The sequence below is a fragment of the Oerskovia enterophila genome, from assembly GCF_001692445.1.
GTDB lineage: Bacteria > Actinomycetota > Actinomycetes > Actinomycetales > Cellulomonadaceae > Oerskovia > Oerskovia enterophila.
In genome coordinates, this window is record NZ_MAQA01000007.1 from 1 (window position 1) to 55,149 (window position 55,149).

Annotated in this window: 57 protein-coding genes and 2 pseudogenes (1 of these 59 only partly in view); 21 read left to right on the forward strand and 38 right to left on the reverse strand. The window is 71.6% G+C overall.

Going from position 1 to position 55,149, the window contains the following annotated elements; translation table 11 throughout:
- From OERS_RS04400 to ctaE, 5 genes and pseudogenes are all read right to left on the reverse strand, one after another.
- A pseudogene (locus OERS_RS04400) lies at positions 1–136 on the reverse strand (superoxide dismutase); the annotation flags it as partial.
- Between the two features lie 180 nt (positions 137–316).
- Positions 317–2,035, reverse strand: a complete 1,719-nt coding sequence (gene qcrB / locus OERS_RS04405; RefSeq protein WP_056650267.1) for a cytochrome bc1 complex cytochrome b subunit — start codon at positions 2,033–2,035, stop codon at positions 317–319.
- Positions 2,032–3,063 carry a cytochrome bc1 complex Rieske iron-sulfur subunit gene (qcrA, locus tag OERS_RS04410; protein WP_068624734.1) on the reverse strand — a complete coding sequence of 344 codons (1,032 nt, stop codon included), beginning with the start codon at positions 3,061–3,063 and terminating at the stop codon, positions 2,032–2,034. The genes qcrB and qcrA overlap by 4 nt, the downstream gene beginning before the upstream one ends.
- On the reverse strand, positions 3,060–3,839 hold the full coding sequence (gene qcrC / locus OERS_RS04415) for a cytochrome bc1 complex diheme cytochrome c subunit (protein WP_068624737.1): 780 nt from the start codon (positions 3,837–3,839) through the stop codon (positions 3,060–3,062). The genes qcrA and qcrC overlap by 4 nt, the downstream gene beginning before the upstream one ends.
- Positions 3,840–3,920: 81 nt before the next feature.
- Positions 3,921–4,571: an aa3-type cytochrome oxidase subunit III gene (gene ctaE, locus OERS_RS04420; protein WP_082608858.1), complete on the reverse strand. Its 651-nt coding sequence runs from the start codon at positions 4,569–4,571 to the stop codon at positions 3,921–3,923.
- A 489-nt stretch (positions 4,572–5,060) separates the two neighbouring features.
- On the opposite strand from ctaE, the gene OERS_RS04425 reads away from it, so the two are divergent.
- Positions 5,061–5,534 (forward strand): hypothetical protein, encoded by a 474-nt coding sequence (locus OERS_RS04425; RefSeq protein ID WP_231907549.1) that lies wholly within the window; start codon positions 5,061–5,063, stop codon positions 5,532–5,534.
- 86 nt (positions 5,535–5,620) lie between these two features.
- Entirely contained in the window at positions 5,621–6,676 is a 1,056-nt protein-coding gene (gene trpD / locus OERS_RS04430) for an anthranilate phosphoribosyltransferase (RefSeq protein WP_068624880.1), read from the forward strand.
- A 136-nt stretch (positions 6,677–6,812) separates the two neighbouring features.
- Here the strand turns inward: trpD and OERS_RS04435 are convergent, their stop codons facing one another.
- Both OERS_RS04435 and OERS_RS04440 read right to left on the reverse strand, forming a co-directional pair.
- A complete protein-coding gene (locus tag OERS_RS04435) occupies positions 6,813–7,094 on the reverse strand; it encodes an Lrp/AsnC family transcriptional regulator (RefSeq protein WP_056650255.1) in 282 nt (93 codons plus the stop codon).
- Positions 7,088–8,965, reverse strand: a complete 1,878-nt coding sequence (locus OERS_RS04440; protein WP_083201219.1) for a DEDD exonuclease domain-containing protein — start codon at positions 8,963–8,965, stop codon at positions 7,088–7,090. Before OERS_RS04440 ends, OERS_RS04435 begins: the two co-directional genes overlap by 7 nt.
- Before the next feature lie 71 nt (positions 8,966–9,036).
- Between OERS_RS04440 and OERS_RS04445 the strand changes: the two genes are divergently transcribed.
- Complete coding sequence (locus tag OERS_RS04445; RefSeq protein ID WP_068624747.1) at positions 9,037–10,593, forward strand: NYN domain-containing protein; 1,557 nt, start codon at positions 9,037–9,039, stop codon at positions 10,591–10,593.
- Positions 10,594–10,671: 78 nt separating this feature from the next.
- Here the strand turns inward: OERS_RS04445 and OERS_RS04450 are convergent, their stop codons facing one another.
- Positions 10,672–12,483 (reverse strand): AMP-dependent synthetase/ligase, encoded by a 1,812-nt coding sequence (locus OERS_RS04450; protein WP_056650247.1) that lies wholly within the window; start codon positions 12,481–12,483, stop codon positions 10,672–10,674.
- Positions 12,484–12,746: 263 nt separating this feature from the next.
- Between OERS_RS04450 and OERS_RS04455 the strand changes: the two genes are divergently transcribed.
- Positions 12,747–13,694 (forward strand): ROK family glucokinase, encoded by a 948-nt coding sequence (locus OERS_RS04455; RefSeq protein ID WP_056650244.1) that lies wholly within the window; start codon positions 12,747–12,749, stop codon positions 13,692–13,694.
- Positions 13,695–13,903: 209 nt separating this feature from the next.
- Here OERS_RS04455 and OERS_RS04460 read toward each other — a convergent pair whose 3' ends face one another.
- Positions 13,904–14,476: a hypothetical protein gene (locus OERS_RS04460; protein ID WP_068624750.1), complete on the reverse strand. Its 573-nt coding sequence runs from the start codon at positions 14,474–14,476 to the stop codon at positions 13,904–13,906.
- A 60-nt stretch (positions 14,477–14,536) separates the two neighbouring features.
- Between OERS_RS04460 and OERS_RS04465 the strand changes: the two genes are divergently transcribed.
- From OERS_RS04465 to OERS_RS04475, 3 genes are all read left to right on the forward strand, one after another.
- Entirely contained in the window at positions 14,537–15,328 is a 792-nt protein-coding gene (locus tag OERS_RS04465; RefSeq protein ID WP_248948343.1) for a lysophospholipid acyltransferase family protein, read from the forward strand.
- Between the two features lie 88 nt (positions 15,329–15,416).
- Positions 15,417–16,655, forward strand: a complete 1,239-nt coding sequence (locus tag OERS_RS04470; RefSeq protein WP_056650236.1) for a pyrophosphate--fructose-6-phosphate 1-phosphotransferase — start codon at positions 15,417–15,419, stop codon at positions 16,653–16,655.
- 7 nt (positions 16,656–16,662) lie between these two features.
- On the forward strand, positions 16,663–18,015 hold the full coding sequence (locus OERS_RS04475) for a class II 3-deoxy-7-phosphoheptulonate synthase (protein ID WP_068624751.1): 1,353 nt from the start codon (positions 16,663–16,665) through the stop codon (positions 18,013–18,015).
- Between the two features lie 289 nt (positions 18,016–18,304).
- Here OERS_RS04475 and pknB read toward each other — a convergent pair whose 3' ends face one another.
- Positions 18,305–20,428, reverse strand: a complete 2,124-nt coding sequence (gene pknB, locus OERS_RS04480; RefSeq protein WP_068624753.1) for a Stk1 family PASTA domain-containing Ser/Thr kinase — start codon at positions 20,426–20,428, stop codon at positions 18,305–18,307.
- A 128-nt stretch (positions 20,429–20,556) separates the two neighbouring features.
- On the opposite strand from pknB, the gene OERS_RS04485 reads away from it, so the two are divergent.
- On the forward strand, positions 20,557–20,976 hold the full coding sequence (locus tag OERS_RS04485) for an Rv2175c family DNA-binding protein (RefSeq protein ID WP_068624884.1): 420 nt from the start codon (positions 20,557–20,559) through the stop codon (positions 20,974–20,976).
- 118 nt (positions 20,977–21,094) lie between these two features.
- On the opposite strand, the gene OERS_RS04490 is transcribed toward OERS_RS04485, so the two are convergent.
- Positions 21,095–22,216: a polyprenyl synthetase family protein gene (locus tag OERS_RS04490; RefSeq protein ID WP_068624755.1), complete on the reverse strand. Its 1,122-nt coding sequence runs from the start codon at positions 22,214–22,216 to the stop codon at positions 21,095–21,097.
- Positions 22,217–22,230: 14 nt separating this feature from the next.
- Positions 22,231–22,803, reverse strand: a complete 573-nt coding sequence (locus tag OERS_RS04495; protein WP_139107695.1) for a hypothetical protein — start codon at positions 22,801–22,803, stop codon at positions 22,231–22,233.
- A gap of 120 nt (positions 22,804–22,923) precedes the next feature.
- Between OERS_RS04495 and OERS_RS04500 the strand changes: the two genes are divergently transcribed.
- From OERS_RS04500 to OERS_RS21945, 3 genes are all read left to right on the forward strand, one after another.
- Positions 22,924–24,078, forward strand: coding sequence for a DUF4192 domain-containing protein (locus OERS_RS04500; RefSeq protein WP_068624886.1), 1,155 nt, complete (start codon positions 22,924–22,926; stop codon positions 24,076–24,078).
- Between the two features lie 117 nt (positions 24,079–24,195).
- Positions 24,196–24,591: a universal stress protein gene (locus OERS_RS04505; RefSeq protein WP_056650215.1), complete on the forward strand. Its 396-nt coding sequence runs from the start codon at positions 24,196–24,198 to the stop codon at positions 24,589–24,591.
- Positions 24,592–24,887: 296 nt separating this feature from the next.
- A complete protein-coding gene (locus OERS_RS21945) occupies positions 24,888–26,459 on the forward strand; it encodes an RNA polymerase sigma factor (protein WP_068624759.1) in 1,572 nt (523 codons plus the stop codon).
- Between the two features lie 356 nt (positions 26,460–26,815).
- On the opposite strand, the gene OERS_RS04515 is transcribed toward OERS_RS21945, so the two are convergent.
- On the reverse strand, positions 26,816–27,022 hold the full coding sequence (locus tag OERS_RS04515; RefSeq protein ID WP_056650208.1) for a DUF7455 domain-containing protein: 207 nt from the start codon (positions 27,020–27,022) through the stop codon (positions 26,816–26,818).
- 167 nt (positions 27,023–27,189) lie between these two features.
- Here OERS_RS04515 and OERS_RS04520 point away from each other — a divergent pair, with 167 nt between their 5' ends.
- The 3 genes from OERS_RS04520 to OERS_RS04530 are packed head-to-tail and all read left to right on the forward strand — an operon-like array spanning position 27,190 to position 30,393.
- Positions 27,190–29,316, forward strand: coding sequence for a DNA gyrase/topoisomerase IV subunit B (locus OERS_RS04520; protein WP_068624761.1), 2,127 nt, complete (start codon positions 27,190–27,192; stop codon positions 29,314–29,316).
- 58 nt (positions 29,317–29,374) lie between these two features.
- Positions 29,375–29,839, forward strand: coding sequence for a DUF4430 domain-containing protein (locus tag OERS_RS04525; RefSeq protein WP_068624763.1), 465 nt, complete (start codon positions 29,375–29,377; stop codon positions 29,837–29,839).
- Positions 29,818–30,393: a DUF6580 family putative transport protein gene (locus OERS_RS04530; protein WP_068624764.1), complete on the forward strand. Its 576-nt coding sequence runs from the start codon at positions 29,818–29,820 to the stop codon at positions 30,391–30,393. Before OERS_RS04525 ends, OERS_RS04530 begins: the two co-directional genes overlap by 22 nt.
- Positions 30,394–30,503: 110 nt before the next feature.
- Here the strand turns inward: OERS_RS04530 and OERS_RS04535 are convergent, their stop codons facing one another.
- The 8 genes from OERS_RS04535 to OERS_RS04565 form a co-directional block, all read right to left on the reverse strand.
- Entirely contained in the window at positions 30,504–30,944 is a 441-nt protein-coding gene (locus OERS_RS04535; protein ID WP_068624766.1) for a VOC family protein, read from the reverse strand.
- Positions 30,945–30,957: 13 nt separating this feature from the next.
- A complete protein-coding gene (locus tag OERS_RS04540) occupies positions 30,958–31,611 on the reverse strand; it encodes a dihydrofolate reductase family protein (protein WP_068624768.1) in 654 nt (217 codons plus the stop codon).
- Positions 31,612–31,973: 362 nt separating this feature from the next.
- Positions 31,974–32,333: a hypothetical protein gene (locus OERS_RS04545; protein ID WP_068624770.1), complete on the reverse strand. Its 360-nt coding sequence runs from the start codon at positions 32,331–32,333 to the stop codon at positions 31,974–31,976.
- Between the two features lie 4 nt (positions 32,334–32,337).
- Entirely contained in the window at positions 32,338–33,141 is an 804-nt protein-coding gene (locus OERS_RS04550; RefSeq protein ID WP_068624772.1) for an N-acetylmuramoyl-L-alanine amidase, read from the reverse strand.
- Between the two features lie 66 nt (positions 33,142–33,207).
- Entirely contained in the window at positions 33,208–33,594 is a 387-nt protein-coding gene (locus OERS_RS04555) for a hypothetical protein (RefSeq protein ID WP_068624775.1), read from the reverse strand.
- Entirely contained in the window at positions 33,591–33,830 is a 240-nt protein-coding gene (locus OERS_RS04560; RefSeq protein WP_068624777.1) for a hypothetical protein, read from the reverse strand. The genes OERS_RS04555 and OERS_RS04560 overlap by 4 nt, the downstream gene beginning before the upstream one ends.
- A gap of 505 nt (positions 33,831–34,335) precedes the next feature.
- On the reverse strand, positions 34,336–34,488 hold the full coding sequence (locus tag OERS_RS21445) for a hypothetical protein (protein ID WP_157516337.1): 153 nt from the start codon (positions 34,486–34,488) through the stop codon (positions 34,336–34,338).
- A 64-nt stretch (positions 34,489–34,552) separates the two neighbouring features.
- A complete protein-coding gene (locus OERS_RS04565; RefSeq protein ID WP_139107696.1) occupies positions 34,553–35,401 on the reverse strand; it encodes a hypothetical protein in 849 nt (282 codons plus the stop codon).
- Positions 35,402–35,725: 324 nt separating this feature from the next.
- Between OERS_RS04565 and OERS_RS04570 the strand changes: the two genes are divergently transcribed.
- Both OERS_RS04570 and OERS_RS04575 read left to right on the forward strand, forming a co-directional pair.
- Positions 35,726–36,679 (forward strand): hypothetical protein, encoded by a 954-nt coding sequence (locus tag OERS_RS04570; RefSeq protein ID WP_068624781.1) that lies wholly within the window; start codon positions 35,726–35,728, stop codon positions 36,677–36,679.
- 13 nt (positions 36,680–36,692) lie between these two features.
- Positions 36,693–36,902, forward strand: a complete 210-nt coding sequence (locus tag OERS_RS04575) for a hypothetical protein (protein ID WP_068624783.1) — start codon at positions 36,693–36,695, stop codon at positions 36,900–36,902.
- Between the two features lie 535 nt (positions 36,903–37,437).
- Here the strand turns inward: OERS_RS04575 and OERS_RS04580 are convergent.
- The 15 genes and pseudogenes from OERS_RS04580 to OERS_RS22380 form a co-directional block, all read right to left on the reverse strand.
- On the reverse strand, positions 37,438–37,764 hold the full coding sequence (locus tag OERS_RS04580) for a beta barrel domain-containing protein (RefSeq protein WP_068624785.1): 327 nt from the start codon (positions 37,762–37,764) through the stop codon (positions 37,438–37,440).
- Positions 37,761–38,000, reverse strand: a complete 240-nt coding sequence (locus OERS_RS04585; RefSeq protein WP_068624787.1) for a hypothetical protein — start codon at positions 37,998–38,000, stop codon at positions 37,761–37,763. Before OERS_RS04585 ends, OERS_RS04580 begins: the two co-directional genes overlap by 4 nt.
- The gene (locus tag OERS_RS04590; protein ID WP_139107697.1) at positions 37,997–38,443 is read right to left on the reverse strand and encodes a hypothetical protein; all 447 of its coding nucleotides are present in this window, start codon (positions 38,441–38,443) and stop codon (positions 37,997–37,999) included. Before OERS_RS04590 ends, OERS_RS04585 begins: the two co-directional genes overlap by 4 nt.
- The gene (locus tag OERS_RS04595; protein ID WP_068624792.1) at positions 38,440–39,033 is read right to left on the reverse strand and encodes a hypothetical protein; all 594 of its coding nucleotides are present in this window, start codon (positions 39,031–39,033) and stop codon (positions 38,440–38,442) included. The genes OERS_RS04590 and OERS_RS04595 overlap by 4 nt, the downstream gene beginning before the upstream one ends.
- Positions 39,023–39,232, reverse strand: coding sequence for a hypothetical protein (locus OERS_RS04600; RefSeq protein WP_068624794.1), 210 nt, complete (start codon positions 39,230–39,232; stop codon positions 39,023–39,025). Before OERS_RS04600 ends, OERS_RS04595 begins: the two co-directional genes overlap by 11 nt.
- Positions 39,229–39,384, reverse strand: a complete 156-nt coding sequence (locus tag OERS_RS21450) for a hypothetical protein (protein ID WP_169834190.1) — start codon at positions 39,382–39,384, stop codon at positions 39,229–39,231. Before OERS_RS21450 ends, OERS_RS04600 begins: the two co-directional genes overlap by 4 nt.
- On the reverse strand, positions 39,381–39,686 hold the full coding sequence (locus tag OERS_RS04605) for a hypothetical protein (RefSeq protein ID WP_068624796.1): 306 nt from the start codon (positions 39,684–39,686) through the stop codon (positions 39,381–39,383). Before OERS_RS04605 ends, OERS_RS21450 begins: the two co-directional genes overlap by 4 nt.
- Positions 39,683–40,027, reverse strand: a complete 345-nt coding sequence (locus tag OERS_RS04610) for a WhiB family transcriptional regulator (protein WP_082848812.1) — start codon at positions 40,025–40,027, stop codon at positions 39,683–39,685. Before OERS_RS04610 ends, OERS_RS04605 begins: the two co-directional genes overlap by 4 nt.
- The gene (locus OERS_RS22215) at positions 40,024–40,155 is read right to left on the reverse strand and encodes a hypothetical protein (protein ID WP_282956060.1); all 132 of its coding nucleotides are present in this window, start codon (positions 40,153–40,155) and stop codon (positions 40,024–40,026) included. The genes OERS_RS04610 and OERS_RS22215 overlap by 4 nt, the downstream gene beginning before the upstream one ends.
- The gene (locus OERS_RS04615; RefSeq protein ID WP_068624798.1) at positions 40,152–40,832 is read right to left on the reverse strand and encodes a lambda exonuclease family protein; all 681 of its coding nucleotides are present in this window, start codon (positions 40,830–40,832) and stop codon (positions 40,152–40,154) included. The genes OERS_RS22215 and OERS_RS04615 overlap by 4 nt, the downstream gene beginning before the upstream one ends.
- 115 nt (positions 40,833–40,947) lie before the next feature.
- Positions 40,948–41,172, reverse strand: coding sequence for a hypothetical protein (locus tag OERS_RS04620; RefSeq protein WP_068624800.1), 225 nt, complete (start codon positions 41,170–41,172; stop codon positions 40,948–40,950).
- Complete coding sequence (locus OERS_RS04625; protein WP_139107698.1) at positions 41,169–41,441, reverse strand: hypothetical protein; 273 nt, start codon at positions 41,439–41,441, stop codon at positions 41,169–41,171. The genes OERS_RS04620 and OERS_RS04625 overlap by 4 nt, the downstream gene beginning before the upstream one ends.
- Positions 41,438–41,800 (reverse strand): hypothetical protein, encoded by a 363-nt coding sequence (locus OERS_RS04630; RefSeq protein ID WP_068624804.1) that lies wholly within the window; start codon positions 41,798–41,800, stop codon positions 41,438–41,440. The genes OERS_RS04625 and OERS_RS04630 overlap by 4 nt, the downstream gene beginning before the upstream one ends.
- Positions 41,801–42,027: 227 nt before the next feature.
- On the reverse strand, positions 42,028–42,816 hold the full coding sequence (locus tag OERS_RS21950; protein ID WP_231907673.1) for a phage antirepressor KilAC domain-containing protein: 789 nt from the start codon (positions 42,814–42,816) through the stop codon (positions 42,028–42,030).
- Positions 42,817–43,149: 333 nt separating this feature from the next.
- A pseudogene (locus tag OERS_RS22380) lies at positions 43,150–43,383 on the reverse strand (helix-turn-helix domain-containing protein); the annotation flags it as partial.
- A 36-nt stretch (positions 43,384–43,419) separates the two neighbouring features.
- Between OERS_RS22380 and OERS_RS04645 the strand changes: the two are divergent.
- Both OERS_RS04645 and OERS_RS04650 read left to right on the forward strand, forming a co-directional pair.
- A complete protein-coding gene (locus OERS_RS04645; RefSeq protein WP_068624811.1) occupies positions 43,420–43,800 on the forward strand; it encodes a hypothetical protein in 381 nt (126 codons plus the stop codon).
- Between the two features lie 14 nt (positions 43,801–43,814).
- Positions 43,815–44,219, forward strand: coding sequence for an ImmA/IrrE family metallo-endopeptidase (locus OERS_RS04650; RefSeq protein ID WP_082848810.1), 405 nt, complete (start codon positions 43,815–43,817; stop codon positions 44,217–44,219).
- A 171-nt stretch (positions 44,220–44,390) separates the two neighbouring features.
- Here the strand turns inward: OERS_RS04650 and metH are convergent, their stop codons facing one another.
- Positions 44,391–47,969 carry a methionine synthase gene (gene metH / locus OERS_RS04655; RefSeq protein ID WP_068624814.1) on the reverse strand — a complete coding sequence of 1,193 codons (3,579 nt, stop codon included), beginning with the start codon at positions 47,967–47,969 and terminating at the stop codon, positions 44,391–44,393.
- Positions 47,970–48,060: 91 nt separating this feature from the next.
- On the opposite strand from metH, the gene OERS_RS04660 reads away from it, so the two are divergent.
- Both OERS_RS04660 and OERS_RS04665 read left to right on the forward strand, forming a co-directional pair.
- Positions 48,061–49,143, forward strand: a complete 1,083-nt coding sequence (locus OERS_RS04660; RefSeq protein ID WP_068624892.1) for a GNAT family N-acetyltransferase — start codon at positions 48,061–48,063, stop codon at positions 49,141–49,143.
- A gap of 89 nt (positions 49,144–49,232) precedes the next feature.
- Positions 49,233–50,021 (forward strand): lysoplasmalogenase, encoded by a 789-nt coding sequence (locus OERS_RS04665; RefSeq protein ID WP_248948345.1) that lies wholly within the window; start codon positions 49,233–49,235, stop codon positions 50,019–50,021.
- Between the two features lie 104 nt (positions 50,022–50,125).
- On the opposite strand, the gene OERS_RS04670 is transcribed toward OERS_RS04665, so the two are convergent.
- A complete protein-coding gene (locus OERS_RS04670; RefSeq protein WP_056650188.1) occupies positions 50,126–52,609 on the reverse strand; it encodes a DNA gyrase/topoisomerase IV subunit A in 2,484 nt (827 codons plus the stop codon).
- A 220-nt stretch (positions 52,610–52,829) separates the two neighbouring features.
- Between OERS_RS04670 and OERS_RS04675 the strand changes: the two genes are divergently transcribed.
- Positions 52,830–55,149, forward strand: partial view of a bifunctional acetate--CoA ligase family protein/GNAT family N-acetyltransferase gene (locus tag OERS_RS04675; protein WP_068624816.1) — the 5' portion only. 551 nt of this gene lie beyond the right edge of the window; 2,320 of the gene's 2,871 nt are visible here — the first part of the coding sequence; it begins with the start codon at positions 52,830–52,832; its stop codon lies off the right edge, out of view.

The window sequence follows — 55,149 nt, forward strand, 5'->3', positions numbered from 1 at the left end:
TGTCGAGCGCGGTGTTGGCGCCGGTCACGTAGGCCTGGTGGTGCTTGGAGTGGTGCAGCTCCATGATGCGGCCGGAGATGTGGGGCTCGAGTGCGCCGTAGTCGTACGACAGCTCGGGAAGGGTGTACACAGCCATGCCGGATTGCCTCCTGGATCGTGTGCCGCGCCGGAGAGGAGCGACATCTTTGACGAACGCGCTCGAGAGCGGCAAATGCGATCGAACGCGACACCGGTGGAACGCAGAAGACCCGTGAGATTGTTCCGGCCGCGGCCGAGACAGTCTCACGGGTCTTCTGGTGCTCCGCGGGGGAGCGGGTCAGTGCTTGGTGCTGCCGGCCCCGGTGTCGTCAGGGCTGACGATGTGGCTGCCGCCACCCACGGCCGACCCGGACTCGACGGCGTGCGTCGTGTCCGCGGCGCCCAGGGCGTCGTGTTCTCCGTGCGAGTGCGATGCCGCGAGCTCGGACGGGGTCACGGGCTCGACCCGGTCCTCGTAGAAGAACTGCGACAGGCGCTGGAGTCGACGGTCCTTCTTGTAGCGCTTGCGGCGGACACCGCGCGAGTCGGTCGCCGGGTCGATCTCGAGCGGGGCGTGGGCCGTGTAGTTCACACGGAGCCAGCGCTCCTGCTCGTCGAGCGGACGGTGGACCTCGATGTACTCGCCGTGCGCGAAGCGCACGATGCGGCCGGTCTCGTGCCCGTGCAGGACGAGCTCGCGGTCCTTGCGCTGGAGGCCGAGGCAGATGCGCTTGGTGATCCAGAAGGCGATCACCGGACCGACGAAGAGCAGGACTCGGAAGACCCAGGTGATCGCGTTGATCGACAGGTGGAAGTGCGTCGCGATGAGGTCGTTCGACCCGGCCAGGGCCAGGATGATGAACGCCGTCAGGAACGCGACACCGAGCCCGGTGCGGACCGGGACGTTGCGCGGGCGGTCGAGCACGTGGTGCTCGCGCTTGTCCTTGGTCACCGCGGCCTCGAGGAACGGGTAGACCGCGAGGAACGTGAACAGCAGGCCCGGGATCACGACCGCCGGGATGAGGATGTTGAGCGAGAGCGTGTAGCCCGCGATCACGTACTCGGTCTGCCCCGGCATGAGTCGTAGCGAACCCTCGAGGAAGAGCATGTACCAGTCGGGCTGTGCGCCCGCCGACACGGGGGAGGGGTCGTACGGCCCGTAGTTCCACACGTTGTTGATGGCCATCGTGGCGCCCATGGCGGCGATGACGCCGAACACCACGAAGAAGAAGCCACCGGCCTTGGCGACGTACACGGGGAAGAGCGGGAAGCCCACGACGTTGCCGTTGGTGCGGCCGCCACCCGGGTACTGCGTGTGCTTGTGCAGCACGACGAAGAACAGGTGGAGCGCGACGAGCGCCAGGATGAGGCCCGGGACCACGAGGATGTGGAGCGTGAAGAGCCTCGGGATGATGTGCTCGCCCGGGAACTCGCCACCGAAGATGAAGTAGGACATGTACGACCCGATGACCGGGATCGACTTGACCACGCCGTCGGTGATGCGCAGGCCGTTGCCGGACAGGACGTCGTCCGGGAGCGAGTAGCCCGTGAAGCCCGCGGCGAGCCCCATGATCATCAGGAGGAACCCGACCATCCAGTTGAGCTCGCGGGGCTTGCGGAACGCGCCGGTGAAGAACACGCGCATCATGTGGGTCACGATCGCGGCCATGAACAGCAGCGCCGACCAGTGGTGGATCTGGCGCATGAGCAGGCCGCCGCGCACCTCGAACGAGGTGTGCAGCGTCGAGGCGAAGGCCTCGGACATGAGCACGCCGTTCATGGTCGCCGGCTCACCGTGGTACGTGACCAGGCCCATGCTCGGCACGAAGAACATCGTCAGGAAGAATCCCGAGATGATCAGGACGACGAAGGAGTAGAGGGCGATCTCGCCCAGGAGGAACGACCAGTGGTCAGGGAAGACCTTCCGGGCGAACTCCTTCACGGCCCCGGCGATGCCGGTCCGCTGGTCCAGGTAGTCTGCGGTCGCTTCAGCGGGTCCCGCGGTGCTGGTGCTCACTTCAGGCGCTCCCAGTAGCTCGGTCCGACGGGCTCGTGGAAGTCGCTCTGCGCAACCAGGTAACCCTCGTCGTCAACGGTGATCGGCAGCTGCGGGAGCGGCCTCTTGGCCGGGCCGAAGACGACCTTGGCGCCGTCCGCGACGTCGAAGGTCGACTGGTGGCACGGGCACAGCAGGTGGTGCGTCTGCTGCTCGTAGAGCGCGACGGGGCAGCCGACGTGGGTGCAGACCTTGGAGTACGCGACGATGCCGTCGTAGGACCAGTCCTTGCGGTCCGGGGCCTCCTTGAGGTCACGCGGGTCGAGGCGGACCATCAGGACGATCGCCTTGGCCTTCTCCGAGATCCACTCGTGGGAGTTGCGCACCTCCTCGGGCACGTCCGGGATCACGTGGAAGGCGCTGCCGATCGTGACGTCCTCGGCCTTGATCGGGCGGCCCGACGGGTCGAGCGCGAGGCGCATCTTGGGCTTCCAGAGGGTGTGACGGAACTTGCTGACGTTCCAGTCTCCACCCACCTCTGCCACGAGGGGAACAGCGATCGCGAGGGGGAACAGCGCGAGGGCCGTCACGACCGCGCCCTTGAGCACGCCACGGCGGGCGATGCCCGAGTCCTCAGCGCCCTCGGTGAGGGCCTGCACGGCCTCGGCACGGACTGCGTCCGAGCTGCGCTGCGCGTGGCGCTCGTCGACGTGCTCGTGGTCCGACATGAGCGTCTTGGCCCAGTGCACGGCCGCGAGACCGATGCCGAGCAGCGCGAAGGCCAGGCCGAGCCCGATGATGAGGTTCGCCATACGGATGCCCGCGATGGAGGTGTCCTCCGGCAGGGCGAAGAAGGCGACCAGCATGCCGATGGTGCCGATGATCGAGATCGTGAAGAGGATCACGACCTGCATCTCGGCACGCTTGGCGGCCTGGGGGTCACGGTCTGCCATCCGGCTCTTGTGAGCCGGGATACCCGGATCCTGGAAGCGGTCGAGCTCCTGCCCGCCCTGCTTCGTCAGGTCCGTCGAGTTCTGGTTGTCGCTCACGACGACTTCGCTCCGATCCACACAGCGGCGCCGATCAGCAGGCCGAGCCCGACGATCCACGCCCAGAGGCCCTCGCTGACGGGGCCGAGAGAGCCGAGGTCAAGTCCACCGGCAGAACCCTGGCGCTGGTCGACGAGGAACGCGATGACGTCGCGCTTCTCGTCGGGCGTGATGTTCATGTCGTTGAAGACCGGCATGGACTGCGGGCCGGTCAGCATGGCCTGGTAGATGTTGCGCTCGGAGGTGTCCCACAGCGCAGGGGCGAACTTGCCCTCCGAGAGAGCACCGCCCGCGCCGACGGCGTTGTGGCACATCGCGCAGTTGGTGCGGAAGACGGCCGCGCCGTTCGCGGGGTCGCCGAGCGAGGCGTCGATCTGCTCGGCGGTCGGGATCGCCGGGCCGGCGCCCAGGGACGCGATGTACGCAGCGAGCTGCGCAGTCTGCTCGTCGTCGAACTGGCGCGGCTTCTGGATGGCCTGAGGGCCCTCCATCTGCATGGGCATACGACCGGTCGACACCTGGAAGTCGACAGCGGCCGCACCGACGCCGACGAGGGACGGAACGGTGTCCGAGCCCTCCGCGTTCGGGCCGTGGCAGGTGGCGCAGTTCGCCTGGAAAAGCTTCTGGCCAGTCTCGATGTCCTCAGTGCTGGCGGTGTCAGCGCTGGCTGGACTCGGGGCAAAGGCGGCGTAGACGCCGCCGGTGACCAGCAGCGCCAGCAGCAGCAGCACGACCGGAGCGAAGCGGTGGTGTCTGCGGGCGGCGAGTGCCTTCACGAAATGATCCTCGTCTCGCAAGTGGGGGGTGCAGGGGGCAGGTGTGGTTGTCCGGGCATCGGTGCCGCGGGCGTCACCGCGTCAACGAAGGATGTAGATCACGAAGAACAGCGCGATCCACACGACGTCGACGAAGTGCCAGTAGTAGGACGTCACGATGCCGGTCGTGGCCTCGTGGTGCCCGAAGTTCTTGGCGGAGAAGGACCGGCCGAGAAGGAACAGGAAGGCGATCAGACCACCGACGACGTGGATGCCGTGGAAGCCCGTGGCCATGAAGAAGACCGAGCCGTAGGGGTGCGACGAGATGGTCAGTCCCTCGTGCACGAGCTCGGCGTACTCGTAGATCTGACCACCGATGAAGAACGAACCCATGATGTACGTGAGCGTGATCCACTCGTTCATCCCCCACCGGTTGACCTGGAAGATCGATCCGGTGCGGACGGGCTGGAAGCGCTCCGCCGCGAGGACTCCGAGCTGGCAGGTCACGGAGGACAGGACCAGCACCGACGTGTTGATCACGGCGAAGGGGATGTTGAGCTTCTCGGTCTGAGAAGCCCACTCCTCTGCCGGGATCACCGAGCGTGCGGTGAAGTACATAGCGAACAGTCCAGCGAAGAACATGAGCTCGCTGGCCAGCCACACGATCGTCCCGACCGAAACTGGGTTCGGTCGGTTGACGCTCACGTGCTGGTGGGCGTGGGGGGCAGCCGTTGCGGTCGACACACCAGCCATTATGGCCGACGTCGGAGCGATTTGGGCCATCGAACCGGGGGGTGGCGCGCGGCGAATCTCACAAAGTCTCCAGATCTCCCCACCAAGCCCTGCACTTCGTGACGGATCGCGTTGAAGTGCCATGAAAGGGCGTCATTCCGGGCGTTCTGCGAAGAGTGCGGCCCAGGGTATTTCCTGACGGTGCGCTGGGAATTGCCATGAAACGACGACAATGACCGGCGCTCCCGACGGCACGCGAGGCGCCTCGACGGTCGTCTCGCCCTCGCGACGATGCCGGTCGCGGGCGCTGCCCTGTCCGGTGGGCGGACGTGGGACGGCCGCGGCCGGTGCGGGGGGTGCCGTGGCGGGACCCGACGTGCCAAGATGCCGGGGAGCGCTGTGCCCGTCGAGCAGGTGCCGGTCGGCGACCGTGCACCGCGGGCGTGGTGCCACCAGACCCGGCCGGCACCGGTCGGGACCACGTGAGACCCGAACGAGATGGAGGCGACGATGACGTCGACCACGAGCGGCACGACGACCACGTCCCCCGGCAGCGCGCTGTCGGCCCAGGGGACGGCCGTCGAGCCGACCACCGCGCCCCGTGAGGCGCGCGCTCCCCGCATCCTGCTCTACAGCGACGACGCGACCGTCCGCGAGCAGGTCCGGATGGCGGTCGGGCGTCGGGTCCGGGTCGGTGCTCCTGACATCGTCTGGAAGGAGGTCGCGACCGCTCCTGCGGTCGTCGCCGCGGCCGACGCGGGCGGCTGGGACCTCCTCGTGCTCGACGGCGAGGCCGACAAGGCCGGGGGCATGGGGCTGTCCCGTCAGCTCAAGAACGAGATCTACGAGTGCCCTCCCGTTCTGGTCCTCACGGGCAGGCCCCAGGACGGTTGGCTAGCATCGTGGTCGCTCGCCGACGATGCCGTTCCTCGGCCCTTCGACGCGATCGAGCTGCAGCGGGCGATCGTCTCGCTGATCGAATGACCTCATGAAGGGCAGGTCCTGTGACCACGACCCCGGGCAACCCGGCACACGCTTCCTCCGACCCCACGCCGACGGCCACCGTCCTGGTGTCCGAGCAGCCGGAGCCGACGTGGCCCGGGCTCCTCACGGAGCTCATCGCCGGCCATGACCTGAGCGCCGCGCAGACCGCATGGGCCATGGACAGGGTGATGACGGGCGAGGTCAGCCCCGTCCGCCTCGGAGCGTTCCTGATCGCTCTGCGGTCCAAGGGCGAGACGGTCGGTGAGCTGCGGGGCCTCGCGGACTCGATGCTCGCGCACGCCACGCGTTTCCAGGTCGCGGGCCCCTCGGTCGACATCGTGGGGACGGGGGGCGATCGTGCGCACACGGTCAACGTCTCGACGATGGCCGCCGTGGTCATCGCCGGGACCGGGGTGCGCGTCGTCAAGCACGGCAACCGTGCCGCGTCGTCCTCGTCGGGGTCGGCGGACGTGCTCGAGGTCCTGGGCATCCGGCTGGACCAGGCACCCGAGCGCGTGGCCCAGATCGTCGACGAGGTCGGCATCACGTTCTGCTTCGCGCAGGTCTTCCACCCCTCGTTCCGGCACTCGGCGGTCGCTCGCAAGGAGCTCGGCGTACCGACCGCCTTCAACTTCCTGGGGCCGCTCACGAACCCGGCGCAGCCTCGCGCCGCCGCGATCGGGGTGGCCGACGAGCGCATGGCGCCGCTCGTCGCGGGGGTCTTCGCGTCCCGTGGTGCGTCGGCGATTGTCTTCCGCGGCGACGACGGCCTCGACGAGCTGGCGTCGACGGGCACCTCGACGATCTGGGAGGTGCGCGACGGGGCGGTGACCGTCCACTCGCTCGACGCGGCCCGCGACCTCGGTCTCCAGCGGATCACGGTCGAGGACCTGCGCGGGGCCGACGCGGTGTTCAACGCCGAGGTCGCCCGGCGCGTCTTCGCGGGCGACCCGGGCCCCGCGCGAGAGACGGTCCTGCTCAACGCAGCAGCCGCGCTCGTGGCGGACGCGAGCCTGCCGGGGACCGGGGAGGGAACCCTCGTCGAGCGCCTCGCGGCCGGCATGCAGCACGCCGCCACGAGCATCGACTCGGGGGCGGCCGCGGCCGCTCTCGACCGCTGGGTCGCCGCGTCGTCGCGCTGACACGTACCGGTGGGGCGGCCTGCGAGGGCCGCCCCACCGGGGTTCCAGCGGTTCGTCAGGACCGGAGCTGCCTGTGCGGCGCCGCGCGCCGGCTCGTGGTGCGGCGCCCTGCCCGGTCCGCCTCGACCTGCGCGGGTCAGTCGTCCAGGCCGAGGGCGAACGCCTGCTCGAGGTCCACGTCGGAGTACGCGCGGAACGCGATGAACGTCTCGGTGCGCAGCACGCCGTGCACCTTGCTGATCTTGTCGGCGATCACGTCGGCGAGGTCGTCGTGCTCGTTGACGCGCACCATCGCGACGAGGTCCGCCTTGCCGGTCACCGAGTAGACCTCGCTGACACCCTTGAGCGAGGCGACGTGCGAGGCGACCTCCGGGATGAGGTTCGGTTCGGTGTCGATCAGCACGATCGCGGTCAGCATGGGTCCTCCGTCGGGTCCGTGGCACGTGGTTCGCCGGTCGGGGAACCGCTGCCCAATCTAGCCCTGCCGTGGTGGGCGACGCGCTGCGCGGTGCGGGTGCCGTCCGCGAAGGCGCGGGCCGAGCGGACGGGCCACGCGAGCGGGTGGCTGACGTCGACGAGCCGGACCCCTGGCTGCTCGAGCCATCCCAGGACCAGGTCGGCCTCGTGGGGGTGGCACGCGGGCGCGGGCGCCACGGGGGCCGGGACGTCCTCGGCTGTCGCGACGAGCGCGTCGATCGTCGGCCAGGGGTCGGCGCCGGAGGGGGAGAGGCCCGTGGCGGCGAGCCGCGCGTGCCGCACGACCACGATCTCCCAGCGGGAGCCCTCGACGGGGCGGGCAGCGACGAGCTGGGCGCACGCCGCGAGCGGGTGGAGCCGTTGGGCGCGCCCGGCGCCCAGGAGGAAGGCCTCGAGCCGGGAGGTGACGTCGGCGGCCTGCTCGTAGCGCTCGGTCGCGGCGAGCTCGGCGATGCGCGCGGTCAGGTGCTCGACGACGTCGGCCGGGTCGGTGAGCATGGTCGCCCGTGCGCGCCCCGCCACGGCCGGGTAGCCCTGCGGCTCCTGCGCGGTGGTGCACGGAGCGCCGCAGCGTCCCATCTCGGCGAGGGCGCACGCGCTCGCCCCCCGGGCGGGCAGCAGCGGGAGCCGCGAGGTGCACTGGCGCACGGGGAGGGCGTCGTGCAGGGCGTCGATCGCGAGCTGTGCCTGGCGCCGCGACGAGTACGGACCGATGTGCGCGGCGTCCGCGCGCACGTCCTGGACGATCGACAGGCGGGGGTGGTGCTCGCTCGTCAGACGGACCCAGCTCATGCGTTCGGGGAACTTGGACCGACGGTTGTAGCGCGGCGAGTGCTCGGCGATCAGCCGGAGCTCGCGCACCTGGGCCTCGAGCACCGTGGCGCACTCGACCGGCGTGACGGCGTGGGCGATCCGGACCATCTCGGTCATGCGGCCACGCTTCTCCGCGGCCGTGAAGTAGCTGCGCACCCGGCGCCTGATCGACGTCGAGGTGCCCACGTAGAGGACCTCCTCGCCGGGACCACGGAACATGTAGACACCCGGCCCGTCGGGAAGTCCGTCGGCGAGCGTGCGCTTGCGCCGGACGTCGGCCGGGACGGGGTCGGTCGCGGTCGCGAGGTCCTCGAGGTGCGTGACCCCGAACGGCGCCATGCGTTCGAGCAGCGCGTGCAGCACGTCGACCGTCGCGCGCGCGTCGGCCAGCGCGCGGTGCTCGGGGGTCACGGTCGCGTGGAAGAGCGCGGCCAGGGTCGAGAGCTTGTGGTTGGGGGCCTCGTCGCGGGTCACGACGCGTCGTGCGAGCGGCACGGTGTCGAGGACCTGGTTGCCCGGCCACTCGTAGCCCGCGTCCCGGGCGGCGGCCTTGAGGAAGCCGATGTCGAACGGCGCGTTGTGCGCGACGAGCACCGAGCCGCGGGAGAACTCCAGGAAGCTGGGCAGCACGGCCTCGATGGGTGGGGCGGTCGCGACCATCCCCGTGGTGATCCCCGTGAGGCGCGCGATGAACGCGGGGACCGGGGTGCCCGGGTTGACGAGGGTCTGGAACTCGCCGAGCACCTCGCCGCCGCGGACCTTGACCGCGCCGATCTCCGTGATCCCGGCCGAGGCGGGCGAGCCGCCCGTCGTCTCGAGGTCCACGACCACGAAGGTCACGTCCTGCAGGGGCGTACCGAGCTCGTCGAGCCCGAGCTGGACCGGAGCGGCTCCCTCGACCGCCGTGGGCGTGAAGGCCTGGACCGAGAGCAACCGGGGCCCGCCCGGCGCGGGTGGTCGGTGTGGTGCGTCCCGGGTGGGGACGGTCGTGGACGACATGGGGCGAAGGTAGCCGCGGGCACTGACACGCCGTCCGCGCGATGCGTGATCGCTGCCCGTAGTGTGGACCCATGGATGGGACGAGTCGGGACAAGAAGGACACACCGCATCGGTCGGACGACGCGCCGCCCGACCCGCTCGTCGTCCCCTCCGTCGTCCGCACCCAGCTCCTCGAGCTCTCGGCGCGTGTTCTGGGCACCTGGGAGCCGTCCACCGTCCCGGTTCCCCTGCGCAGGGTCCGCACGTTCGCGCCACGCCGGCGCGCGGTGTCGGGCGCGGCGCCGTTGTGGCAGGCGCTCGAGACCAGCGCGTCGTTCCGGCACGCGGTCGCGGCCGCGTGGAGCTCGGCGCACCCGCGGGAGGCACGAGCCCTCCGGCCCGACGGCGGCACGTCCGCGGGAGGTGACGGTGCCCGGTGCGAGGTGGGCACGGCAGACGAGGCGCGCGACGACGCCGCGCCCGAGGCGGCGGAGGCCCTGGTCCCCACCCCCAGGTCGGACGACTCGGGCACGACGACAGGTGAGGCTCCCGTGCGGGACCGGAGCCCCGCCGTCGGGCAGGGGGAGGGCGAGGGAGCGCGGGCCGCGAGCGACCTCGTGGAGCTGGCCGTCGGCGCGTTCCTCCTGCGGCCAGACGGCTGGGAGGCCCACCTGGCCCGCGCGGCCGAGGCCCTCGAGGCGCAGGCCGAGGCGCAGCGCCGCGCGCTGGAGGCCGAGCGCGCCGCGGGGGAGCGCGACCGGGCCGTCGCGGAGCTCGCCGCGGCCCAGGAGGCAGCGGCGGCGGACCGCGCAGCGCTCGAGGAGGCGCGGGCCGAGATCGCGACCCTGCGTCGGCAGGAGCGCAAGCTCCGCTCGGACGCCGACCGTGCCCGCGCCGAGGCGCGGTCAGCGCTCGCCGAGGCTGCCGCGCGCACCGAGGCTGCCGAGGCGCTCGCGGCCCGGGCCGCCGACGAGCGGCGCGAGGCGTCGGTCGCGCTCGACCGGGCGCACGCGGCCCGGGACGAGGCGCGCACGCTCACGCACACCGGTGCCGAGCTGGCCAACGCGCGCGCCCGGCTCCTGCTGGAGACGGTCGTGGACGCGGCCGTCGGGCTCCGTCGCGAGCTCGGGATCCCGCCGACCACGCTCCGCCCGGCCGACACCGTCGCTCCCGCGGACAGCGCGGGTGCCCCGGGGGTCCCCGGCCGCACCCGGCCCGGGTCGCGCGGGCGTGCCGGGGACGATCCCGCGCTGCTCGACGACGTCCTGGCCGTCCCCCAGATGCACCTGATCGTCGACGGGTACAACGTGACCAAGACCGGCTTCGGTGCGCTGACCCTCGCGCAGCAGCGCCGCCGTCTCGTGGACGGGCTCGTGCGCGTCGCGTCGCGCACGGGGGCCGAGGTCACGTGCTGCTTCGACGGCCAGGACCTGGGCCACCTGCCGCCCGCGAGCACCCGCGGGGTACGCGTGCTGTTCACGTCGGGCGAGATCGCCGACCACCTGATCCGCCGGCTCGTCGCGGCCGAGCCGGAAGGCCGGCCCGTCGCGGTCGTCACGAGCGACCGGGAGGTCGCGGACGACGTCCAGGCCATGGGGGCCGTGGCGATCGGGTCGCCCGCGCTCGTCGCGCGGCTCGCGCGGCTCTGAGAGCGGGGACCGCGGACAGCAGGACGGCCGGCCCCCCTCGTGGGGACCGGCCGTCCTGCTGTGCGCTCTCCGTGCGGATCAGTGGGCGGCAGCACCCGCGTAGATCGCGTCGACCTCGACCGAGAAGTCCTGGAGCACGACGTTGCGCTTGACCTTGAGCGAGGGCGTCAGGTAGCCGTTCTCGACCGTGAAGTCCGTCGTCAGGATCGTGAACTTGCGGATGGACTCGGCGCGCGAGACGGCCTTGTTGGCGCGGTCCACGGCGGTGTCGAGCGCTGCGAGGACGTCGACGTCGATCGCCGCGGCCTCGACGGTCATGGGCTCCTTGCCGTGCATCGCGAGCCACCCGGGCAGGCCCTCGGGATCGATCGTCATGAGCGCGCCGATGAACGGCTGCCCGTCCCCGACGACCACGCACTGGCTGACCAGGGCGTGCGCACGGATGCGGTCCTCGAGCACGGCCGGGGCGACGTTCTTGCCGCCGGCGGTCACGATGATCTCCTTCTTGCGGCCCGTGATGCGCAGGAACCCGTCGGCGTCGAGCGAGCCCAGGTCGCCCGTGCGGAACCAGCCGTCGACGAACGCGTCCTGCGTGGCCTGCGGGTTGTTGTGGTACCCGCGGAACACGTGGTGGCCCTTGAGGAGGATCTCGCCGTCCTCGGCGATCCTGGCCCCGCAGCCCGGGAGCTGGGGCCCGACGGTGCCGATCTTGGTCGCGGTCGGACGGTTCACCGACGTCGGCGCGGTGGTCTCGGTCAGGCCGTAGCCCTCGAGGATGCGCACGCCGATGCCGCGGTAGAAGTGTCCGAGCCGCTCGCCGAGCGGGGCGCCGCCCGAGACGGCCCACTTGGTCTGCCCGCCGAGCGCCGCGCGCAGCTTCTTGTAGACGAGCGCGTCGGCGACCTTGTGCTGGAGCTTGAGACCGATGCCCGGGCCCTTGGGGTCGTCCAGGGCGCGGGAGTAGGCGATCGCGGTCGCGGCGGCCCAGTGGAAGATCTTGACCTTGCCGCCGGCGGCGGCCTTCTGCTCCGAGGAGTTGTAGACCTTCTCGAACACGCGGGGGACCGAGAGGATGTAGGTCGGCTTGAACTCGCCCAGGTCCTCGAGGAGGGTCTTGGTGTCCGGGGTGTGCCCGAGGACCGTGCCGCCCGCCACGACGAGCACGCCGATGAAGCGCGCGAACACGTGCGCCAGGGGCATGAACAGCAGCGTGCGACCGTTCGCCTCGGCGAAGACCTCGGGCAGCGCCTTCACGGCGTTGACGGTCAGCGAGTAGAAGTTCTCGTGCGTGAGCTCGGCGCCCTTGGGCCGTCCCGTGGTGCCCGAGGTGTAGATGATGGTCGCGACGTCCGCGAGGTTCGCGAGGCCGCGACGGCGGGCGATCTCGTCGTCGCTGACGTCCTTGCCCGCCTCCTTGAGCGCGGCGATCCCGCCGTCGTCGATCACGAACACCTGGCCCAGCTCGGGCGCCTGTGCCCGGACCTCCTCGACCGTGGCGGCGTGCGCGGGGGACTCGACCACCAGCAGCCTGACCCCCGCGTCCGAGAGGATCCACTGGACCTGCTCGGCGCTCGAGGTCTCGTAGAGCGGCACGGGCACCGCTCCCGCGGCCCACGTGGCCCAGTCGAGCAGGGTCCACTCGTAGCGGGTGCGGGACATGATGCCGACGTGCTCGCCGGGCTGGATGCCCAGGGCCACGAGGCCCTTGGCGACGGAGACGACGTCGGCGTCGACCTCCCGTGCGGTCAGTGTCTTCCAGGGGGCGCCCGGCCCGCTCTTGACCTCGACCATCGGCTGGTCGGGCCCGGCCGCGACACGGCTGGCGAAGAGGTCGTTGAGGTTGTCGAGGGGATCGACATCGATGATGCGCGGTGCGCTGAACTCGTCCATGCTGGCTCCAGTGGCAGAAGTCGACGGTGTGAGAACACTACCCACAGGTCGGAAGTGTCGTTGACCGCCTCCGAGTCGGTACTCTTCATGGTGCTGTGCGCTGTTGCGCAAGATTTCAGGCCGTACCTGGGCGAACGCCGGGATCGACCGACGATCGGAGCCGACGGACGTACGCAGAACCGATGCCGAGGCGGTGCACAACCGTTACCGGCGGGTGTTCCCATCCTGTGAGTTCCAGACCGCTACGTGAGTGAGGACCTGACATGCATGCCATCGGAGTCGACATCGGCGGAACGAAGATCGCCGCGGGTGTGGTCGACGAGAACGGCAAGATCCTTGCGCAGACGCGTCGCGACACCGAGCCCGACGACGTCGCGAGCATCGACGCAGCGGTCGCGGACGTGTACGCCGAGCTGTCCAAGGAGTTCGAGGTCGAGGCCATGGGCCTGGCCGCAGCCGGCTTCGTGAGCCCCGACCGCACGTCGGTCCTCTTCGCCCCCAACATCGCGTGGCGCGAGTACCCGCTGGCCGACAAGGTCCGCGCGCTGATCGGCGACGACGACGTGAAGATCGTCGTCGAGAACGACGCCAACGCCGCGGGCTGGGCCGAGTTCCAGTTCGGCGCGGGACGCGACGCCTCGGACATGCTCATGCTCACGGTCGGCACGGGGCTGGGCGGCGCGATCATCGTCGACCGCAAGCTCGTGCGCGGTCGCTGGGGTGTGGCGGCCGAGGTCGGGCACATGCGCGTCGTGCCCGGCGGGCACTACTGCGGGTGCGGCCACGAGGGCTGCTGGGAGCAGTACGCGTCGGGCAGCGCGCTCGTGCGCGACGGCCAGGCCGCGCTCATCGCCCAGCCGGACCGGGCTGCCGCGCTGCTCGAGCTCGCGGGCGGCGACGCCTCCAAGCTCAACGGCCCCCAGATCACGCAGGCCGCGCAGGACGGCGACGAGCTCGCGATCGAGCTGCTCGCGACCCTCGGCCGGTGGATCGGCGAGGGTGCCGCTTCGGTGACGGCCCTGCTCGACCCCGAGCTGATCGTCATCGGCGGTGGCGTCGGCGCAGCCGGCGACCTGCTGCTCCAGCCCGTGCGCAAGGCGTTCGCCGACCAGCTCTCGGCTCGTGGGCACCGCCCCGAGGCGCAGATCGACCTCGCCCAGCAGGGCAACGAGGCCGGCATCGTCGGCGCCGCGGACCTCGCTCGCAGCTAGTCGCATCGCCTCTGTCACGGGAACGGCCCCCGACCTCTGCACGAGGTCGTGGGCCGTCCGGCTGCTCGGCACGCCCCGTCAGGGGAGATGGCCGGTCGGTCGTCCCGCCCGGGTGCGCAGCGCACCCGGGGTGCGCGACGTCGTCGGGCACGGGAGCGCACGACCCGGCGCCGCCCGGACCCTGCCGCGGTGCGTGCGGGAGGCGTCCGTCAGACGACGGCGCCCGGCCCCGCACGGTCGTCCTCACGGCGGTGGGGCATGCGCCACACGAGCACCGCGAGCCCGACCAGGAACAGGCCGCCCGCGACCTGGGCCACGATCGTCGGGAACGGGCGGAGCACGACCATCCCGACGAGCAGGAGGATCGGGATGCCGGCGACCAGGCCCCAGGCCATGGTGAGCAGCGGGTCGCGGCCCATGCCGATGTCCGGGTCCGGGGGGGTGAAGTGGCTCTCGGCCTCCTCGAGGTCCTCGACCTCGGGCGTGGTCGGCCAGTCCCGGGGGCCGGCCGGGCCCTGGACCCAGGGCGCGACCGGGAACGTCTCGTGCAGGTCGCGCGGGGCCGAGGGGCGCGCGTCGGGCCCGGACGGGCCGGGACCCGCCTCGGCGACGGCCGACTCCGCCGCGGCCGAGACGTCCGAGAGGTCCGCCACGATGTCGGCCCAGCGGGCCTCGACGTCGGGGAGGTCGTCCTTCGGCGTGGTCGGCTGGTCGTCGGTCGGCTCGATCGCGTCGTCCTTCCCGTCGTTCTCGTCCTGCGGTCCTGCATTCGGTGCGGCCATGGGGTTCACTCTAGAGTCGGAACCGCAGCCCGTGTTCGCGGGGTGCTCCAAGGAGGAACGTTGTTCTACTGGTTCATGAAGCAGGTGATGGTCGGCCCCCTGCTCCGGCTGCTGTACCGTCCGTGGACGCGCGGCGTCGACAACGTCCCCGACGAGGGCGGAGCGATCCTCGCGAGCAACCACCTCGCGGTCATCGACTCCTTCATCCTGCCCCTCGTGCTGAACCGCAAGGTCCAGTTCCTCGGGAAGTCCGACTACTTCACGGGCAAAGGCGTCAAAGGGCGTCTGACGGCCGGGTTCATGCGGGGCGTGGGCACCATCCCCGTCGACCGTGCGGGCGGCAAGGCCAGCGAGGCCGCGCTCAACACGGGCCTGCGGGTCCTGGGCGACGGCGAGCTGTTCGGCATCTACCCCGAGGGCACACGCAGCCCCGACGGGCGCCTGTACCGCGGCAAGACCGGCGTGGCCCGCCTCGCGCTCGAGTCCGGCGCGCCCGTCGTCCCGGTCGCGATGATCGGCACCAACATCGCCCAGCCCATCGGCAAGGTGATCCCCAAGCCCATGCGGATCGGGATCGTGATCGGCGAGCCGCTCGACTTCAGCCGCTACAAGGGCATGGAGAACGACCGCTTCATCCTGCGCGCCGTCGCGGACGAGATCATGTACGCGATCATGAGCCTGTCGGGCCAGGAGTACGTGGACATCTACGCCGCGACGGCCAAGGCGCGCCTCGCGGCCGGACCCGCCGCTACCACACCTCCCGCCTCGCCCGTAGCGCCGGGCGGCAGGCCGGTCCCGGACGTCCAGGTGCCGGAACCGCCGCAGGAGGACCCCGCGCCGTCAGTAGACTGAGGGAGCAGGCCGTCCCGCTGCCCCGGGGGATCCCCGGCGTCGATCGACGCAGGCACGGCGGCATCCTTCAACGAGAGGCTCCTTTGCTATGTCTGATCGTCGGCAGGTTCGTCGCGTCGCACTCCTGACGGCCGGTGGTTTCGCCCCGTGCCTGTCCTCCGCCGTGGGCGGTCTGATCGAGCGCTACACCGAGCTCGCCCCCGAGGTCGAGATCATCGCCTACCAGCACGGCTACCACGGCCTGCTGACCGGCAACAAGATCGTCGTCGACGAGGAGACCCGGAAGAACGCGGGCATCCTGCACCGCTTCGGCGGCTCGCCGATCGGCAACTCGCGCGTCAAGCTCACCAACGCGAAGGACTGCGTCAAGCGCGGCCTCGTCCAGGAGGGCCAGGACCCGCTGCAGGTCGCCGCGGAGCAGCTCAAGGCCGACGGCGTCGACGTCCTGCACACCATCGGTGGCGACGACACCAACACGACCGCGGCGGACCTCGCGGCCTACCTGCACGAGAACGACTACGAGCTCACGGTCGTGGGCCTGCCCAAGACGATCGACAACGACGTGATCCCGATCCGTCAGTCGCTCGGTGCGTGGACCGCCGCCGAGGAGGCCGCGGGCTTCGCGCGCAACATCATCGGCGAGCACCGCTCGGGCCCGCGCATGCTGATCGTGCACGAGGTCATGGGCCGTCACTGCGGCTGGCTGACCGCCGCCTCGGCCGCCGAGTACCGCAAGTGGCTCGACACGCAGGAGTGGGTCCCGGGCATCGGCCTGACCAAGGAGCGGTGGGACATCCACGCGGTGTTCGTCCCCGAGCTCGCGCTCGACATCGAGGCCGAGGCCGCGCGTCTGCGCACCGTCATGGACGAGGTCGGCAACGTCAACATCTTCCTGTCCGAGGGCGCGGGCATGAACGAGATCGTCGCGCAGCTCGAGGCGTCGGGCGAGACGGTCGAGCGCGACCCGTTCGGCCACGTCAAGCTCGACACCATCAACCCGGGTGCCTGGTTCGCCAAGCAGTTCGCGGAGAAGCTCGGCGCCGAGAAGACCATGGTCCAGAAGTCGGGCTACTACTCGCGCGCCGCGGCCGCGAACGCCGAGGACCTGCGCCTCATCAAGTCGATGACGGACCTCGCCGTGGACTGCGCGTTCAAGGGCGAGTCGGGCGTGATCGGCCACGACGAGGAGAACGGCGACCGCCTGCGCGCGATCGAGTTCCCGCGCATCGCGGGCGGCAAGGCGTTCGACGTCTCCCAGCCGTGGTTCGGCGACCTGCTGGGCGAGATCGGCCAGCCGCTCGTGCCCGCTGCTCCCACGGCGCACTGATCCGCTGATGGCGACCACGACCGGCGCGGAGATCACCCAGGGACTGGACGCGTTCCGTTCCCTCGTCGCGCAGCAGCAACCCACGTGGCCCGACGCCGCGGCCCTCGCGGACGTGTCCGCGCGGCTCGCGGCCTCCGCGCCGCTCGTGGTCCCCTCGGAGGCCGACACCCTGCGCTCGCGGCTCGCCGCCGCGGGCCGGGGTGAGTCCTTCCTCCTGCAGGGCGGTGACTGCGCCGAGACGTTCGCGGACGCCAACGCCCTGCGCATCCGCAACAAGGTCCGCACCATCCTGCAGATGGCCGTGATCCTGACGCACGGCGCGAGCATGCCCATCGTGAAGATGGGTCGGCTCGCGGGGCAGTACGCCAAGCCGCGCAGCTCGAACGACGAGACGCGCGAGGGGGTCACGCTGCCCGCGTACCGCGGCGACATGGTCAACGGGCACGCCTTCACGACCGAGGACCGCGTCCCGGACCCCGAGCGGCTCATGCAGGCCTACCGGATCTCGTCGGCGACCCTCAACGTGGTCCGGGCGTTCACGGGTGGCGGTTTCGCCGACCTGCGACAGGTGCACGAGTGGAACCGCGGCTTCATGCGCAACCCCGCATACGCGCGCTACGAGAGCACGGCCGCGGAGATCGACCGTGCGATCCGCTTCATGAAGGCGTGCGGGGTCGACTTCGACGCGCTGCGCACGGTCGAGTTCTTCGTGAGCCACGAGGCGCTCATCCTCGACTACGAGCGCTCGCTCACGCGCATCGACTCGCGCTCGGGCAACGCGTACGACACCTCGGGGCACTTCCTGTGGATCGGTGAGCGCACGCGCCAGCTCGACGGCGCGCACGTGGACTTCCTGTCGCGCGTGGCCAACCCGATCGGGGTCAAGCTCGGTCCCACCACGGCTCCCGACGACGCGCTGCGCCTGATCGACAAGCTCAACCCGGACGCGATCCCGGGCCGGCTGACGTTCATCACGCGCATGGGAGCGGGTCGGATCCGCGACGCGCTGCCCGCGCTCGTCGAGGCCGTGCGCGAGTCCGGCGCCCCCGTCACGTGGGTCACGGACCCCATGCACGGCAACACCATCACCTCGGACAGCGGGTACAAGACGCGCCGCCTCGAGGACGTCCTGGACGAGGTCCGCGGCTTCTTCGAGGTCCATCGCTCGCTCGGCACGGTGCCCGGCGGACTGCACGTCGAGCTCACGGGCGACGACGTGACCGAGGTGCTGGGCGGCAGCGAGGAGATCGACGACGCGGGGCTGGCCCTGCGTTACGAGACCCTCGTGGACCCGCGCCTGAACCACCAGCAGTCGCTCGAGATGGCGTTCCAGGTCGCGGAGATGCTCCAGGCGCGCTGAGCCGGCGTCCGCTCACGACCGGGCCCGAGGCCCGGGAAGACCCACGCAGCCCGACGGCGGCGCACCCGCAGGTGCGCCGCCGTCGGGCTGTCTCGTGCAGGGGGAGAGGGAGTGTGCGAGGTCGAGGGGCCCGGAGGGGGCCGCGAGGTAGAGGAGAACCGTCGAGGTAGAGGCGTGCAGCCCGCTACCTCGACGCGAGCCCTCTACCTCGCGAACGGCCAGGTGGCCGAGCCGGGGTCAGAAGACCGAGCAGGGTCCGGAGACCGAGCCGATCAGAAGACCGAGCACGTCAGAAGACGTTGACGACGACCGTCGACCCCTTGGGCGCGGTCTTCCCGGCCCCGCCCTCGGGTGACTGGGCGTAGACGATGTTGAGCGGGCTGATGCCCTGCGGGTGGCGCACCTCGACGACGAAGCCCGCGTCCTTGAGCATCTTCTCGGCCTCGGTGACGTTGCGCCCGTAGGTGTTGGGGATCTCGACGAGCGGTGGGCCGAGCGAGACGACGAGCGCGACCTTGTCACCGCGGTGACCCTCGCTCCCGTTCTCGGGGGTCTGGCTGATGACGAGCCCCGCGGCGACCGTCTCGGAGTAGTCGTCGGTCGAGCTCGGGTCGAGGCCGAGGTCGGTGAGGGCCTTGAGCGCGGCCTCCTTCTCGAGCCCCACGACCTGCGGGACCGTCACGGGGGCAGGCCCCTGGGAGACCGTCAGCTGGACGACGGTGCTGTGGGGCTGCGAGCTGCCCTCGGGCACCGAGACGGCGAGCACGTCGCCCGCGGGCATGTTGTCGCTGTAGTCCTCGACCGGGTCGCCGACCTCGAAGCCCGCGGCCTCGAGGGCAGCGGTCGCCGAGTCAGCCGTGGTCCCGACGAGCCCGGTCGGGACGTCGAGCATCTTGACCCCGAGCGAGACCAGCAGGTTCACCGCACCGTCCTTGCGGACCTTGCCGCCCGCGGGGGGATCGGTCGAGATCACCGTGCCGGCCGGGAAGCTGTCGTCGTAGGCCTCCTTGACCGTGCTGCGCAGGTCGACCGCCCGGAGCGTCGTCTCGGCCTCGGCCTGCGTCGCGCCCACCAGGTTCCCGGGGACGGCCGTGTAGGCGCCCGGGCCGCTGAGGAACCACCAGGACGCGCCGACAGCGGCCCCGGCGAGGAACAGGACGACCACGAACCACCACCAGCCGGCACGCCGACGGCGTGACCGGGGTGAGGGGGTGCCGTCGTCGGGGCCGTCGACCGCCAGGTCGCCGCGCGACATCGCGAGCGTGTGCTGCACGCCGTCGCCCTGGGCCGACGTCGTGACCAGGTGAGCGGTCGACGCGGGCCCGATGCCTGTGAGGACGGTCGTGGGGGTCGAGTCGGGCTGGGCGGGCGCGGGGGAACCGGCCTGCCTGTCCACGGCGGCGCGAGACGCGCCGGCCGTCGCGGCCCCCACCGCGGCGACCGAGGCCAGCACCGCCGTCGCGCCGGAGTCCGGGCTCTTTCGGTCCGTGCCTGCCGTGCCCACCGCGCCGGCCGTGCCGCTGCTCGCGGGGACCGATCGCCGGTCGAGGACGGCCGGGTCGAGCGCGGCCCGGGTCTGGCGCACCAGGGTCAGGGCCGCCCCGGCGTCGACGGGACGGTCGTCGGGCGTGCGCGCCGCGAGGGCGCAGACCAGCACGTCGAGCTCGGCGGGGAGCCACGGTTCGACGTCGGAGGGCGGCGGCACGTCGGAGTTGACGTGCTGGAAGGCGACCTGCAGCGGGGTCTCGCCCGTGTAGGGAAGGCGGCCCGTGAGCATCTCGTAGGCCATGACACCGACCGCGTACACGTCCGTCCGTGCGTCGCAGCGGCCCGACGTGATCAGCTCGGGGCCGAGGTAGGCGACCGTGCCGAGGATGGTGCTGGTCGCGGTCGACGCGGCCTCCGTCACAGCGCGCGCGAGACCGAAGTCCGCGACCTTGACGTGCCCCGACGAGTCGATCAGGACGTTCTCCGGCTTGACGTCGCGGTGGACCAGGCCCTTGCGGTGGGCCGCAGCCAGGGCGTCCAGGATCTCCTCGAGCAGCTCGAGGGTGCGGCCCACGGCCAGCGCGCGCTCGTCCTGCAGGACGTGGCGGAGCGTCGTGCCCGGTACGTACTCCATGGTCAGGTAGCTGGTCTCGCCGTCGATCCCCTGGTCGTAGACGGCGACCACGCCCGCGTGGGTCAGGCCCGCCGCGGCCCGCGCCTCGCGCCGGAAGCGCGAGACGAACTCCGCGCCGTCCGAGCCCTCGGCCAGGTGGGGGTGCATGACCTTGAGCGCGACCTCGCGGTCGAGTCGTCGGTCCAGCGCCAGGTACACCGTGGCCATGCCGCCACGGGCGATCTTGGACACGACCTCGTACCGCCCGTCGACCAGGCGGCCGACGAACGGATCAGTCGTCACAGTTGCCACGTGGGAAGTCTAGGCGTCCTGGGACGTGGAACCGGTGAGGCGCCGCATCGTGGTGGTGGGGGTCGTGCGGACGGATCGTGAGCGACGGGTGGGCGGGCGCCGTGCCCGGAGCCACGTACGCTGGTCCCGTGACTGATGTGACTGACCTCGAGCAGCTCGTTCCCGAGTGGCTGACCCTTCCCCAACTCGCCGAGGTGCTCGGCACGACCGTGACGCAGGCCCGCAGCATCGTCCAGGACCGGCGCGTCGTCGGCGTCAAGCGCGGCGAACGCACCTCGTTCCAGATCCCCGCCGCCTTCGTGGTCCCGGCGCACCGGGCCAACCCCGCCAACGTGGCGCCCGCCCCCGAGAACCCCGAGGACGGGCGCCACGTGGTGCTCATGTCCGTGCAGGGCACGGTCGCGGTCCTCACCGACTTCGGCTTCACCGACGCGGAGATCATCGCGTGGCTCTTCAGCCCGGACGAGGCGCTCGGGACGTCGCCCATGGAGGCGCTGCTCGCCGGCCGCAAGGCCGAGGTGCGCCGGGTCGCCCAGGCGCTGCTCTGACGTCCTGACCCCCGGCGGCGCTCGGCGGTGACGCGCACCGTCGAGCGGCGACCGTCGGACGTGCGCCGCCGGAGGCGCAGCACGGGCCGGGAACGGCCCGACGCCGACGCGCCGAGCCTCAGGCCGTGCGCTGCACCGCGGCGCGCGCGAGCTCGGCGACCACCTCGGCACCAGGCGCCGCGAGGTCGGCTGCGTCGAGCGCTGCGAAGGCCTGCTCGCTCAGCTCGTCGATGAGCCGCTCGACCGCCGCGACCGCGCCGGTCTCGACCAGCAGCCCACGCAGCGTGTCGACCGTGGCCAGGTCCAGCGCGGGGTCGCCCAGAGCACCCAGCAGCAGCTCGCGCTGGGCAGGCGTCGCGGTCCGCAGCGCCCGCGAGACCAGCACGGTCCGCTTGCCCTCGCGCAGGTCGTCCCCGGCGGGCTTGCCCGTCGTGGACGGGTCGCCGAACACTCCCAGCAGGTCGTCGCGGAGCTGGAACGCCTCGCCGATCGGCAGACCGTAGGTGGGCACCGCCGCGAGACGGTCGGGGGACGCGCCCGCGAGGGCCGCCCCCAGCGCGAGCGGGTGCTCGACCGAGTACCGGGCGGACTTCGAGCGGATCACCGCGCGGGCCCTGGCCTCGTCGGCGTCGAGGTCCTGGCCCCACGGCACGGCCTGCGCGAGCACGTCGAGGTACTGCCCGACCGTGACCTCGGTCTGCATGTCGTCGAACAGCGTCCGGGTCCGCAGCGCGACGTCCTCGGGGACCCCGACGAGCGCCCCACGGATCTCCGCCTGGCTCCCGATGAGGCACAGGTCGCCGAGCAGGATCGCGGCCGACGAGCCGTACTGGACGTCGCTGCCGGACCAGGCCGCGTCGCGGTGCCGGGCCGCGAACGCCCGGTGCGCGGCGGGGCGGCCGCGCCGGGTGTCGGAGTTGTCCATGACGTCGTCGTGGAAGAGCGCGGCCGCCTGGAAGAGCTCGAGCGCGGCGCCCGTCCGGACGGCGGCGCGCCGGCGCCCGTCGTCGACCTGGCCGCCGTGCGCGCGCCAGGACCAGTAGCAGAAGGCGGCTCGCAGACGCTTGCCGCCCGTGAGCAGGTCGGCGGTCGCCTGGGCGAGGGGGGCGGCGTCCTCGCCGATCGCGGCGAGCTGGGCGCGCTGGGCGTCGAGGAAGGCGCTGAGAGCCGCGTCGACGTCGGGGCGGAGGTTCTCGCGGTCGACGGGCAGGGAGGCGGGCGCAGGGGCGTCAGCAGGCATGACCGCAGCCTAGGTCACGCGGGAGGCGCGACCTGCCCGCTGACCGTCACGAGCCGGGCGTCCTCGGTGTCGAGGACGCCCACGAACAGGGTCTCGGTCGCGCCCTCGGGCGTCGCCCGGTTGAACGCGGCCTGGCCGCTCAGGCCGCCCGTCGAGGAGCCCTCGACCGCGGTGAAGCCCGCCGCGGCCATCGCCTGCGAGTAGAAGTCGAGGATCTCCTGGACCGAGGCGGTCGACGAGAGGTTGAGCGTGACCTGGCGCAGGGGCTGGCCCTCGACGTCGGCCGCGGAGCTCGCGAGGACCTGCGCCTCGGGCGGGACGGGGACGACGTCGGCCGGGAAGCCCTCGACGAGCGAGCCGGCGACGGAGCTCGCGTCGAACGAGGGCATGTCGGCAACGGGGGACAGGCCCTCGGGGGGCGGGGCGGAGGCATCGCCCGACGGCGTCGCGCCCGTGCCGCGGTCGGGTCCGGTCGGAGAGTCGGCGGGGGCCGAACAGCCCGCGAGCAGACCGAGCGCGAGGCAGGCCGCGGCGGCGGTCGCCCCCACGGTCCGGAGGCGATCGATCGAGTCAGATGGACGACGCACCCCCACACCGTAGTCATTGCGCGGTGCGTGGCTCGACCACAGCCCTGCCGGCCCGGTCCGATGTCCACAGCCGTGCCCGCCCTCTCCTCAGGACGCCGGTCGCGCGGTGGGATGAGCGACATGACGACCACGATCCGGGCCCGCGGGCCCCGCGAGCTTCTCGCCTACGTCCCCTTCCGGCTCGGGTACCGCCCCGCCGACAGCGCGGTCCTGATCAGCCTGCGCGCCCCGCGCGGCCGGGTGGGCCTGGTCGCCCGTACGGACCTGGCCGACCTCGCGGACCTCGAGCACGGCCCGCAGGTCGCCCGCACGCTCGTGTCCCACCTGTGCGCCGACGGTGCACGGCGCGCGGTGCTCGTCGTGTACACCGACGTGGACCTGCGCGTGGGCGGCGCCCCGGCGGCCCGTGAGCGTGCGGCGGTCGAGCACTGCCGGGAGGCCGCCGAGGACTTCCTCGGCGACCTCGAGGTCTGGGTCGTGGGCCCGCGGGGGTACTCCTCGCTCGACTGCCTCGACGAGGCGTGCTGCCCCGCGGCAGGCAGGCCCCTCACCGACCTCGAGTCCACCCAGGTCGGCGCGCACATGGTCCTCGCGGGGGCTGCGGTCGCGCCCTCCCGGGCCCACTCCTTCGCGATCCCGGTCCTCGAGCCCGCGCTGCGCCGTCGGGCCGTCAGGGCCTCCGCGCGCTGGCGCGCCGACCGCGAGAAGGCGCTCGCGGTCGGCGGGGACGCCGCAGCCCGCTGGCGGGCCGGAGGGCTCGAGGCGTGGCGGTCCGCCGTCGCGGTCGCCGAACGGCGGGAGGGTGTGGGCGAGACGGCGCTTCCGCCCGCCCTCCTGGGACGCCTCGAGGCGGCGCTCGAGAGCATCCCGGTCCGGGACGCCGTCCTGCTCTCGTTCGCCGCGGGCACCGAGGACGTCGCGCGCCTCACCGCGACCGCCGTCCCGGGACCGCAGGTCGAGGCGGGGACCGCCTCGGCCATCGCGGCGATGGTCGACCCCGCGGTCGGGCTCCCGCCGGACCCGGACGTCGTGCGGAGCGCACGCACGGTCCTCGAGGCCGTCGTGGGAGCCGGCCGCACGGGGCGACAGGCGCCGGCGCTCACGCTCCTCGCCCTCCTCGCCTGGTGGGAGGGCGACGGCGGGCTCGCCGCGGACCGGCTCAGGAGGGCGCTCGACGCGGATCCCGCCTACCGGCTCGCGCTCCTCGTGAGGAGCGCGCTCGAGGCGGGGCTCGCGCCGGGTTGGGCCCGCGCCGAGGCAGGTGCCGCGAGGTGAGGATCCACGGGCGTTCCGGTACCGTCGCACCTGCCGGGGTGGTCCCGGTCCGCAGCCCGGGAGCAGCCCGTCCTGCGCGCGCCAGCAGGCATGCCTCAGGCATGACGGAGGATTCCCATGACAGTCGTTGTCGGCTACCTGTCCACCCCCGAGGGGCGCGAGGCGCTCGGCACGGCCGTCGACGAGGCGATCAGCCGTCGGAGCGAGCTCCTGGTCGTCGTGAGCGACAAGGACGGCCGGTCCCTCCCCGAGCAGGTCGAGGAGCGGCTCGCCGACATCGCCCGGATCACGGCGCCGCTCGACGAGGCAGGTATCCCTCACCAGGTCGTGACGGGCACGGGCGAGGTCGCCGAGGACCTGGTGGCGACCGCGGAGACCCATGGTGCCGGCCTGATCGTCATCGGTCTGCGGCGGCGGAGCCCGGTCGGCAAGCTCATCCTCGGGTCCAACGCCCAGCGCATCCTCCTGGACGCTCCCTGCCCGGTGCTCGCGGTCAAGCCCCACCGACCCTGACACGGCTCGCAGGACCCGTGAGGCGTCGCCCGGACGGCCGCGACGCGCGCGGGCAGGAGGGTGTGACCAGGACCATCGTCGGGGGGAATCTTCCGCGGCTCCGGTGCGTTGACCAGGGGACGACAGCAGCGGAGTGGACGTGTGCAGGCCCGTTGGCGGCAACTCACCCGCGTCGGAACACGCTTCACCGGCGTCCGACGACGGTTCGGCCGGTACAATATAGGTGTCCGCACATGATCCGAGAGTCCTCCGATCTCCCGGGCACGCCCCTCCAGTGATTGCCGAAAGGTCGGTTTGTGGCGCCCTCTTCCCAGAACCCCGCTCTCCCGCACGAGTTCGAACACCCCGCGTTGCAGGAACTGCTGCGCAAGGGCAGTGAGAACGGCCGGGTCGACGCCGAGAGCTTCCGCAACGCCTGCGAGAGCGCGACGATCGGCGACCCCAAGCGTCTGAAGGCCGTGCTGCGTGCACTGGCCGGTGCCGGTGTCGAGGTCGAGATCCCCGTCGCGACCAAGGTTGCCGCTGCCACCTCCTCGCGCTCCACCACGACGTCGCGGGCCGTCAAGCCCGCCACCAAGAAGGCCGCGACCCCGCGGGCAGGTGCCGTCACGACGACGCGCACCGCTGCGGCCACCGCAGCCGCCGCGGCTGAGTCCACGGACGCCGCGACCGACGAGGCCGCAGCGCCTGCCGCCAAGGCCCCCGCGGCGCGCAAGCGTGCCACGACGGCCAAGACGGCTGCACCCAAGGCCGCGGCCACGACGCGCCGCAAGCGCGGCGCCAAGGACGACGAGGACTCCGACGAGGTCGTGGTCGAGGACCTCGTCGAGACCGACGACGACGCGGAGACCCCCGCGACCGCCGCCAAGCCCGCCGAGGAGGCCGACGAGTCGCGTGGCTTCGTCTACTCCGACGCGGACGACGACGACGCCCCTGCCCAGCAGGTCGTGACCGCGGGCGCCACGGCGGACCCGGTCAAGGACTACCTCAAGCAGATCGGCAAGGTCGCGCTGCTGAACGCCGAGCAGGAGGTCGAGCTCGCCAAGCGCATCGAGGCCGGACTGTTCGCCGAGGAGCGCCTGAGCTCGGGCGACACGTTCGAGCCCAAGCTGCGCCGTGAGCTCGAGTGGATCTCGGGCGACGGTCGTCGCGCCAAGAACCACCTGCTCGAGGCCAACCTGCGTCTGGTCGTCTCGCTCGCCAAGCGCTACACGGGCCGCGGCATGCTCTTCCTGGACCTGATCCAGGAGGGCAACCTCGGTCTGATCCGTGCGGTCGAGAAGTTCGACTACACCAAGGGCTACAAGTTCTCGACGTACGCGACGTGGTGGATCCGTCAGGCCATCACGCGAGCCATGGCCGACCAGGCCCGCACCATCCGTATCCCGGTGCACATGGTCGAGGTCATCAACAAGCTGGCCCGCGTGCAGCGCCAGATGCTTCAGGACCTGGGCCGCGAGCCCACCCCGGAGGAGCTCGCCAAGGAGCTCGACATGACCCCCGAGAAGGTCGTCGAGGTCCAGAAGTACGGCCGCGAGCCCATCTCGCTGCACACGCCGCTCGGCGAGGACGGCGACAGCGAGTTCGGTGACCTCATCGAGGACTCCGAGGCCGTCGTCCCCGCGGACGCCGTGAGCTTCACGCTGCTCCAGGAGCAGCTGCACCAGGTCCTCGACACGCTCTCCGAGCGTGAGGCCGGCGTGGTCTCCATGCGCTTCGGCCTGAGCGACGGGCAGCCCAAGACGCTCGACGAGATCGGCAAGGTCTACGGCGTGACGCGCGAGCGCATCCGTCAGATCGAGTCCAAGACCATGTCGAAGCTGCGTCACCCGAGCCGCTCGCAGGTCCTGCGCGACTACCTGGACTGACCGGTTCCACCAGCAGCGCCGAGAGGCCCGCACCCCGCGAGGGGTGCGGGCCTCTCGTACGTCCGGGGTCGTGCGCCCTGCCCGCGCCGGCCCGGCCCGGCCCGGGCGAGACGGGGTACGGGGGGCGCGTGGCGCCGTCGGGCACGGGGGAGCGTCGCGTGCTGGCGAGGGCCTGCGCGAGGCGCGCCGCGCCGTCGGGAGCGGCACGGGCGCTGCTCCTGCGGCCCGACGGCGGGGGCTCCGTCCGGCACGCACGTCGCCCGGGCGCCGTGGTCCGGACAGAAAGAACCCCGGCCGGTGATGATCACCGGTCGGGGTTCAGGGTGTCCTGTGCGCGTCGAGCGCACGCGGGGGTCTCAGCGAGCGCCGTGCTCCGCGAGCAGGCGGTCGGTCTCGTCCTGGACGTGCGTCGCGATGTCTGCGTAGGCGGCAGCGTGCGCGCGGGCGTGGTGGGCGCAGAAGAGCAGCTCCCCACTCGGCATGGTCACGCGCACGTACGCCTGGGCGCCGCAACGGTCGCAACGGTCGGCCACGGTCAGCGGTTCAGTCGTCGTAGCAGTCACGTGACCATGTAATCATCCCGGGACCCTTTCCTCGTACCGAAATGGCCCGGGTTCGCTACCCGCGTAGCCGCGGCTTCTCGGGAATACGGAGGCCGTGGGAACCGAGTGCGACGCGTCACGGCCCGGCGGCGAGGACCTGTGGGTGGCAGCGTCTAGGCTTTCCCTTCGTGACGACCACCTCTGAGTCCAGCTACACCGCACGGCACCTCTCCGTCCTCGAAGGACTCGAGGCCGTCCGCAAGCGACCCGGCATGTACATCGGGTCCACCGACTCGCGCGGTCTCATGCACTGCCTGTGGGAGATCATCGACAACTCGGTCGACGAGGCACTCGCGGGCAACTGCGACGCGATCGAGGTCGTGCTGCACGCCGACACCTCGGTGACGGTCAAGGACAACGGGCGCGGCATCCCCGTGGACATCGAGCCCAAGACGGGCCTCAGCGGCGTCGAGGTCGTCTTCACCAAGCTGCACGCGGGCGGCAAGTTCGGCGGCGGCTCGTACACGGCCTCGGGCGGCCTGCACGGTGTGGGTGCCTCGGTCGTCAACGCGTTGTCCTCGCGCCTCGACGTCGAGGTGGACCGCAGCTCCAAGACCTACCGCATGACGTTCCACCGCGGCGAGCCCGGGGTGTTCGCGGACCCCGCGTCCGGACCGGACCCGGACGCAGCCTTCACACCGTTCGTCGAGCGCTCCGAGCTGGCCGTCGTGGGCAAGGCGCCCCGCGGGAAGACCGGGACGCGCGTGCGCTACTGGGCGGACCGCCAGGTGTTCCCCAAGACCGCGGTCTTCTCCTACGACGAGCTCGTGACGCGCGCGCGGCAGACGACCTTCCTCGTGCCCGGCCTCAAGATCACGCTGCGCGACGAGCGCGGGCTGCCGGGCACGCCCGGCGCCGACGGCCCGGTCGAGGAGAGCTTCCAGCACTCGGGCGGCACGATCGACTTCGTCGACTTCCTCGCCCCGGACCCCGCGGTGACCGCGACGTGGCACCTGACGGGTTCCGGCACGTTCAAGGAGACCGTCCCGGTCCTCGACGAGCGAGGTCACCTGACCCCGCAGGAAGTCACGCGCGACTGCGAGGTCGACGTGGCGCTGCGCTGGGGCACGGGCTACGACACCGAGCTGCGGACCTTCGTCAACATCATCTCGACGCCCAAGGGCGGCTCGCACCTCGCGGGCTTCGAGGCCGGGCTGCTCAAGATCCTGCGCAAGGGCGTCGAGACCAACGCCCGCCGGCTCAAGGTGTCCACCAAGGACGCCTCGGAGCGCATCGAGAAGGACGACGTCCTCGCGGGCCTCACGGCCGTGCTCACGGTCCGGCTCGCCGAGCCGCAGTTCGAGGGGCAGACCAAGGAGGTCCTCGGGACGGCCCCCGTCAGGGCGATCGTGGCGCGCGTCGTCGAGCAGCAGCTCGGCGCCATGCTGACCTCGACCAAGCGCGACGAGAAGACGCAGGCCTCCCTGCTCCTCGACAAGGTCGTCGCCGAGATGCGCGCCCGCATCACCGCGCGCAAGCAGAAGGAGATCTCGCGCCGCAAGAACGCGCTCGAGACCTCGTCGCTGCCGTCCAAGCTCGCGGACTGCCGCAGCGACGACGTCGAGCGCAGCGAGCTCTTCATCGTCGAGGGGGACTCGGCCCTCGGGACGGCCAAGCTCGCCCGCAGCTCCGACTTCCAGGCGCTCCTGCCCATCCGCGGGAAGATCCTCAACGTCCAGAAGGCCTCGGTCACGGACATGCTCCGGAACGCGGAGTGCGCCGCGATCATCCAGGTCATCGGTGCCGGCTCGGGACGCTCGTTCGACCTCGAGGGCGCGCGCTACGGCAAGGTCGTGCTCATGACGGACGCGGACGTGGACGGCGCGCACATCCGCACGCTCCTGCTCACGCTCTTCTTCCGGTACATGCGCCCCCTCGTGGACGCGGGCCGGGTCTACGCGGCCGTGCCGCCGCTGCACCGCGTCGAGGTCATCGGCGCGGGCTCGCGCAAGAACGAGTACATCTACACGTATTCCGAGGCCGAGCTGCGCGACGTGCTCAAGAAGCTCGACCGGTCCGGCAAGCGCTACAAGGAGGACATCCAGCGCTACAAGGGACTCGGGGAGATGGACGCCGACCAGCTCGCGGAGACCACCATGGACCCGCGCCACCGCACGTTGCGCCGCGTCACCGCGGAGCACGCCGAGTCCGCCGAGCGCGTGTTCGAGCTGCTCATGGGATCGGACGTCGCGCCGCGCAAGGACTTCATCATCGCGGGGGCTGCAGGGTTGGACAGGGCGCGCATCGACGCCTGACGTCCCGTCTGCTGGGCGCTCGCCCCGCAGCGGGGCGCGCGTTCGTAGACTGCCAGGTGTGAACCCCCAGACTCTTCGTGCCACCCCGGCGCGCTCGCTGACCGCCCTGACGTCCCTCCTGCTCGCGGTCGGCCTCCTGGCCGGATGTGCCCAGGGCGAGGACACGCCCGCGGCCGACACCACGGCCTCCTCGACGGTCGCCGCCGACGACGACGCGTCCGAGTCGGCGGACGACGCGACGAGCGACGACGCCACTGACGGCTCGGCGGACGACGTCGAGCTCACCTACGAGGGCGTCGCCGGGAAGACCGCGCTCGAGCTGCTCGTCGCTGCCGACCCCACCGCCGTGGTGCAGGGCGAGGGCGAGAACGCGTTCGTCACGGGGATCGACGGGCGCGAGGCGCAGGACTCCGCCAAGGAGTTCTGGGCCCTGTACGTGAACGGTGAGATGGCCCAGGTCGGGGCCGGGTCGCTCGTGACGGAGACGGGAGACGAGATCACGTGGAAGCTCGAGACCTACTGACCCGCTGGTGGCGCCCCGCGATCGCGGTGGCGTTCGTCGCGCTCGCGATCGTGTTCCGGCTCGTGCGCGAGGAGATCGGCGCCCCGCCGAACCTCGAGCTCGTGACCTCGGCGGCGTTCGTCGCCGCGGTCCTCGTCCGGCACCGCCTGGCGTTCCTGGCGCCGCTGGTCGTCGCGGTGGTCTCGGACCTCACGCTGGGCAACACGTCGATCGCGCTGTTCACGTGGAGCGCCTGGCTCGTCGTGGGCCTCGCAGCTCTCCTGACGCGCAGCACGTCGGGGTGGGGGCGCGTGGGCGCAGCCGCCGGGCTGGGCGTCGGCGGGTCGCTGTGGTTCTTCTTCTGGACCAACTTCGGCGTCTGGTTCCAGGGTCGCGGGGTCTGGTACCCCGCGGGGCTCGACGGGCTCGTGGCGAGCTACGTCGCCGGGTTGCCGTTCCTGCGGACCATGCTGGTCGGGAACCTCGTGCTCCTGCCGGTCGTGGCCGCGGGCACGCTGCTCGTGGAGCGGCTCGAGCGGTCGCGGGGACTCGTGGCGGTGCCGCAGGCGGCGTGAGGTCGCTTCGTCTTTCGCTGAGGTAGAACGTCCTGCGTGAGGTAGAACCCGGTGGGTACTACCTCACGCAGGACGTTCTACCTCAGCGGTTTCTGGGGCCTGGACCCTGCTCACCCGAGCTGCTCGGCCAGGGCCACGATGATCCCTTCCGGCCCGCGGAGGTAGCAGAGCCGATAGGCGTCCTCGTACCGGACGATCTCGCCCACGAGCGTGGCACCGAGCGCGCCGAGCCGTTCGACCGTGTCGTCGATGTCGTCGACAGCGAACATCACGCGGTGCAGGCCCAGGGTGTTCGACGGCGCGGTGCCCAGGCCGATGTCGACGGCGTCGGGCGAGTGGTAGGTGGACAGCTCGAGCCGGCCGGAGCCGCCCGGCACGCGCATCATCGCGATCTCGGACCGCATCCCGTCGAGCCCGACTACGCTCCCGGCCCAGGCCCCCTCGATGGGCGACCTGCCCTCGAGCTCCATCCCGAGCTCGACGAAGAACGCGACCGCCGCGTCGAGGTCGGCGACGACGATGCCGATGTTGTCCAGCCGCTGGATCGCCACGGTTGCTCCTGCCTCAGTCGGTCTGGTCTGCAGCACTGACGCCGCGGTCGGCGGCGGCCATGTCGCCCGTCGCGGGGGTGCCGTCGGCAAGACCGTAACGCAGCAGGACCGTGCCCGCAGGGCTGGCCGCAGGCGGCTCGAGCAGCGCCAGGTTGGTGGGGACGGCGCCGCCGTCGAACACCGACTTCCCGACGCCGAGGACGATCGGGTGCACCCACAGGTCGAGGCGGTCGAACAGCTTCTCGCGCAGCAGCGTCTGCACCAGGCCCAGGCTGCCGACGACCTTGACGTGCTCGTGCCGGTCGCGGACCTCGCGCACCGCGGCGGCGAGGTCGGGGCCGAGCTGCGCAGACCCGGCCCAGGAGAGGTCGGGCTTGCCGCGCGACGCGACGTACTTGGGGATGCGGTTGAAGAGCGCGGCGAAGTCGTCGTCCGGACCGCCCTCCTGGTGGGGCCAGAAGGCGGCGAAGATGTCGTAGGTGCGGCGCCCGAGCAGGAGGGCGTCGGTGCCCTCGTAGGCGGCCGCGACCTGCTCCCCGGCGACGTCGTCCAGCAGGGGAGCCTGCCAGCCGCCGAACGGGAACCCGATCGGGTCCTCGTCGGGCCCGCCGGGCGCCTGCCCGACGAGGTCCAGGGTCGTGAAGAGCTCGATCTCGATCGATCCCATGATGTGCTCCGGTGGATAGGCGGCAGGGTCATGGGGGTAGACCGGGTGGCGGGGGAGAAGTCATCGGGCGCTGGCGAGGACGTGCCTGAGCTGGGCGCCGTGGGAGCGCCGTTCGTGGGGTCGCCACGATGGTGGCACACCTGCCGTGATGGGCGACGCACCCGGAGCTGCGGCAACGTTCGCTCTGAACAACGACAAGCCCCGCCCTCCCGAAGGAGGGCGGGGCTTCGTCGTGCTCGGGTCAGGTGTGCGCGGGCCGGGACCCGCCGAGCCTGGCGTCGGGTGACGGCCCCTCCGCTCGACCACGCCGGGCGCCGTCGAGGTGCGGGTACGCAGAACCACGACCGGTCTCTGGACCCCCGTCACCCAGCCTGGACGTGTGGCGCACGATCCGCCCCCCGATCGGAGGCGGACAGCGTCGTGATGGCGTGCGCGCCGTCGGGCGTGACCGGGGCGTAGGACGGCGGCCGTGCGGAGCCGAGGGCGAGGCGGGTGAGCCAGTCGGGGATGTGGGGCTCGGCCCAGCGCCAGGCGATGTACCAGGCGCCGACGCCCAGGGCTGTGACGGCGGTGAGTGCGAGGTCGGACGTGAGGAGATCGGTGACCTCGGTGGGCAGGACCGCGACCGTGAGGAGCCAGGCGACGGCCGAGCCCCACAGGACGGGCACGACGGTGCGCAGGCAGGAGACGGCACGATCGGAGATCGGGGACGGGCTGGTCATCGGTTCACGCTCCTGAGGGGAACGCGGTGGTGATCGCGGCGAACTGCGCGGCGGAGACGCCCAGCGAGGGCAGCGTCTGGGTGAGGTTGACGTACTGGTCCCATCCGACGACGGGCGCGGACCGCCCGCCGGAGACGATGATCGCGGCGTTGTTCGACTTGTTCAGGATCACAATCATGTCGTCCTCCAGGACGTTGGGCATCGGGGCGGGTGCGGGAAGGGTGGGGATGATCGCCTGGGCGCGGGCGAAGATGGCGGGGATCTGGCCGATCTTGGTGTCCCCGGGGCAGAGCTTGCCGCGGGAGCGGGAGTAGTACATTCCGCCGCCGCGCTGCTCGCGCCCGGCGAGGATGGAGGGCAGGGCGGGGAAGTCCCCGTCGATGCCCAGCCGGTGCCAGGACAGGCCCCTGGAGGGCTCGCCCAGCGCAGAGCTGGTCGCGAGCTTGACCTGGATGCGGTGCTGGACGGCGCACCAGGCGTAGAGCTGGGCCAGGCGCTCGGCTTGGGCGGGCGTCCAGGGTTCGGTGTTCGGGTTGGTGACTCCTCCTTGCGTCTCGATGCTGATGGTCGCGTCGTTGCCTTCGAGGTCGGCGAACGCGTTGTCGTCGGTGTTGACGTACTGCTCGAACGTGCCGTCGCGGCGGACGTAGAAGTGTGAGTCGACCTGCCCGCTGACGTTGAAGAACCCGAACAGCGAGGCGGCTTCGGAGACGGCGACGTGCAGGTTGACGCGGTTGTGGGCGCCGAGTGGGCTGCGCCCCTTGTCGGCAGTGATGGGACGCTTGATGGCGTCCGGATGCCAGGGCATATGAACCTCCTGTGGGTATGACGAAGGCCCCGACGCAGGTCGCGTGCGGGGCCTGGGGTGGGTGGGTCAGTCGGTGGTGGCGAGGTGGTCGTCGAGGCGCTTGGACAGGACGGCGTGCTCGCGACGCTGCTCGGCGTCGCGGCCTTCCATGCGTTCGTCGAGTCGGGCCAGGGCGTCGGTCTGCTGCCGTTGGGTGTGGCGGATGCCGCCGATCTCCCCGTCGTGGCGCTTCTGCCCGGCCTCGAGGCGGTCGAGGCCGGCGGACAGGTCTCCGCGCATGGCAGTGAGCTCGTCGCGCAGGTTCGGGTACTCCGCGTCGGCGTGCTCGTTGGCGGTCTGCTCGCGGGCCTCGCGGGCGTCGCGCCCTATCCGGTCGAGCTTGATCTTGCCGAGGGCCGCGATCAGGATCAGGCCCGCCGTCGCGATGAGCTGGATGACGACGGCCTCGCTCACCGTGCGGTCCAGGCGAGCGCGACGCGCAGCCCGTTGCCGGCCCAGGTCAGGGGCCGCGCCTGCGACGGGACGAAGGGCGAGGTCTGTGCGGCGCGGTCCGCCAGGAGCTGCGCGCGTTCGGTGACCTCCGCGACCGGCACGAAGTCGTTGTTCGAGGCGGTGAGGTCGTTGACGACCTGGCGGCGGGGGCCTTCCCCGGGCACGGGGACGACGTGCTGACGTGGGCTGGTCGCCATCGGTGACCACCTCCTCAGGGTCGGCTCGGGGGTCGGGTCGGGGGTCGGCTCAGCCTGCGGGCCCTGTCGGCCTCGGCCCGGCATGCGTCGCAGGTCGTGCGGCCTGGCGGCGTGACGTCGGGACAGCGAGAGCAGGGGGGGACCAGCGGCGGGGCCACCCCACCCACCTCCTGTCACGTGGTGCGCCCGACCGGGCGTGGTCACCGGAGGGCGGGGAAGTGTGGGCCCGACCCAGCGACCTGTGCTGGGATGGGTCGGGCCGTGCTGTGCAGGCGAGTACCGGGCATGAGAAAGGCCCCGCGGCGAACCTCGGGGCCTTGTCTGCTGATGGGTAAAATCCACCTAAGCACAGACTAGGTGGACGGAACGTCGCTCGCAAGACGGTGAGATGTCACGGCTCCGCGACAACGCGCTGTGGCATGGTGCCATGACGTCGCGGCCTCCATACCTCGTCGTAGTCCGGGTGATCGGCAGAGACCGAGGCGAGCGTCCGGAGGATCAGTGATCACTCCGCCAGCACGCGCGTGCCCGAGATGCAGACGGGCCCGGTGCCGTAGAGCGTGACGCGGCCGATCCAGACCTGACTTGTGTCGGCGCACAGGCGCGCGGCTTCCTCGTCTTCGGCGATACGTACCAGGAGGACCTCGGTGAACCTCACGGGGCGATCTCCACGGGTGTCGTGAGCGGCAGGTTCGTGGTGGTCCAGGTGCCGACGGCGAGCGTCATGCCGCCACCTGCTTGCGCCTGGGGCGCTCGGCGAGGTCGAGCGCGTCGGCGAGCCGGTACAGCCCGTCGACGACTTCCTCGAGCTTCTCGCGCTGCACCCACTTGAAGACGGTGCCGGGCTTGACCTCGTGCCCGACGATCTTGAGTGCGCGCACGATCTCGGCGGGCGTCATGAGCCGGTCCTCGAGCGCGTCACGGACGTAGGCCTGCTGCTCGTCGTGCGTGAACTCGGTTCCGCATTCCCGGCAGGTACCGCCGTCGCGGCCCTCGCGCAGGTAGAGCTCGCCGCGGCATCCGGCACCGTCAGTCCCACGCGCCCGGCAGGGCCCGAGGTAGGTCGGCGGCGCGGGCTGCTCGAGCATCTTGTGGACCCGTTCACGGAAGTCGTGGGCCTCGTCGCAGAAGTCGAGGGCTTCGCGCTCGTCCTGCGTGAAGTGTCCGTACCGTTCGGCGACCTGTCCGAGCAGTGCGGGCATGGTCGACGTCGTGATGGGGGCGCGCCGGTCGGGGCAGTTCCACCAGCTCGGTGCGGCCGGGACGGGCTGGCCTGCCCTGGTGGCTTCGGCGGCCGCGGCGAGCCAGGCCTTCACGCACTGTCCGTCGCAGCCGTGCTCGGGCGGGACCTCGTCGAGCAGGACCGCGGCGTAGATCCTCGCCTGGTCCTCGATCTCACGCATGAGGTCCGAGACCGCGACGTCGATGGGGAGCGGGGCCTCGGTCGCCACGGACGGCATCCCGGTCAGCGCGTTGCCACCGCCACCATGGAGCCGCGCCTGCAAGCGGGGCCAACGTTCGACGATCCACAGGAGATCGGTTCGTGCATCCAGGGCTGTCCGTGCGTCCATGCCGGCTCGCCTTCCGGTTGGGCGGTCGATCGTACGGACCTGGCGCGCGACCTTCAAGACCAGATGAGGTGAGATCCGGGGGATCTGGTCGCAGGACTTGAGTCTTGCCCTGGAACCTCGACGTGCGGGCCGCGAGGTCAGGGTTACGGGACCAACTTGGACCGGTGTTGGATCAGACGGGCGCGTTGGAGCTGAGACGCGAACATCCGACCCTTGGATGGGTGATGCAGGTCACCTCGCTCCAGAATGCACCATTCGGTTGCCCCGAGCATGCTCCTCGTGGGTCGCCTATAGGGGGCAACCGCGCATGAGAAGGAGCATCTTGTGAGACGAACGATCGCGCGCACGGTGACCGCTACCACGGTCACGTTCGCGCTCTTGGCCGTGGGGCTTCCCACGGCATCCGCCGCCCGAGACTCGACCGATTCCACCGCTCGGCTCGTCGCAGAGGCCGCGCCGGGGCCGGCGGAAGTACTGGCAGGACAGACAGCCGGCGAGGCACTGAACATCGACGGAGCGTTGACCGCAACCATCCCGTTGGACGCGACCTCGCCGATCACCATCGCCCCGATCGAGAGCGACGAAACCCATCCGGCCAACTCGGCACCGACGAGCCTCGCGGTATCCCTCCCAGAAGGCCTTGGACTCACCGACGGCGAGGTGGCAGCGGATGGATCCGTCGTCTACCGCTCAGAAGCAGGCAGCACTGACGTTGCCGTGCAGGCGCTGGACACTGGCGAGCTCCGTGTCGCGACGATCCTGAACGACAAGAACGCTCCAACCAACTATGAGTATGCGTTGCCGGACGGTGTCGACGCGCGGGTACTCGAGGACGGTTCTGTCCTCCTTGGCCGCGATGGGTACGCCGTTGGGTCTGTTGCTGCTCCTTGGGCGACGGACGCCAATGGCGAAGCGGTCCCCACGCACTACGCCATCGCCAACGGCTCGTTGCTCCAGACCATCTCCACGACGCCCGATACGGTATTCCCCGTGGTCGCGGACCCGGCCTGGAAGTGGTGGGGCGCCCAGTACACGTTTACCGCTCGCCAGGCTAACGCCCTTCTGGTTGCAGTCGGCGGCGGTGGCAGTGTCGCCGGGGTTGTGGCCGCTTTGGCTGGAGCTGGGATCGTCACGGCGCCCGTGGCGGCGGCGGCAGGTTTTGTGGCGGCGGTCATGGCCCTTGGATCGGTGGCGATCGGGTACTGCGCGTCGCCGGGCAAGGGCCTCTACCTGAACTTCTTCTACACTGGCATCGTCACGTGTACTCAGCGACGATGAGACAGGAGTCCTGATGCTGGCGAACCACCCGGTTGCTCGTCGCATTGTCGTGATTGGTGCGCTCGCCGTTCCGATCTCCGCGATGCTCGCGTTCCTGATTGTGCAACCTGAGATCAGCAGTGTGACGCTCGCTGCGTACGCTTTCGGCTTCATTCTCTTCACGCTTGGCATGGCGCTTCTCTTCTCGAATCTGCGCAAGGATCGAGTCGCGAAGCGGAAGTAGACTCCGCACAGTTCGAGGGGCCCCAGGTGTTTCGTCACCTGTGGCCCCTCGGGTTTTCGTCACGGAGCCAGGTGGCGGCATGTGCAGCAGGGGCGCCGGCTCAACCTTGAGTGAGCCAGGGTCCGGTGTACGTGACGATGGTGCGCGAGACTTGGTCGTTGTCCGCGTAGGACTCCCTGACCTGGTCCGTCGTAGGTGTCCATCCGTCAGCCACGGGTTGCTCCTCTCAGGAGGCGGGTCGCGGTGCGGGCGAGCGCGTGTTGATCGGCCGGGGCAGGCGGACATGCCATCCGGCCCGGCGAGGAAGCGCACCATCCGCCAGGGACGCCGTCGAGGACGGAGCCGGACGGAGCCCACTGGATCGCCTGCGGGGCGTCTGTCTCGGGTGCCGGGTGAGCGGCGAGCAGGTCGTTGCGAATGTCCCGAGCCCCCCAGTGCTCGCCCAGCGCCTCGCAGCGGTCCGCGAGCGTGGGGAGGTCGGTGCGCAGATCGTTGAGGTCCGGCTCGGTCGGGGGCTTCTGTGACGTCGGGGCAGTCACGGGGTCTCCTCGAGGATGTCAACGATGCGCTGGAGCTGGTCGAGGGTCAGGCTGCGGGGCAGGTCACGGACCATGTGGCGGCACTTCCAGGCGCGAGCGCGCAGTTCGGTCCGCTGCTCGAGCTCGGCCTGTTCGTCCAAGGTCCGGCCGGCGCCGGAGTAGCCGGAGTTCAGGACGCCGGTGTCGATGCGGTGCGCGTTGCCGTTGGCCTGCACGAGGACGCGCCCGACCTTTGCGACCGTCGCCGTGCGGGTCTTGCCGCAGGCCGTGACCACGACCTCCTGACCGACGTGGAGCTTCTTCTGGTTGGTCGGGGCGGTCACGAGGTCTCCTCGGGCGCGTCGGCGGACGGCACGAGGCGCACGGGGTTGGCGATGCTGATGGTGAACGAGGTGACGGTGGCGCCGTCGGTGGTCTGCCAGACATCGCGGCCGTGGGTCTGAGCGTTGCCGACCTTGAGCGCGAGGACGGTGCGGTTGTGGGCGGCGGTGCAGTGGAGTGCGGTGCCGACGGGCAGGTCCTCGACCCACTCGGTCGACACGGACTGGACGATGGTCACGGGTGCTCCTTGATCGGGAGTCCGGCGGCTTGCCGGACGAGGTTGGCGCCGCCGGTGTAGGTGGCAGGGATCGGCGCGGGAACCGGGGTGGGGGAGTGGTCGTCGGCTGCGAGCTCGTCCGCCCTGCAGGCACCGCACCGGCCCTTGGGGAAGGACCTGTGGGCGTCGCCGGGGACGTCGCACCGTTCGAACCTGGTGTCACCGGCCCCGACGTCACGTCCCCGGGCCCAGTGCTCACCGGTGAGGGCAATGACAGCCGGGGTGCGGTTCGTCGGGGTCTCGGCGGCGTACAGGGCGGCGTGAGCGACCCGGAACGCGTCGCCTCGGTCCTTGGCCGCGTAGATGGCCTTGAGGATGCCCGGGACGTCCCAGTCGGGTCGCAGGTGCGTGACGAGCGCAGCGAGTACGCGTGCCGGGTCTTGGGTGATGGATCTCGTCATCATGCGCTCGCTTTCTGGTCGGCCTGGTGAGGTACAGGGAGAGGTGATGATGAAGGGGAAAGGGGTAGGGGAAAGGGAGTTGCCTTGGGGTTCGGCGAAGGGTTCCCGGAAGGGCTCGGGTAGGCCTTCGCCATGAGGTTCTGGAACCCTTCGGGGTCGGCTTCCCCGTACCCCTTCCAGCCCTTGGCGTCGGGCTGCTCGAGCAGGAGTCGAACGAGCTCGCTGCTCACTGCCTCTCGCAGGCGGTCTGAGTGGACCTTGCGCAGCGCTGTGACCAGCGCCTTCGTCACGTTTGGCTGCTTGAGCACGCCGTCGTGTCGGACGTAGGACCGGACGAGCAGCTCGGCGGTGCGGGTGTCACGGATGACGAACTTCCCCTGCTCCAGCCCGCTGATCGCGGAGGTGAACTTCCGCTCCGTCATGTCGGAGCTGAGGTCGAGGTACCTCGCTGGGATGTACGGGACAACGCCGCAGTAGCTCAGGTCCTGACTCGAGATGAGGGCCGCGTACACGAGCTGCTGAACAGAAGTGAGGGCCTTCCAGGCAGGATCGCCCCAGATCGCGACGAGGATCCGTGCATGGTCACGCGCCACGGTGACCCTCCTCGGGTGGTGGTGGTGGTGGTGGCGTGGCGTCCCACGCGTAGTGGTCGAGCGTGGAGTCGATGTGCGGGCCGCCGTGCCCGGGGTCGAGCAGGCCGACGGCGACCTCGGGGGCCGGCGGGTACTCGTCGAACGACACGACGCCGCCCGTCCGGTCGATCGTGCCGCACGGGACCGGGCGGCCGTTCACGCGGCACCGTCCTTCTCGGCCTTGAGCGCCTCGGCCCAGATGTCTCGGACGGCGGGCGTCGTCGGGCGGTGGCCGTGGAGCATCTGGTGGCGGAGTCGGCCGGCGGGGTCCGCGGTGAACGTGGCCCCGCATCGGCAGGTGTGGGTGGTCATGCTGCTCTCGCTTCTCGGCACCGGGTCTCGGCGCCGTCGGGTTCGGTCTGCAGGGCGTCGCGACGGGCGGCCTGCAGGGTGGGGGTGTCGCCGTGCCGGCGCTCGTAGATCGGCTTGAGGCGATGGGCCGCGGCGCGTGCGGCGTCGGGGTCTTCCGTGACCTGCGCGCGGCGGGCGCGCTCGGCCAGGACGTCGAGCCGTGACTGGTACGTCTCCTGCTCGGCGACCAGCAGGGGGTACGCCGTGTCGCGCGACTGCTGCGACCTCCGCGCGCAGTCCTCGACCGATGGCGCCCGCCTCACGCCGCAGCCCCCCGAGCAGCACGCTCGCGCTGCTGCTCGCGGAGGACCGCCGTGCGTTCGGCCGGCGTCGTGCCGCCGTACATCCCGAAGCGCAGGCCCCCGTGGCTGCTGGACTCTGCCTCGATCGCCGTCTGGAGGCAGGCCTCTGCGACGGGGCAGCCGGCGCAGATCGTGCGGGCGTCGTCGTAGGCACCCGGGAGGTCCGAGTCCGGGTGCCACGGGTCGCCCTTCAGCGTGTGGTCCCAGTCGCGGCACTCCGCGTCGAGGCGCCAGTCCTCGGGCTCGCGGGTCGCGAGCGCGTTGGTCGGTCGGGTCAGGGTCTGGGCTCGCAGGTTCGTCATCGGTCCTCCTGGTGGCAGCCGTACGCGCAGTCGGTGGGCTCGTCGGCCGAGTAGTTCCAGGCGTCGCCCGAGCACGCGCGGTGCCCGCCCGCGGCGCCGTCGGGGGAGTAGCGCAGGGGGTCCATCACGCGGCCACCGCCTCTCCGGCGGTCGCGTCGATGCGTTCGGTCGTGGGTAGGCCTTCGACTTGCTCGTGGTAGTCCGAGACCATCCGCTCGGCGACGCGTTCGAGCTGCTCGACGGCGGCAACGATCGCCTCGGCCCAGCGCGCGTCGGGCAGCACGCGCTTGACGTACAGGGGCATGCCGCCGCAGTAGGACACGTAGTCGATCCAGGCGCGACCCGAGACGAGGAGGCCGCACTGGAGCTGGGCCACCTTCTCGACGGGCACCTCGTCGGCGAGGATCGTCGCGAGGTGCACCTTCTGCCGGCGGGACGTGATCTCGATCAGTCCGTCGTCGCTCACGAGCCCGTCGGGGGAGTAGCCGATCTGGAAACCCCAGTCGTCGCGGACCATGAACCCGGTCTCGCGTACGGGCGCGCGGTGCTCGCTGTACTTCTCGCGGGCCCGGGGCTCGTCCTCGATGCCGCGCAGCATGTCGTCGGACGTGTAGGCCGGGTCGGTGTGGCCGGTGATCCGCTCGGCGACGAGGAGCGCGGTCAGCCCGCGCGAGGTCTCGTTGCTCGCGGGCTTGAGCGTCTTGGCCGTGACGAGCTGGCCGACGACGGACGCCGTGACGAGGCCGCGGCGCTGGGCGTGCCACTCGTCCGTGCCCTGGACGAGATCGGGGAGTTCGTGCAGCATCTCTACTTCCTTCCTTCGCGCTTGCGGCGCTCGTCGGTGCGTCCGGCCCACCACGCCGAGGCGAAGAGGAGGGCGAGGCAGACCGCGGTGCCGACGACGTCGGCCCAGGTAGCGCTCATGCGTCCACCTCGGTCCCGCGCTCGTCGACGTACCGGTCGACCAGGCCGCGGAGGTCTCCGCCCGCGCCGTACCACTCGGGGGTCTGGTAGTGGCCGCCGAGCTCGAGGGCCCGGAACGCGATCGCGGCCTGGACCACGGGCGCGAGGGCGTTGATCCTGTCGATCGCGTCGTCGCGCTGGCGGACGAGCGTCGCCTGCTCGTGCTGCTCGCAAGTGGTCATGCGACTGCCTCCGTGACGGTGATGCGGCGGACGAGGTGGGCGGGGTGTGCGGACTCGTCGCGGTCGCGGCGGGCCACGTCGACGGACCCGCGCCACTCGATGAGGTCGGCCGAGGTGTGGGCGTCGTCGTCGCACCAGCACCCGGCGTAGACGACCTCGCCCTCGGGTGCGGTCGTGACGCACTCGGCCGCGGCCCGCGCGATCTGGTCGGCGAGGCCGGGCGGGAGGGGGGCGAGCAACGGTCGGACTCGGTCTGTGGCGGCGGTCATCGCGCACCGTCCGCGAGCCATGCCTCGGCCTGGTCTGCGAGCGACCCCGGCGCGAACGCCTCCCTCTCGACGTCGTCGTCGGGCAGCGACGGGTCCTGCACGGTCTGCTCCCGCTCCGGGATCTCGGCGAGATCGCGGGACACGAAGCCCTCGAGGACTGCGACGGCCTCGCGGGGCCCGTGTCGGCGGAGAGCGCCCGACGCGATGACCAGCGCCTCGTCCTCGGTGGTGGCTGTCGAGCCGGCGCCGAAGAACAGGGCAGGGACCCGGCGGGGGAGAGCGGACGAGGGCAGGGTCTCGAGCGCCTGCACCGGGAGGGGGGTGGGACGCCGACGGCGGAACAGGGTGCGGATGGTCATCGATGGCTCCTTCATGGCTTGGCCCGACCGGACTCGGTCGGCAGGGATGCGATCCACGCGGCGAGGTCGGTCGCGAGGATCACGGGTTCGGTGGCACGGCCGCCGTGGTGCGCGGTCCGGTCCCCCCGGTGGGATGGTGTCCTTGACGGTCGTCTCGGACGCGCCGGCTGCTCGGACTGCGTCGGGAGTCGACGCCGCGATGAACGGGAGAGCCAGAGCTGGTGCGATCACGCTGCGTCACCGCCCGTGACGTCGAGCTCGCGCTGGTCGGCGACCTTCGTGAGCGCCTTGGCGAGCACCTCGACACCCTTCGCGGTCACGCGGACCTGCGAGGTGTCGATGACGCGCTCGCCGGTCTCGGGGTGGTGGTGCCAGCGCGCGCGCTCGGCGAGTGCCCCCTGGTCGACGCGCCGCTGGTACGCGCGGGGCTCGTCGGCCTCGTTGCGGTAGATCCAGCCGTTCGCCTCCATCCAGTCCCGCAGGCGCTTCTCGCCCGTGAGGATGCCGTGGTTGCGGCTCAGGATCTTCGCGGCCTCGTTCACGCTGAGGTCGCCGGACGTCGAGACGAACGCGTCGAACGCCTCGGCACGCGGGGTGAGCGCGGCAACCTGCTCTGTTGTCGCCGCAAGAGTCGCCTGCGCCTCGATGAGCGCGGCAGCCATGAGCGCGGGGCCCGCGAGTACCGGCGCCTGTCCGTCGCTGCCGGCCCTACGGATCGTCGGCAGGACGTCCGAGGTGATCCAGCGGCGGAAGCGGACGGCGTCTGGCTTGTCGGAGCGGATCACGACCTCGTACATGCCGGACTCGGAGACGACGGTGGCCTGCTGGGTGCGGCCGAGGCTGTCTCGGACGGGGTGCGTCCGGCGCACCTCGTCGTCGAGGCGCGAGTCGAGGCGTTGGGCGTCGGCGATGCCGAGCACCCGTGCGAGGTCGGTGAGCACGAACCACGGCTCGCCGTCGATCGTGGCGACCCGGACGGCCTGGCCGTCGAAGTCGAACGGGGTGATGTCGGTCATGAGTCCATCTCCTCGGGTGGTGCCCCCGTGATTCCTCGGACGGAGCGGGGGCGCTGTCATGTCTGGGGTGCTGCACGCAGCTCCGGGACCGGGACCTACCGGTCGGTTGCGCCTCCGCACGAGTTCCGTTCCCTGCCCGGGCCTGCCGCGTCCACGGCTGCTCTCTCTCGACGTGCTTCCCGGGCCGCGCAGGATGGTTGTCGTCCCGAGATATCTGCACTCGTGCGCCGTCTTCAGGTGTTCTGCGATCCCAGCCGGCGCCGTCGAAACGGATATCTGATACCGCCTGGGCTGCGAAAGGTGTCGGATGCTCATCGGGAAGAGCTCCACGAAGTCGACATCCAGGAACGCCGCGATCTGGAGCAGCTCGTCCGTGTCGAACGCGGAGCGACCCGTCATGCGGTCGCTCATGGTCGAGACGGAGGTGCCCAGTGCAACCGCGAGCTCCTTCTGTGAGGCCCGGCGCCGAGCGAGGTGGGCCCGCACTTCGGTGGTGACCGCTTCTCGGTAGTGGGTGTGTTCCATGGATGCAGGTCTATCAGATATCCGATAGTGCACGGATCTCATCCTGCGGCGTGTCGGATATCCGATAATCTGGCGCCCATGACCAGCGACTTCTCGAAGGCCTTCTCACGTCACCTGCGCGACATCATGAGTGAGCGGGACGTGCGGCAGGTGCCTCTCGCCGAGCGCCTCGAGCGCTCGCAGGGCTTCGTCTCCGAGCGCACGAGCGGGCGACGACCCGTCGACACCGACATCATCGCGGCTGTCGCTGAGATGGCCGGCATGGGAGCGCGCGAGCTGGTCGAGGAGATCTCGGCTCGGATGCGCGACGCTCGCCGGCACGGCGCAACCGTCCATGCGTTGCCGAGTCGAGGCGTGTTGAGCGAGACGGACGCACCAGACGCGGCTACGGTCCAGTACAAGGCGGTGGCGAACGAGGACCAGTCCCTCGAGGAAGAGGGCATCGCCCAGCTGGACTAGCGCGGGAGGACGGGATGCAGGATCTGATCGACTACGCGATCGGCCGTGGCTGGGGTGTGAAGTACCGCGACCTCGGGCGACGGAACGGTGAGTACTCCCGCGGGCTCATCACGATCAACGATCGCCGTCGTACCGGCTTCACGATCCGCATGACGATGGCGCACGAGATCGGGCACGCCCATCACGACCACGCCTGGACCGACGACCCGGTCCTGAGTGCCCGGCAGGAGCGCGAGGCCGACATGTTCGCGGCGCAGATCCTGATCTCGCTCGAGGAGTACGCGCGTGCCGAGCGCATCGTCGGAGCCCACCCTGGAGCAATCGCGAAAGAGCTCGCGGTCACGGAGAACTACGTGATGCTGTGGCGCGAGAACTACGTCCAGCCGCGTGCTCGGCTGCGCCACCTGCGCGCCGTGTAGCCGCCACCAGCGCAGCCGCTGCAGCTGCCAGGAGACCGCGATGACGCCGCGGTCCAGGTCGATCGCGTCGCGTGCCAGACTGAGCCGTCCGCGCTGCCCGGGGCCGGCGAGGAGAACGGCGACCAGGGGGAGAAGTGCTCTCTGACCTGGGGTCGTGCTCCAGCGTCAGCCCTACACCGAGAAGTACTTCGCCTCTGCGTGGTGGAACACGAATGCGTCCGTCGACTGCTCCGGGTGCAGCTGCAGCTCGTCCGAGAGCACCACACCCGCCCGCTCGGGCTTCAGCAGCTCGACGACCTTGCGGCGGTCCTCCATGTCGGGGCATGCCGGGTACCCCAGCGAGAACCTCGCCCCGCGGTACTTCAGGTCGAACATCCCTTGGACGTCGTCGGGCTCCTCGCTCGCGAACCCCAGCTCGGAGCGCACGCGGGAGTGCCACATCTCGGCGAGCGCCTCGGTGAGCTGCACGGACAGGCCGTGCAGCTCCATGTACTCGCGGTACTTGTTGGCCGAGAACAGCTTGGCCGTGTGCACGTCGACGGTGTCGCCCATGGTCACGAGCTGGACGGGCAGGACGTCGAAGCGCCCGGTCTCCTCGACCCACGAGCGCGGCTTGACGAAGTCCGCGAGGCACAGGTGACGGTCGCGCCGTTGCCGGGGGAACGTGAAGCGCAACCGCTCGGTCCCCACCGGACCGCCCGAGCCGCCGTCGGGCCCGTCGTGGTGCCCGACGACCACGTCGTTGCCCTCGGACCAGACCGGGAAGTAGCCGTAGATCACCGACGGGTCGACGATCCCTTCGGTCCGGACCTGCTCGAGCCACGCGTTGAGGCGCGGGCGGCCCTCGGTCTCGACGAGCTCCTCGTACGACGCCCCGGCCGCGCCTTCCGCACCGGACGAGCGCCCCGGCTTGAGCCCCCACTGACCCATGAACGTCGCGCGCTCGTCGAGGAACGCCGCGTAGTCGGCGAGCTGGATGCCCTTGACGATGCGCGTCCCCCAGAAGGGCGGGGTGGGGACCAGGTTGTCGGCCGCGACGTCGGAGCGGGCGGGCAGGTCCTCCTCGGGCGTCTGCGTCACGGTCACGGTCGCGTGCCGGCGCTTCTTGAGGGCAGGGAGCCCGACGGCGTCGCGCGCCTCTCCCCGCGCCACGCGGACGAGCGGCTCCATGAGTCGCAGGCCCTCGAACGCGTCACGCGCGTAGCGGACCTCGCCCTGGTAGACGTCGGCGAGGTCGTCCTCGACGTACGTGCGCGTCAGGGCCGCGCCGCCCAGCAGGACGGGCCAGCGCTGCGCGTACCCGCGGGCGTTGAGCTCCTCGAGGTTCTCCTTCATGACGACGGTCGACTTCACGAGCAGCCCGCTCATGCCGATCACGTCGGCGTCGTGGGCCTCGGCGGCCTCGATCATCGCGGCGATGGGCTGCTTGATACCGATGTTGACCACGGTGTAGCCGTTGTTGGTCAGGATGATGTCGACCAGGTTCTTGCCGATGTCGTGCACGTCGCCGCGCACGGTGCCGATCACGATGGTGCCCTTGGACCGGCCGCTCGCGTCCTCGGACTTCTCCATGTGCGGCTCCAGGTAGGCCACGGCGGTCTTCATGGCCTCGGCCGACTGCAGCACGAACGGGAGCTGCATCTCGCCCTTGCCGAACAGCTCGCCCACGACCTTCATGCCCTCGAGCAGGTGGTCGTTGACGATGTCGAGGGCCTTCCAGCCCTCGTCGAGCGCGGCCTGGAGGTCGGCGTCGAGCCCCTTGAGCTCGCCGTCGACGATGCGTCGCTCGAGGCGCTCGCCGAGCGGCAGCGCGGCCATCTCGGCCGCGCGGGCGTCCTTGAGCGACGCCGAGTCGACGCCCGCGAACAGGTCGAGCAGCCGGGCCAGGGGGTCGACCGTCATGTTCCCCTCGGCGTCGAACTCGCGGCGGTCCCACACGAGGTCGAGCGCGGCCTGGCGCTGCTCGTCGGGGATCTTCGCGAGCGGCAGGATCTTGGCCGCGTGCACGATCGCGGAGTCGAGCCCGGCCTCGACGGCCTCGTGCAGGAACACCGAGTTGAGGACGACGCGCGCGGCGGGGTTGAGCCCGAACGACACGTTGGAGACGCCGAGCGTGGTGTGCACGCCCGGGTAGGTGGCCTTGAGCGCGCGGATGGCCTCGATGGTCTCGATCGCGTCGCGTCGCGTCTCCTCCTGCCCGGTCGCGATGGGGAAGGTCAGGGTGTCGACGACGATGTCCTCGATGCGCATGCCCCAGGTGCCTACGAGGTCGTCGATCAGGCGGCTCGCGATGGCCACCTTCGCGTCGGCCGTGCGGGCCTGGCCGTCCTCGTCGATCGTCAGGGCGATGACCGCGGCGCCGTGCTCCTTGACGAGCGGCATGATCCGCGCGTAGCGCGAGGTGGGGCCGTCGCCGTCCTCGAAGTTCACCGAGTTCACGACCGCGCGCCCGCCGATGAGCTCGAGACCCGCCTGGATCACGGGCGGCTCGGTCGAGTCGATCACGAGCGGCAGCGTCGAGGCGCTCGCGAGCCGTGAGACGACCGCGCGGGCGTCCGCGACGCCGTCACGCCCCACGTAGTCGATGCACACGTCCAGCAGGTGCGCACCGTCGCGCGTCTGGGCGCGCGCGATCGCGACGCACTCGTCCCAGTTCTCGGCGAGCATGGCCTCGCGGAACGCCTTGGACCCGTTGGCGTTGGTGCGCTCACCGATCGCGAGGAACGAGGCGTCCTGGTCGAAGTCGACGTGCGAGTACAGGCTCGCGACGCCGACCTCGCGCGCGGGGCTGCGCGGGGCCACGGGCCGGGCGCGGACGGCCTCGACGACCTGACGCAGGTGCTCGGGCGTGGTGCCGCAGCACCCGCCCACGAGGCCCAGGCCGAACTCGGTGACGAACTGGGCGTGGGCCGCGGCGAGCTCGCTCGGCGTGAGCGGGTAGGAGGCGCCGTTCTTGCCCAGCACGGGCAGGCCCGCGTTGGGCATGCACGTCACGGGGATCTCGGCGTGCTTGGACAGGTGGCGAAGGTGCTCGCTCATCTCGGCGGGCCCCGTGGCGCAGTTCAGGCCGATCGCGTCCACGCCGAGCGACTGGAGCGTGGTCAGCGCTGCGCCGATCTCCGAACCCATGAGCATGGTGCCCGTGGTCTCGACCGTGACCTGCACGATGACCGGCACCGAGCGCCCCTCCGCGGCCATCGCGGCGCGCGAGCCGTTGACCGCGGCCTTGGCCTGGAGCAGGTCCTGGCTGGTCTCGACGAGGATCGCGTCCACCCCGCCCTCGAGCAGGCCGGCCGCCTGCTCGGCGAACGTGTCGCGCAGGTTCGCGTACGTCGTGTGTCCCAGGCTCGGCAGCTTGGTCCCGGGGCCCATCGAGCCCAGCACCCAGCGTGGCTGCTCGGGGGTCGAGAACGCGTCCGCGCGCTCGCGTGCGATGCGCGCCCCGGCCGCGGCGAGCTCGCGGATGCGGTCCTCGATGTCGTAGTCCGACAGGTTGGACCAGTTGGCGCCGAACGTGTTGGTCTCGACGCAGTCGACGCCGACCTCGAGGTAGGCGTCGTGGACGGCGGCGATGATGTCGGGTCGCGAGACGTTGAGGATCTCGTTGCAGCCCTCGAGCTGCTGGTAGTCCTCGAGGCTCGGGTCCTGCTCCTGGATCATGGTCCCCATGGCGCCGTCGGCGACGACCACGCGGGTGCGCAGGGCCTCGGCGAAGGCGGCGGATCGGGCGTTGGCGACGTCGTGGGGCATGAGGCGAACTGTAACGCCGGGCCGCACGCCGTCACCTGGGTGTCCGGAAAACAGGATGCTGCACGCGACGCTGCGACCTAGCGTGGTGCGCATGAGCACCGAACCGTCCTCCCCGCCGGCCCTCGCCCCGATCGCCGAGCGCGTGGCCGCGCCCGCCCACCTGCCGCTCCCCGAGGTCGACGGCCTGGTCTGGCGCTCCCTGACGCTCGCGGACGCACCGGCTCTCTTCGCGCTGACGGCGGCCGTCGAGGAGCACGACCGGCATCCGTTCCGCACCTCGCTCGAGGAGACCGAGGAGATGTTCGAGGGGGAGTGGCGCGACCTCGCCCGCGACACCCTGGTGGGCCTGGACGTCGACGGCGAGCCGCGCGCCTACGCGTCGGTCGACACCCGCCCCGGCGACGCGAGCGTCGTCCGCGCGTTCGTCCAGGGCGCGGTCCACCCGCGGTGGCGGGGACGCGGCGTCGGGCGTCAGGTCCTGGCCTGGTCGACGGGGCGTGCGCGTCAGCTCCTCGCGGCCTCGGGCAAGGAGCTGCCCGCGCGCATCGCGGGCTACGTCCAGGACGGCGACGCGCCCGAGTGCCGCCTGTTCGAGGCCGCGGGCTACACGGCCAACCGCTACTACTCGACCCTGCGTCGAGACCTGTCGCTGCCCGTCCCCGAGGTCGCGCTGGGCGACGGCCTGCGGGTCGTCCCGTGGTCTCCCGAGCTCGACGAGGCCACGCGCCTGGCCCACAACGACGCGTTCCGCGACCACTGGGGCAGCGAGCCCGCGACGCCCGAGTCCTGGGTGCACGGGCGCAGCATGTTCGCGCCCGAGTGGAGCGTGCTCGTCGTCGACGACGCTGCGCCCGACGGCGTCGCTCCCCGCGCGAGCACCGGCGGTGGCCCCGTCGTGGCCGGGTATCTCCTGTCGGGCCGGTACGAGCAGGACTGGCCCGTCGCGGGGTACTCGAGCGGGTACACCGAGACCCTCGGGGTCCGCCGGGAGTACCGCGGGCGCAGGATCGCGCTCGCGCTCCTCAGCGCGGGCATGACCGCCTACCAGGCCGGCGGGGTCGAGTTCGCCGAGCTCGACGTCGACACCGAGAACCCGTCCGGGGCTCACGGGCTCTACGCGAGCCTCGGTTACGAGAAGAAAGACGGCTCCCGGATGTACTCGATCGAGCTCTGAGGCCCTACCGTGTCCCCAGGTCAGCGCGGCAACGGTGCCGCGCGCCAGGGCGCCCGTGACCCGGGTCGCCCTTCCTGGAAAGGAACGACGTGGTCTCCTCGACTCCTCGTGTCTCGCACGCACCCACCTCGCGCCGAGCGGTCTCGATCGTGACCGTGCTGCGGCGCCGCCCCGTGGCGGCGCTCGCGGCCGGTGCCTTCCTGCTGCTTTCCGCGGTGCACCTGGTCGCCCACCTGGCCGGACAGGAGCAGGTCGCCAACGTGACCCAGTGGTTCGTCATGCCGCTCCTGGCGCTCGTCGTCTGGACCGCCACGGGAGCGCCTCGGGGCACGGCCGCCGCACCGGCCGCAGGGCCGCGCGGGCGGTCCCGCCTCGTGCGGTGGACGCTCGTCGCGCTCGGGTTCTCGTGGCTCGGTGACTCCGCGCCCGACCTGTCGAGCGGCGACGCCTCGTTCCTGACCATGGTCGGGTTCTTCCTGCTCGCGCAGGTCGCGTACGTCGCGGCCTTCTGGCCGTCGCGCGGTTCGAGCGTGCTGCGTCGCCCGGTCCTGCTCGTCCCCTACGCGCTCGCCCTCGTCGCGCTCGTGGTCCTGTGCGCCCCGCACGCGGGCGCGCTGCTGGTCCCGGTCATGGTCTACGGCCTCTGCCTGGCGCTCATGGCGGTGCTGTCGACCGGGGTGAACCGGGTCGCGGGCATCGGCGGGGCGATCTTCCTGGTCTCCGACGCGCTCATCGCCCTGGGGGCGTTCGTCCCGGGCTTCGAGGTGCCGGGGCCGCTGTCCTCGGGGTTCTTGGTCATGGTCACCTACCTCGCGGGCCAGGCGCTGCTGGCGGTCGGGATCCTGCGCCGCGACGCGGCCGAGGCAGGGGAGTCCTAGGCGGCCTGGCCGTGCCGGCCGCGTGAGACGGCCGAGGGGCCGACCGGAGACACCGGTCGACCCCTCGGCCGTCCGCCGCGTGGAGCGGCGGGGTCGTGCTGTGCTCAGCCGACGCCGATCGCGGTGATCGGCACGTCGAGCGGGGCGCCCGAGCCGTCGCGTCGCTGGTCGACGGGCGGGAGGTCGACCGGCTGCCCGGCCGAGCCGACGGCCCGCCCGGGGCCACGGCCCACCCACGCGAAGATGAGCGAGTCCTCGCCCTTGAGGAAGCGCTGGGCCCGGACGCCGCCCGTCGCGCGTCCCTTGCCCGGGTACAGCTCGTAGGGCGTGACCTTCCCGGCGCCTGCCTGCGTGCCCGGCAGTGCGTCGGCCGACCCCGCGATGGTCACGACGGTCATGAGGTCGCGGCTGTCGGCCTCGACCACGCCGAAGAACGTGACGCGCTGGTCCGGGCCGAGCTTGATGCCCGCCATGCCGGCCGCGCTGCGCCCCTGGGGGCGTACCGCCGAGGCGTCGAAGTGCAGCAGGTTCGCGTCGGAGCTGACGAACACGAGCTCGTCCTGGTCGGTGACCGGGGCCGCGCCGACCACGCTGTCGCCCTCCTTGAGGGAGATGACCTCCCAGGCGTCGCGGTTGGTCGGCATGTCGCCCGCGAGGACGCGCTTGACCACGCCGCCTGCGGTGCCGAGCGCGAGGGTGGGCGCGTCGGGGTCGAGCGAGACGATGGTCAACGGTGCCTCGCCCGGCTCGAGGCTCACGATCTCGCTCAGCGGCACGCCGCCGGACAGGCTCGGGGCGCCGTCGGTCGGGGGCAGGGTCGGCAGGTCCAGCACCGAGAGACGCACGATCCGTCCGCGGCTCGTGACGAGCCCGACGTCGCTGCGCACGCTCGCGAGGACCGTGCCGCGCAGCGCGTCGTGCGAGTGGCGGCGCCCGCCCGTCCCGGGCTCGGTCGCGTCGCTCGTGCGGGCCAGGAGCCCGGTCGCGGACATGAGCGCCCAGCAGGGGGTGTCCTCGACCTCGAGCGGCACGGCCGAGACGGTCCCGAGCACGCCCTGGGCCGAGGTGGGTGATGCGCCTGCCGACTCGAGCAGGATGGTGCGGCGAGGCGTGCCGTAGGTCTTGGCGACCTCCTTCATCTCCGCGGAGACGACCGCGCGCAGCTTGGCGTCGTCGCCGAGGATCTCCTCGAGCTGGGCGATCTCGAGGCGCAGGGCCTCCTGCTCCTTCTCGAGCTCGAGGCGGGAGAACTTGGTCAGGCGGCGCAGGCGCAGCTCGAGGATGTACTCGGCCTGGGGCTCGGAGAGGTCGAAGACCTCGCGCAGGCGGGTGCGGGCCGTGTCCGCGTCGTCGCTCGTGCGGATGACCTGGATGACCTCGTCGATGTCGACGATCGCGAGCAGCAGGCCCTCGACCAGGTGCAGTCGTTCCTTGCGCTTGGCGAGGCGGTAGGAGCTGCGACGGCGCACGACGTCGATGCGGTGGTCGACCCACACCTGGAGCAGCTCACGCAGCCCCAGCGTGCGGGGCTGGCCCTCGACGAGAGCCACGTTGTTGATGCCGAACGAGTCCTCGAGCGGCGTGACCTTGTAGAGCTGCTCGAGCACGGCCTCCGGGTTGAAGCCGGTCTTGATCTCCACGACCAGGCGCAGACCGTGCGCGCGGTCGGTCAGGTCGGTCGCGTTGGTGATGCCCACGAGCTTCTTCGACTTCACGCCCTCGGCGATCTTCTCGATGACCTTCTCGGGGCCGACGAGGTAGGGCAGCTCGGTGAAGACGATGCCCTTGCGCTTGGCCGTGATGTTCTCGACGCGCGCCGTGGCCCGGGTGCGGAACGAGCCGCGACCCGTGCGGTAGGCGTCGCGGATGCCGTCGAGGCCGACGATCTTGCCGCCTCCGGGCAGGTCCGGGCCAGGGATGAAGCGCATGAGCGCCTCGAGGTCCGCGGTGGGGTGCTTGATGAGGTGCTGGGCCGCGGCGACGACCTCGACCAGGTTGTGGGGCGCCATGTTGGTCGCCATGCCGACCGCGATGCCCGCGGCTCCGTTGACCAGGAGGTTGGGGATGGCCGAGGGCAGGACCTCGGGCTGGGTCAGCTTGTTGTCGTAGTTCGGGATGAAGTCGACGACGTCCTCGTCGAGCCCGACGGTCATGGCCATGGCCGAGGTCGCGAGGCGGGCCTCGGTGTACCGGGGAGCGGCGGGGCCGTCGTCGAGCGACCCGAAGTTGCCGTGCCCGTCGACGAGGGGCAGGCGCAGCGAGAACGGCTGGGCCAGGCGGACCAGCGCGTCGTAGATCGCGGTGTCTCCGTGCGGGTGGAGCTTGCCCATGACCTCGCCGACGACTCGCGCCGACTTGACGTGGCCGCGGTCCGGGCGCAGGCCCATGTCGGACATCTGGAACAGGATGCGGCGCTGGACGGGCTTGAGCCCGTCGCGCGCGTCCGGCAGGGCGCGGGCGTAGATGACCGAGTACGCGTACTCGAGGAAGGACCCCTCCATCTCCGTCGTGACGTCGATGTCGATGATCTTCTCGTGGACCTCGCTCGGGTCGAGCGGGGCTTTCGAGGCGGACGGTCTGCGCGCCATGGGTCGTCGGGCTCCTGCGGGTCGGTGGATCGGGGACAGCGGTCGTCGCGTGGCGAAGGCTCGGGTGCGGCGGGCACGGCGGGCACGGTTGCGGCCTGGTGGTCCAGGACGCGCAGCACCAGCGAACGATACTGCGGGGCACCGACACCCGGGCCCCATTCTCCCGCGAACCGGGCGTGCCGCTGACCAGCGGTGCCACGACCCACGTAGCCTAGGGCGGGTGAGCGGACACGACGTCCCGGCGGAGCCCGACGCGGGGCCCCACGACGCCGGCCAGGGGGAGTACCCGGTCGAGTGGGAGGCGGACGTGGTGCTGCGCGACGGCAGCACGACGCACGTGCGCCCCATCCGCCCGTCCGACGCCCCGGCCCTCCAGCGCTTCCACATGGGGCAGTCCGAGCGCTCGACCTACCTGCGCTTCTTCGCGAACATCGAGCGGCTCTCGGACCGTGACCTCGCGCGCTTCACGGTCGTCGACCACGACGAGCGCGTGGCCCTGGTCGCGGTCAAGCGCGTGGGAGAGGACGCGCGCGAGGACATCATCGGCGTCGCGCGCTTCGACAAGGTGACGCCGCACGAGGCCGAGGTCGCCTTCAACATCGCCGATGCCGAGCAGGGGCGCGGACTGGGCTCGGTGCTGCTCGAGCACCTCGCGGTCGCGGCGAGGGAGCGCGGGGTGCGGCGGTTCAGCGCCGAGGTGCTGCCGCAGAACGGCAAGATGCTCGCGGTCTTCCAGGAGGCCGGGTACGCCACGAGCCAGCACGTCGACGACGGGATCGTCGCCGTCAGCGTCGACCTCGACCCGACCGAGCGCTCGCGGGCGGTCATGGCGGACCGCGAGCACCGCGCCGAGGCGCGGTCGATGCACGGCCTGCTCACGGCGCGTCGCGTCCTGCTCGTCGGGCCGGGTCCGACGGCGGAGCCCGGCACCGCGAGCCGTCTCATGGCAGAGCGCGTGCTCGCGAACGCGTCGACGGACCCGGGCGACGGCACGTTCGACGTCGTGGGGGTCGCTCCTCCGGCGGGCTTCGGCGACCTCGCCGCAGAGCCCGCGGAGGGAGGAGCCGAGGGGAGGGCAGAGGGCGACACCGCACCGGCCCCCTCGGCCGTCCGGTTCTTCGGGCGGATCGCGGACGTCCCCGGGCCCGTGGACCTCGCCCTGCTCGCGCTGCCCCCGCGCGAGGCGATCGCGGCCACGGCCGAGCTCGAGCGCCTGGGCGTGCGCGCCGTCGTCGTGCTCTCGGCGGGGTACGCCGAGACCGGGCCCGAGGGCCTGGCCCTGCGGCGCGAGCTGCTGCGCACCGCGCACGCCGCCGGGATGCGCGTGGTCGGCCCCGCGACGTACGGGCTCTTCACGACCCACGTCGAGCACCGGCTCAACGCGAGCCTGGCCGAGGCGCTGCCGCCCGCCGGGAGCATCGGGATCTTCTGCCAGTCGGCGCCCACCGCGGTCACGCTCCTGGCGACCGCGCTGCGGCGCGGGATCGGGGTCTCGTCGTTCGTGTCGGCAGGGCACCGGGCCGACGTCTCGGGCAACGACCTCATGCAGTTCTGGCAGGACGACCCCGAGACCTCGGTCGTGTGCCTGTACCTCGAGTCGATCGGCAACCCGCGCAAGTTCTCCCGCATCGCGCGCAGGCTCGCGTCGGTCAAGCCCGTCGTGGTCGTGACCGCGGGGCGCTCGGGGCAGGTCGTGCCGCCCGGGCACGCGGTGCGCTCGACCCGTGCCCCTCGCCGCACGCTCGACGAGATGCTGCGCCAGTCGGGCGTGATCCACGCCGAGAACACCCACCACCTGGTCGACATCGCCCAGCTCCTGGCGTACCAGCCGCTGCCGGGCGGTCGGCGCATCGGGCTCCTCACGTCGTCGGCCGCGCTCACCGCGCTCGTCGCGGAGGCGGTGGGGTCGGCCGGGCTCGTGGTCTCGGACCGGTCGGGCTTCGTGGCCGAGGACGCCGACGACGCCGAGGTCGAGGCCGCGGTCGAGGCGATCTTCGCCCCCGACGCGTGCGACGTCGTCGTCGCGGTGCACGTACCCACGGTGCGACCGCGCGGGGAGGCGTTCTCGCGGGCCGTCGCGCGCGCGGCCGCAGCGAGCGGTCGCACCACGGTCGCGAGCGTCCTGGGCATGCACGGGCTCGCCGAGGAGCTCTCGGCCCCCGACCCGGCGAACCCCGACGGCCCGCCGGTGCACGTGCCCGCCTACTCGACGCCCGAGGACGCGGTCGCCGCGGTCGAGGCCGTGGTCGGGTACGCCCGCTGGCGCGAGGCCGACCACGGGACGGTCGAGCGGCCGACGGGCGTCGACTCCGACGGGGCGCGCGCCCTGGTCGAGGCGGCGCTCGTCGGGGACACCGTGGTGGACCTCGACGCCCAGGACGTCGCGCGCCTGCTCGCGGCCTACGGGATCGAGCTCTGGCCCTCGCGCCGCGTCCGCACGGCCGACGAGGCCGTCGCGGCGGCCCAGGACATCGGCTGGCCCGTGGCGCTCAAGAGCACCGCGGAGTCGCTGCGGCACCGCGCGGACCTGGGGGGAGTGC

Excerpts from the sequence above, each read along its gene's own strand:
- OERS_RS04545 (WP_068624770.1), bottom strand. The coding sequence starts at position 32,333 with ATGACCAGCCCGTCCCCGATCTCCGATCGTGCCGTCTCCTGCCTGCGC.
- OERS_RS04610 (WP_082848812.1), bottom strand. The coding sequence starts at position 40,027 with ATGACGAACCTGCGAGCCCAGACCCTGACCCGACCGACCAACGCGCTC.
- OERS_RS04475 (WP_068624751.1), top strand. The coding sequence starts at position 16,663 with ATGGCGACCACGACCGGCGCGGAGATCACCCAGGGACTGGACGCGTTC.
- OERS_RS04590 (WP_139107697.1), bottom strand. The coding sequence starts at position 38,443 with ATGATGACGAGATCCATCACCCAAGACCCGGCACGCGTACTCGCTGCG.
- OERS_RS04445 (WP_068624747.1), top strand. The coding sequence starts at position 9,037 with ATGGATGGGACGAGTCGGGACAAGAAGGACACACCGCATCGGTCGGAC.
- OERS_RS04460 (WP_068624750.1), bottom strand. The coding sequence starts at position 14,476 with ATGGCCGCACCGAATGCAGGACCGCAGGACGAGAACGACGGGAAGGAC.
- OERS_RS04505 (WP_056650215.1), top strand. The coding sequence starts at position 24,196 with ATGACAGTCGTTGTCGGCTACCTGTCCACCCCCGAGGGGCGCGAGGCG.
- OERS_RS04660 (WP_068624892.1), top strand. The coding sequence starts at position 48,061 with ATGAGCACCGAACCGTCCTCCCCGCCGGCCCTCGCCCCGATCGCCGAG.
- OERS_RS21450 (WP_169834190.1), bottom strand. The coding sequence starts at position 39,384 with ATGACCACCCACACCTGCCGATGCGGGGCCACGTTCACCGCGGACCCC.
- OERS_RS04540 (WP_068624768.1), bottom strand. The coding sequence starts at position 31,611 with ATGGGATCGATCGAGATCGAGCTCTTCACGACCCTGGACCTCGTCGGG.
- OERS_RS04625 (WP_139107698.1), bottom strand. The coding sequence starts at position 41,441 with ATGACCGCCGCCACAGACCGAGTCCGACCGTTGCTCGCCCCCCTCCCG.
- OERS_RS04425 (WP_231907549.1), top strand. The coding sequence starts at position 5,061 with ATGACGTCGACCACGAGCGGCACGACGACCACGTCCCCCGGCAGCGCG.
- OERS_RS04450 (WP_056650247.1), bottom strand. The coding sequence starts at position 12,483 with ATGGACGAGTTCAGCGCACCGCGCATCATCGATGTCGATCCCCTCGAC.
- OERS_RS04560 (WP_068624777.1), bottom strand. The coding sequence starts at position 33,830 with ATGGCGACCAGCCCACGTCAGCACGTCGTCCCCGTGCCCGGGGAAGGC.
- OERS_RS04620 (WP_068624800.1), bottom strand. The coding sequence starts at position 41,172 with ATGACCACTTGCGAGCAGCACGAGCAGGCGACGCTCGTCCGCCAGCGC.
- OERS_RS04630 (WP_068624804.1), bottom strand. The coding sequence starts at position 41,800 with ATGACCATCCGCACCCTGTTCCGCCGTCGGCGTCCCACCCCCCTCCCG.
- OERS_RS04650 (WP_082848810.1), top strand. The coding sequence starts at position 43,815 with ATGCAGGATCTGATCGACTACGCGATCGGCCGTGGCTGGGGTGTGAAG.
- OERS_RS04440 (WP_083201219.1), bottom strand. The coding sequence starts at position 8,965 with ATGTCGTCCACGACCGTCCCCACCCGGGACGCACCACACCGACCACCC.
- metH (WP_068624814.1), bottom strand. The coding sequence starts at position 47,969 with ATGCCCCACGACGTCGCCAACGCCCGATCCGCCGCCTTCGCCGAGGCC.
- OERS_RS04550 (WP_068624772.1), bottom strand. The coding sequence starts at position 33,141 with ATGCCCTGGCATCCGGACGCCATCAAGCGTCCCATCACTGCCGACAAG.
- OERS_RS04565 (WP_139107696.1), bottom strand. The coding sequence starts at position 35,401 with ATGGACGCACGGACAGCCCTGGATGCACGAACCGATCTCCTGTGGATC.
- OERS_RS21950 (WP_231907673.1), bottom strand. The coding sequence starts at position 42,816 with ATGACCGACATCACCCCGTTCGACTTCGACGGCCAGGCCGTCCGGGTC.
- OERS_RS04455 (WP_056650244.1), top strand. The coding sequence starts at position 12,747 with ATGCATGCCATCGGAGTCGACATCGGCGGAACGAAGATCGCCGCGGGT.
- OERS_RS04470 (WP_056650236.1), top strand. The coding sequence starts at position 15,417 with ATGTCTGATCGTCGGCAGGTTCGTCGCGTCGCACTCCTGACGGCCGGT.
- ctaE (WP_082608858.1), bottom strand. The coding sequence starts at position 4,571 with ATGGCTGGTGTGTCGACCGCAACGGCTGCCCCCCACGCCCACCAGCAC.
- OERS_RS04575 (WP_068624783.1), top strand. The coding sequence starts at position 36,693 with ATGCTGGCGAACCACCCGGTTGCTCGTCGCATTGTCGTGATTGGTGCG.
- OERS_RS04670 (WP_056650188.1), bottom strand. The coding sequence starts at position 52,609 with ATGGCGCGCAGACCGTCCGCCTCGAAAGCCCCGCTCGACCCGAGCGAG.
- OERS_RS04500 (WP_068624886.1), top strand. The coding sequence starts at position 22,924 with ATGACGACCACGATCCGGGCCCGCGGGCCCCGCGAGCTTCTCGCCTAC.
- OERS_RS04645 (WP_068624811.1), top strand. The coding sequence starts at position 43,420 with ATGACCAGCGACTTCTCGAAGGCCTTCTCACGTCACCTGCGCGACATC.
- OERS_RS04615 (WP_068624798.1), bottom strand. The coding sequence starts at position 40,832 with ATGCTGCACGAACTCCCCGATCTCGTCCAGGGCACGGACGAGTGGCAC.
- OERS_RS04490 (WP_068624755.1), bottom strand. The coding sequence starts at position 22,216 with ATGCCTGCTGACGCCCCTGCGCCCGCCTCCCTGCCCGTCGACCGCGAG.
- OERS_RS04435 (WP_056650255.1), bottom strand. The coding sequence starts at position 7,094 with ATGCTGACCGCGATCGTGCTGATCGACACCGAACCGAACCTCATCCCG.